This is a genomic window from Buttiauxella sp. (genome assembly GCF_049686335.1).
Lineage (GTDB): Bacteria > Pseudomonadota > Gammaproteobacteria > Enterobacterales > Enterobacteriaceae > Buttiauxella.
This window is the reverse complement of sequence record NZ_JBAVHX010000027.1, coordinates 1-51465: the sequence shown is the minus strand read 5'-3', so window position 1 is coordinate 51465 and position 51465 is coordinate 1. Positions and strand designations below refer to the sequence as shown.

Annotated in this window: 57 protein-coding genes and 2 tRNA genes; 24 read left to right on the top strand and 35 right to left on the bottom strand. The window is 49.7% G+C overall.

Annotated elements, in window-relative coordinates; all coding sequences use genetic code 11:
* A partial coding sequence (locus WBL83_RS17495) for a contractile injection system protein, VgrG/Pvc8 family (RefSeq protein ID WP_424590336.1) occupies positions 1-328 on the bottom strand: 328 nt, incomplete at its 3' end.
* Between the two features lie 526 nt (positions 329-854).
* Between WBL83_RS17495 and nrdD the strand changes: the two genes are divergently transcribed.
* A complete protein-coding gene (gene nrdD / locus WBL83_RS17490) occupies positions 855-2990 on the top strand; it encodes an anaerobic ribonucleoside-triphosphate reductase (RefSeq protein WP_424590335.1) in 2136 nt (711 codons plus the stop codon).
* Between the two features lie 107 nt (positions 2991-3097).
* Positions 3098-3562, top strand: coding sequence for an anaerobic ribonucleoside-triphosphate reductase-activating protein (nrdG, locus tag WBL83_RS17485; protein WP_424590334.1), 465 nt, complete (start codon positions 3098-3100; stop codon positions 3560-3562).
* A 106-nt stretch (positions 3563-3668) separates the two neighbouring features.
* On the opposite strand, the gene WBL83_RS17480 is transcribed toward nrdG, so the two are convergent.
* Both WBL83_RS17480 and WBL83_RS17475 read right to left on the bottom strand, forming a co-directional pair.
* Positions 3669-4310 (bottom strand): NAD(P)H-binding protein, encoded by a 642-nt coding sequence (locus tag WBL83_RS17480; RefSeq protein ID WP_424590333.1) that lies wholly within the window; start codon positions 4308-4310, stop codon positions 3669-3671.
* Between the two features lie 15 nt (positions 4311-4325).
* Positions 4326-4769, bottom strand: coding sequence for a YhbP family protein (locus WBL83_RS17475; protein WP_424590332.1), 444 nt, complete (start codon positions 4767-4769; stop codon positions 4326-4328).
* 53 nt (positions 4770-4822) lie between these two features.
* Here WBL83_RS17475 and WBL83_RS17470 point away from each other — a divergent pair, with 53 nt between their 5' ends.
* Positions 4823-5107 carry a GIY-YIG nuclease family protein gene (locus WBL83_RS17470; protein WP_424590331.1) on the top strand — a complete coding sequence of 95 codons (285 nt, stop codon included), beginning with the start codon at positions 4823-4825 and terminating at the stop codon, positions 5105-5107.
* Positions 5108-5114: 7 nt separating this feature from the next.
* Here WBL83_RS17470 and WBL83_RS17465 read toward each other — a convergent pair whose 3' ends face one another.
* Both WBL83_RS17465 and ubiT read right to left on the bottom strand, forming a co-directional pair.
* The gene (locus WBL83_RS17465) at positions 5115-5621 is read right to left on the bottom strand and encodes a GNAT family N-acetyltransferase (protein WP_424590330.1); all 507 of its coding nucleotides are present in this window, start codon (positions 5619-5621) and stop codon (positions 5115-5117) included.
* Complete coding sequence (ubiT, locus tag WBL83_RS17460; protein ID WP_424590329.1) at positions 5615-6139, bottom strand: ubiquinone anaerobic biosynthesis accessory factor UbiT; 525 nt, start codon at positions 6137-6139, stop codon at positions 5615-5617. Before ubiT ends, WBL83_RS17465 begins: the two co-directional genes overlap by 7 nt.
* Before the next feature lie 258 nt (positions 6140-6397).
* On the opposite strand from ubiT, the gene ubiU reads away from it, so the two are divergent.
* From ubiU to WBL83_RS17445, 3 genes are all read left to right on the top strand, one after another.
* Positions 6398-7393: a ubiquinone anaerobic biosynthesis protein UbiU gene (gene ubiU, locus WBL83_RS17455; RefSeq protein WP_424590328.1), complete on the top strand. Its 996-nt coding sequence runs from the start codon at positions 6398-6400 to the stop codon at positions 7391-7393.
* 8 nt (positions 7394-7401) lie between these two features.
* Positions 7402-8286 (top strand): U32 family peptidase, encoded by an 885-nt coding sequence (locus WBL83_RS17450; RefSeq protein ID WP_424590327.1) that lies wholly within the window; start codon positions 7402-7404, stop codon positions 8284-8286.
* A gap of 81 nt (positions 8287-8367) precedes the next feature.
* The gene (locus tag WBL83_RS17445; RefSeq protein WP_424590326.1) at positions 8368-9369 is read left to right on the top strand and encodes a luciferase-like monooxygenase; all 1002 of its coding nucleotides are present in this window, start codon (positions 8368-8370) and stop codon (positions 9367-9369) included.
* 32 nt (positions 9370-9401) lie between these two features.
* Here the strand turns inward: WBL83_RS17445 and mtr are convergent, their stop codons facing one another.
* The 18 genes from mtr to rlmE all read right to left on the bottom strand — a co-directional run bounded on the left by mtr (position 9402) and on the right by rlmE (position 28814).
* Positions 9402-10646: a tryptophan permease gene (gene mtr / locus WBL83_RS17440; RefSeq protein ID WP_424590325.1), complete on the bottom strand. Its 1245-nt coding sequence runs from the start codon at positions 10644-10646 to the stop codon at positions 9402-9404.
* 159 nt (positions 10647-10805) lie between these two features.
* The gene (locus WBL83_RS17435) at positions 10806-12794 is read right to left on the bottom strand and encodes a DEAD/DEAH family ATP-dependent RNA helicase (RefSeq protein WP_424590324.1); all 1989 of its coding nucleotides are present in this window, start codon (positions 12792-12794) and stop codon (positions 10806-10808) included.
* Positions 12787-12864 (bottom strand): protein YrbN, encoded by a 78-nt coding sequence (gene yrbN, locus WBL83_RS17430; RefSeq protein ID WP_110510645.1) that lies wholly within the window; start codon positions 12862-12864, stop codon positions 12787-12789. Before yrbN ends, WBL83_RS17435 begins: the two co-directional genes overlap by 8 nt.
* A gap of 110 nt (positions 12865-12974) precedes the next feature.
* Positions 12975-13859, bottom strand: coding sequence for a lipoprotein NlpI (gene nlpI / locus WBL83_RS17425; RefSeq protein ID WP_424590323.1), 885 nt, complete (start codon positions 13857-13859; stop codon positions 12975-12977).
* Between the two features lie 117 nt (positions 13860-13976).
* A complete protein-coding gene (pnp, locus tag WBL83_RS17420; protein WP_424590322.1) occupies positions 13977-16106 on the bottom strand; it encodes a polyribonucleotide nucleotidyltransferase in 2130 nt (709 codons plus the stop codon).
* Positions 16107-16351: 245 nt separating this feature from the next.
* Positions 16352-16621, bottom strand: a complete 270-nt coding sequence (rpsO, locus tag WBL83_RS17415) for a 30S ribosomal protein S15 (protein ID WP_002434239.1) — start codon at positions 16619-16621, stop codon at positions 16352-16354.
* Between the two features lie 153 nt (positions 16622-16774).
* On the bottom strand, positions 16775-17719 hold the full coding sequence (gene truB / locus WBL83_RS17410) for a tRNA pseudouridine(55) synthase TruB (protein ID WP_424590321.1): 945 nt from the start codon (positions 17717-17719) through the stop codon (positions 16775-16777).
* Entirely contained in the window at positions 17719-18123 is a 405-nt protein-coding gene (rbfA, locus tag WBL83_RS17405) for a 30S ribosome-binding factor RbfA (RefSeq protein ID WP_034459684.1), read from the bottom strand. Before rbfA ends, truB begins: the two co-directional genes overlap by 1 nt.
* A gap of 68 nt (positions 18124-18191) precedes the next feature.
* On the bottom strand, positions 18192-20876 hold the full coding sequence (infB, locus tag WBL83_RS17400; RefSeq protein WP_424590320.1) for a translation initiation factor IF-2: 2685 nt from the start codon (positions 20874-20876) through the stop codon (positions 18192-18194).
* Between the two features lie 24 nt (positions 20877-20900).
* Positions 20901-22388, bottom strand: coding sequence for a transcription termination factor NusA (gene nusA, locus WBL83_RS17395; RefSeq protein WP_183270784.1), 1488 nt, complete (start codon positions 22386-22388; stop codon positions 20901-20903).
* Positions 22389-22415: 27 nt separating this feature from the next.
* Positions 22416-22868, bottom strand: a complete 453-nt coding sequence (gene rimP, locus WBL83_RS17390; protein WP_324116792.1) for a ribosome maturation factor RimP — start codon at positions 22866-22868, stop codon at positions 22416-22418.
* Positions 22869-23077: 209 nt separating this feature from the next.
* Positions 23078-23154: transfer RNA gene (locus WBL83_RS17385), tRNA-Met, on the bottom strand.
* A 60-nt stretch (positions 23155-23214) separates the two neighbouring features.
* Positions 23215-23301 (bottom strand) — tRNA-Leu (locus WBL83_RS17380).
* Positions 23302-23347: 46 nt separating this feature from the next.
* Complete coding sequence (gene secG / locus WBL83_RS17375) at positions 23348-23677, bottom strand: preprotein translocase subunit SecG (protein ID WP_034459692.1); 330 nt, start codon at positions 23675-23677, stop codon at positions 23348-23350.
* Between the two features lie 232 nt (positions 23678-23909).
* Complete coding sequence (gene glmM, locus WBL83_RS17370; RefSeq protein WP_424590319.1) at positions 23910-25247, bottom strand: phosphoglucosamine mutase; 1338 nt, start codon at positions 25245-25247, stop codon at positions 23910-23912.
* On the bottom strand, positions 25240-26088 hold the full coding sequence (gene folP, locus WBL83_RS17365) for a dihydropteroate synthase (RefSeq protein ID WP_424590318.1): 849 nt from the start codon (positions 26086-26088) through the stop codon (positions 25240-25242). The genes glmM and folP overlap by 8 nt, the downstream gene beginning before the upstream one ends.
* Before the next feature lie 102 nt (positions 26089-26190).
* Positions 26191-28128: an ATP-dependent zinc metalloprotease FtsH gene (ftsH, locus tag WBL83_RS17360; RefSeq protein WP_183270789.1), complete on the bottom strand. Its 1938-nt coding sequence runs from the start codon at positions 28126-28128 to the stop codon at positions 26191-26193.
* Between the two features lie 56 nt (positions 28129-28184).
* The gene (gene rlmE / locus WBL83_RS17355; protein WP_034459701.1) at positions 28185-28814 is read right to left on the bottom strand and encodes a 23S rRNA (uridine(2552)-2'-O)-methyltransferase RlmE; all 630 of its coding nucleotides are present in this window, start codon (positions 28812-28814) and stop codon (positions 28185-28187) included.
* A gap of 126 nt (positions 28815-28940) precedes the next feature.
* On the opposite strand from rlmE, the gene yhbY reads away from it, so the two are divergent.
* Positions 28941-29234 carry a ribosome assembly RNA-binding protein YhbY gene (gene yhbY / locus WBL83_RS17350; RefSeq protein ID WP_008454796.1) on the top strand — a complete coding sequence of 98 codons (294 nt, stop codon included), beginning with the start codon at positions 28941-28943 and terminating at the stop codon, positions 29232-29234.
* A 106-nt stretch (positions 29235-29340) separates the two neighbouring features.
* On the opposite strand, the gene greA is transcribed toward yhbY, so the two are convergent.
* Entirely contained in the window at positions 29341-29817 is a 477-nt protein-coding gene (greA, locus tag WBL83_RS17345; protein ID WP_034498827.1) for a transcription elongation factor GreA, read from the bottom strand.
* A gap of 254 nt (positions 29818-30071) precedes the next feature.
* Here greA and dacB point away from each other — a divergent pair, with 254 nt between their 5' ends.
* The 3 genes from dacB to pmrB are packed head-to-tail and all read left to right on the top strand — an operon-like array spanning position 30072 to position 33226.
* A complete protein-coding gene (gene dacB, locus WBL83_RS17340; RefSeq protein WP_424590317.1) occupies positions 30072-31505 on the top strand; it encodes a serine-type D-Ala-D-Ala carboxypeptidase in 1434 nt (477 codons plus the stop codon).
* 3 nt (positions 31506-31508) lie between these two features.
* On the top strand, positions 31509-32171 hold the full coding sequence (pmrA, locus tag WBL83_RS17335; protein ID WP_424590316.1) for a two-component system response regulator PmrA: 663 nt from the start codon (positions 31509-31511) through the stop codon (positions 32169-32171).
* A complete protein-coding gene (pmrB, locus tag WBL83_RS17330) occupies positions 32168-33226 on the top strand; it encodes a two-component system sensor histidine kinase PmrB (protein WP_424590315.1) in 1059 nt (352 codons plus the stop codon). Before pmrA ends, pmrB begins: the two co-directional genes overlap by 4 nt.
* 51 nt (positions 33227-33277) lie before the next feature.
* Here the strand turns inward: pmrB and cgtA are convergent, their stop codons facing one another.
* The 4 genes from cgtA to rplU all read right to left on the bottom strand — a co-directional run bounded on the left by cgtA (position 33278) and on the right by rplU (position 36118).
* Positions 33278-34450, bottom strand: coding sequence for an Obg family GTPase CgtA (gene cgtA / locus WBL83_RS17325; protein ID WP_424590314.1), 1173 nt, complete (start codon positions 34448-34450; stop codon positions 33278-33280).
* A 16-nt stretch (positions 34451-34466) separates the two neighbouring features.
* Entirely contained in the window at positions 34467-35432 is a 966-nt protein-coding gene (locus tag WBL83_RS17320) for a DMT family transporter (protein ID WP_183270795.1), read from the bottom strand.
* A 98-nt stretch (positions 35433-35530) separates the two neighbouring features.
* Positions 35531-35788 carry a 50S ribosomal protein L27 gene (gene rpmA, locus WBL83_RS17315; protein WP_024549632.1) on the bottom strand — a complete coding sequence of 86 codons (258 nt, stop codon included), beginning with the start codon at positions 35786-35788 and terminating at the stop codon, positions 35531-35533.
* 18 nt (positions 35789-35806) lie between these two features.
* Positions 35807-36118: a 50S ribosomal protein L21 gene (gene rplU / locus WBL83_RS17310; RefSeq protein WP_034459723.1), complete on the bottom strand. Its 312-nt coding sequence runs from the start codon at positions 36116-36118 to the stop codon at positions 35807-35809.
* Between the two features lie 261 nt (positions 36119-36379).
* Here rplU and ispB point away from each other — a divergent pair, with 261 nt between their 5' ends.
* Together ispB and sfsB are read left to right on the top strand one after the other, a co-directional pair.
* Positions 36380-37351, top strand: coding sequence for an octaprenyl diphosphate synthase (gene ispB, locus WBL83_RS17305; RefSeq protein WP_424590313.1), 972 nt, complete (start codon positions 36380-36382; stop codon positions 37349-37351).
* Positions 37352-37573: 222 nt separating this feature from the next.
* A complete protein-coding gene (sfsB, locus tag WBL83_RS17300) occupies positions 37574-37837 on the top strand; it encodes a DNA-binding transcriptional regulator SfsB (RefSeq protein WP_424590312.1) in 264 nt (87 codons plus the stop codon).
* 42 nt (positions 37838-37879) lie between these two features.
* Here sfsB and murA read toward each other — a convergent pair whose 3' ends face one another.
* From murA to mlaF, 7 genes are all read right to left on the bottom strand, one after another.
* A complete protein-coding gene (gene murA / locus WBL83_RS17295; RefSeq protein ID WP_424590311.1) occupies positions 37880-39148 on the bottom strand; it encodes a UDP-N-acetylglucosamine 1-carboxyvinyltransferase in 1269 nt (422 codons plus the stop codon).
* 53 nt (positions 39149-39201) lie between these two features.
* Complete coding sequence (gene ibaG / locus WBL83_RS17290; RefSeq protein ID WP_034459734.1) at positions 39202-39456, bottom strand: BolA family iron metabolism protein IbaG; 255 nt, start codon at positions 39454-39456, stop codon at positions 39202-39204.
* A 125-nt stretch (positions 39457-39581) separates the two neighbouring features.
* The gene (gene mlaB / locus WBL83_RS17285) at positions 39582-39884 is read right to left on the bottom strand and encodes a lipid asymmetry maintenance protein MlaB (protein ID WP_424590310.1); all 303 of its coding nucleotides are present in this window, start codon (positions 39882-39884) and stop codon (positions 39582-39584) included.
* Positions 39884-40513, bottom strand: a complete 630-nt coding sequence (gene mlaC / locus WBL83_RS17280; protein WP_424590309.1) for a phospholipid-binding protein MlaC — start codon at positions 40511-40513, stop codon at positions 39884-39886. Before mlaC ends, mlaB begins: the two co-directional genes overlap by 1 nt.
* A gap of 18 nt (positions 40514-40531) precedes the next feature.
* Complete coding sequence (gene mlaD, locus WBL83_RS17275) at positions 40532-41083, bottom strand: outer membrane lipid asymmetry maintenance protein MlaD (protein ID WP_424590308.1); 552 nt, start codon at positions 41081-41083, stop codon at positions 40532-40534.
* Positions 41084-41087: 4 nt separating this feature from the next.
* Positions 41088-41870: a lipid asymmetry maintenance ABC transporter permease subunit MlaE gene (gene mlaE / locus WBL83_RS17270; RefSeq protein ID WP_424590337.1), complete on the bottom strand. Its 783-nt coding sequence runs from the start codon at positions 41868-41870 to the stop codon at positions 41088-41090.
* Positions 41871-41877: 7 nt separating this feature from the next.
* On the bottom strand, positions 41878-42693 hold the full coding sequence (gene mlaF / locus WBL83_RS17265; RefSeq protein ID WP_424590307.1) for a phospholipid ABC transporter ATP-binding protein MlaF: 816 nt from the start codon (positions 42691-42693) through the stop codon (positions 41878-41880).
* Between the two features lie 230 nt (positions 42694-42923).
* Between mlaF and WBL83_RS17260 the strand changes: the two genes are divergently transcribed.
* From WBL83_RS17260 to WBL83_RS17205, 12 genes are all read left to right on the top strand, one after another.
* On the top strand, positions 42924-43901 hold the full coding sequence (locus WBL83_RS17260; RefSeq protein ID WP_424590306.1) for a calcium/sodium antiporter: 978 nt from the start codon (positions 42924-42926) through the stop codon (positions 43899-43901).
* Positions 43902-43916: 15 nt separating this feature from the next.
* Entirely contained in the window at positions 43917-44903 is a 987-nt protein-coding gene (gene kdsD, locus WBL83_RS17255) for an arabinose-5-phosphate isomerase KdsD (protein WP_424590305.1), read from the top strand.
* Positions 44904-44919: 16 nt separating this feature from the next.
* A complete protein-coding gene (gene kdsC / locus WBL83_RS17250; RefSeq protein WP_424590304.1) occupies positions 44920-45486 on the top strand; it encodes a 3-deoxy-manno-octulosonate-8-phosphatase KdsC in 567 nt (188 codons plus the stop codon).
* Positions 45483-46058 (top strand): LPS export ABC transporter periplasmic protein LptC, encoded by a 576-nt coding sequence (lptC, locus tag WBL83_RS17245; protein WP_424590303.1) that lies wholly within the window; start codon positions 45483-45485, stop codon positions 46056-46058. The genes kdsC and lptC overlap by 4 nt, the downstream gene beginning before the upstream one ends.
* Positions 46027-46590 carry a lipopolysaccharide ABC transporter substrate-binding protein LptA gene (gene lptA, locus WBL83_RS17240; RefSeq protein ID WP_424590302.1) on the top strand — a complete coding sequence of 188 codons (564 nt, stop codon included), beginning with the start codon at positions 46027-46029 and terminating at the stop codon, positions 46588-46590. The genes lptC and lptA overlap by 32 nt, the downstream gene beginning before the upstream one ends.
* A 6-nt stretch (positions 46591-46596) precedes the next feature.
* Positions 46597-47322 carry an LPS export ABC transporter ATP-binding protein gene (lptB, locus tag WBL83_RS17235; RefSeq protein ID WP_424590301.1) on the top strand — a complete coding sequence of 242 codons (726 nt, stop codon included), beginning with the start codon at positions 46597-46599 and terminating at the stop codon, positions 47320-47322.
* A gap of 104 nt (positions 47323-47426) precedes the next feature.
* Positions 47427-48860, top strand: a complete 1434-nt coding sequence (rpoN, locus tag WBL83_RS17230) for an RNA polymerase factor sigma-54 (RefSeq protein ID WP_424590300.1) — start codon at positions 47427-47429, stop codon at positions 48858-48860.
* 22 nt (positions 48861-48882) lie between these two features.
* Positions 48883-49170, top strand: coding sequence for a ribosome hibernation promoting factor (hpf, locus tag WBL83_RS17225; RefSeq protein ID WP_324116742.1), 288 nt, complete (start codon positions 48883-48885; stop codon positions 49168-49170).
* A gap of 83 nt (positions 49171-49253) precedes the next feature.
* Complete coding sequence (gene ptsN / locus WBL83_RS17220; protein WP_183270814.1) at positions 49254-49745, top strand: PTS IIA-like nitrogen regulatory protein PtsN; 492 nt, start codon at positions 49254-49256, stop codon at positions 49743-49745.
* A gap of 53 nt (positions 49746-49798) precedes the next feature.
* Positions 49799-50653 carry an RNase adapter RapZ gene (rapZ, locus tag WBL83_RS17215; protein ID WP_183270815.1) on the top strand — a complete coding sequence of 285 codons (855 nt, stop codon included), beginning with the start codon at positions 49799-49801 and terminating at the stop codon, positions 50651-50653.
* Entirely contained in the window at positions 50650-50922 is a 273-nt protein-coding gene (gene npr, locus WBL83_RS17210; protein ID WP_064543100.1) for a PTS phosphocarrier protein NPr, read from the top strand. Before rapZ ends, npr begins: the two co-directional genes overlap by 4 nt.
* A gap of 314 nt (positions 50923-51236) precedes the next feature.
* Positions 51237-51465 (top strand): contractile injection system protein, VgrG/Pvc8 family (locus tag WBL83_RS17205; protein WP_424590299.1); only part of this gene is annotated, 229 nt, incomplete at its 3' end.

The following is a 51465-nucleotide window of genomic DNA, read 5'->3' as shown; positions in this document are numbered from 1 at the left end:
TGCGGCAGTTCTGCCGCTGTGAGCTGCGCCAGAACTCGGGGAGGACTGACATGGTGTACAGGGTCTGATGTTTACCGCTGTCGCCCTGCTCGCAGAAGGTGACGATACCGCGCACCCGGCGTTTAATTTCTTCGCCCTGCCAGATAACCAGCGTGGCTGTTTCATCAAGGATATTTTTGAAGCCAATTGCCGGGTCCTTGCAGGCGACGGTGATATCCAGGCTGAACAGGGAAGAGAGAGACTGTATGAGCGTAAAACCCACCACCGCAAAGGTGTCCGCCGGAGTATGCCCGGCGGTGAAGGTAAAGCGGGTGCCGTCTGAGGCCATGATGGAAGTCCTTTCCTGTCCGTGGAATTATTGACCAGAGCCTGTAACTAAAATTTAATCATTGGTCTGATAAATATAATAAAATCAATAAAATAGAGGGTTAGAACGATAAGTATGGCGCTGAAAGATGACTGTGATTTTCGTCACATAAAATGAAATTAGAAATCATACAAAGTGATGAGTGAAAAGGAATCTCCTTAGCAAAATGTACACACAACACAATTTAAAAATTTTAAGATTTCTCCTTGTTGCCCATCCTTCCTGCTACGCCCGATTTACTTTGTCCTGCATCAATAAAATCGCAAACTTGTTTGATGCAAATCACTACATATAGACCTTAAAATGCACCCCGCCCCTACATCTTGTATTAATCGACTATTATAGCAACAAGAACCACAGCCACTTCTGGGGATTATCTGTGGATAACGATAGGGGCAAAAACAGAAAGCCTATGGCAATGCGAGCAAATCCCGGCTTGCAGACAATGACATCCCTTTGTGGATAACCTTTTTTAGATGGAGAGATCATGACACCGCATGTGATGAAAAGAGACGGGTGCAAAGTGCCTTTCACTTCAGAGCGCATTAAAGAAGCTATTCTTCGTGCAGCTAAAGCAGCGGGAGTCGATGACGCAGACTATTGCGCCACCGTCGCAGATATTGTCCGTGCACAAATGGAAGGCCGTACTCAGGTTGATATCGGCGAAATCCAGACGGCGGTCGAAAACCAGCTGATGGCGGGTGACTACAAACAACTGGCGCGCGCTTACATCGAATATCGTCATGATCGTGATATTGAACGCGAAAAGCGTGGCCGCTTAAACCAGGAAATCCGGGGTCTGGTTGAACAAACTAACTCCGCCTTGCTCAACGAAAATGCGAATAAAGACAGCAAGGTTATCCCGACTCAGCGTGACCTGTTAGCCGGCATCGTCGCTAAACACTACGCCTCACAGCACTTATTACCGCGTGACGTGGTTCTGGCGCACGAGCGTGGCGATATTCACTATCACGATCTGGATTACTCTCCGTTCTTCCCGATGTTTAACTGCATGCTTATCGATCTTAAAGGCATGTTAACGCACGGCTTTAAGATGGGTAATGCTGAAATCGAGCCGCCAAAATCCATCTCTACCGCCACCGCCGTGACCGCGCAAATCATCGCTCAGGTTGCCAGCCATATTTACGGTGGCACCACCATTAACCGTATTGATGAAGTGCTGGCACCGTTTGTCACCGCAAGTTTCGAAAAACATCGTCAGACCGCTGAAGAGTGGCAGATCCCGGATGCCGAAGGTTATGCACTTTCTCGTACCGAGAAAGAGTGTTATGACGCATTCCAGTCACTGGAATATGAAGTCAACACGCTGCACACCGCTAACGGTCAGACACCGTTTGTGACCTTCGGTTTTGGTCTCGGAACCAGCTGGGAATCTCGCCTGATTCAGACGTCGATTCTGCGTAATCGTATCGCCGGTCTGGGTAAAAACCGTAAAACGGCAGTGTTCCCGAAACTGGTGTTTGCTATCAAAGATGGCCTGAACCACAAGGCTGGTGATGCGAACTACGACATCAAACAACTGGCTCTTGAGTGCGCCAGTAAGCGCATGTACCCAGACATCCTGAACTATGACCAGGTCGTGAAAGTGACCGGTTCGTTCAAAACACCGATGGGCTGCCGTAGTTTCCTCGGCGTGTATGAAGAAAACGGCGAGCAGATCCACGATGGTCGTAACAACATCGGCGTAATCAGTCTCAACCTGCCGCGTATTGCGCTGGAAGCCAAAGGCGATGAAGCCACTTTCTGGACGCTTCTCGATAGCCGTCTTGAGCTGGCTTTTAAAGCCCTGATGACGCGTATTGCGCGACTTGAAGGCGTGAAAGCTCGCGTTGCGCCAATCCTGTACATGGAAGGGGCTTGCGGTGTGCGTCTGAAAGCAGACGACGACGTCTCTGAGATTTTCAAAAATGGCCGCGCATCGATTTCCCTTGGTTACATCGGCATCCACGAAACCGTGAATGCATTGTTTGGCAATCAGCACGTCTACGACAGCGAAGAGCTGCGCGCGAAAGCCGTGGCGATTGTAGAACGTCTGCGCCAGGCAACTGACAGCTGGAAAGAAGAAACCGGTTATGGCTTTAGCCTGTACAGCACGCCAAGTGAAAACCTGTGCGATCGTTTCTGCCGTCTTGATACCGCTGAGTTTGGTGTGGTGCCAGGCGTGACCGATAAAGGTTATTACACCAACAGCTTCCACTTAGATGTTGAGAAGAAAGTTAACCCATACGACAAAATCGACTTTGAAGCAGCCTACCCGCCTGTGGCAAACGGTGGTTTCATCTGTTACGGCGAATACCCTAACATTCAGCACAACCTGAAAGCGCTGGAAGATGTCTGGGATTATAGCTACCAGCACGTTCCGTATTACGGCACCAACACGCCAATCGACGAGTGCTACGACTGTGGCTATACGGGTGAGTTTGAATGTACTAGCAAAGGCTTCACCTGCCCGAAATGTGGTAACCATGATGCCGCGCGCGTATCAGTAACTCGCCGCGTTTGCGGTTATCTCGGCAGCCCGGATGCGCGCCCGTTTAACGCGGGTAAGCAAGAAGAAGTGAAGCGCCGCGTGAAGCACCTGGGTAACGGGCAGATTGGCTAAAGTTAGCCGCATTTCACCCTCACCCCGCCCTCTCCCTCAAGGGAGAGGGAGAACTTCAAAACCCGCCTCTCACTGTTGTATGCGGTGAGGGCATCAGGTTACATGCTATGAATTATCAACAGTATTATCCGGTCGACATCGTCAACGGGCCCGGAACCCGCTGCACACTGTTTGTTTCCGGCTGTGTGCACGAATGCCCTGGCTGCTACAACAAAAGCACCTGGCGGGTAAATTCAGGTGTACCGTTCTCCGGGGAAATGGAAGATCGGATCATTGCCGATCTGAACGACACGCGTATTCGCCGCCAGGGATTGTCGCTTTCGGGCGGTGATCCACTTCATCCGCAAAATATCGCGGATGTGTTAAAACTCGTTAAGCGGATACGGGAAGAGTGCCCCGGAAAAGATATCTGGATGTGGACCGGATATAAACTCGATGAGTTAACGGCAGATCAGCGAGAAGTAGTGAATTTAATCAACGTGCTCATCGACGGTAAATTCGTCCAGGCGTTGAAAGATCCGGCGCTTGTCTGGCGCGGCAGCAGTAACCAGGTCGTCCACCATTTGCGATAAAGATTGATGACACCTCTTTTCGTAGGTCGGATAAGCGGCAGCGTCATCCGACACCATTGTTGCAAATGGTGGATGACGCTATCGCTTATCCACCCTACAAAACCTGTTAATCACCCTTTGCCAGCAATCTGAGGTCATGTGAATCCAGAATGTTCACACCTTCGCGAGAGGGTGCCAGCGCTTCTCGCAACATCGCCTTTGCAACATCCCTCGCCTCAATGGATTTCCATTTTCCCGGCATAATTTTAAATAAAGGTGCAAACAACGATTCGTTAAAGCGTTGTGATTCGCGGTGGCCAAGCAGCATGGATGGACGTGCAATGGTCAGCCGCGGCCACTGTTGTGCGATAAGCGCTTCTTCCATTTCCCCTTTTACCCGGTTGTAGAAGAATGGCGATTTGCTGTTTGCACCGATAGCACTGACCACCAGCATATGTTTTGCGCCCAGACGCAAGCCGGTTATCGCGGTATCCACCACCAGCGTGTAATCCGCTAATACGAACGCCTCTTTGCTGCCTGCTTCTTTCATGGTGGTGCCGAGGCAGCAGAAAACGGTATCAAGCGGTTCGGTTAATTGTGTGAGCACATCGCTCAACTGGGGATCGTAAAGATTGGTGACTTTGTTCATGGCAGGCAAAGGACGCCGTGTCGCCGTAACGATGTGGCTGACTCGCGGTTCCTCAATCAACATGCGTAAAAGATGCCCGCCAATGAGGCCTGTAGCCCCTGTAAGTAAAACTCGGCTCATAAGATCTCCTTTCGCTTATTCACCAAGCTTAGTGTCATCCCGCAGCCAGTGTAGTTTTTTCCCAAAACCAAGCGTGTTGTCGGTCATTTTTATCTCTTCAAGACGAATTTCCCACACCGGTGCAGACATCATTCTGGCTACCGGAAAGCGCTTATAGTAGCGGCTACGAATGCTGTCGATTTCGCTTTCTTCAACGAGTCTAATTTCGCCACGAAACTGCACACCACGAATTAATGCGACGGTTTTCGGCTGCCCGTTGACCGTTCCGGCAACGTGAGCTTGTTTGCCAATTAACTCGCCATGACGGGTATGCGTTTCGCTCAAGAGATAAAAAGCGACGCGTTGTTCATCGAAAAGATAGAACGCGTTGGCACACCATAAATCGCCGTGACTACCTGCGCAGTAAGTCAGTACATGCTGTTTGTTCAGCCAACGACTGATGGCATTGAGAGTTTCCATGTGCAACCTGAAGAGTGATATTCTGCGGAAAACGTCAATTATGCGCCTGACCTATGTCTCCCTGGTATCTCTATTTAGTCCGTACGCTCGATAACCGTTTATATACCGGTATTACCACCGATGTAGAACGCCGTTTCTCACAGCATCAAACAGGGAAAGGGGCGAAAGCCTTGCGCGGAAAAGGCGAACTCACGCTGGCATTCAGCCATCTGGTTGGCGATCGTTCTAGCGCGTTACGGCTGGAATATCGCATCAAACAGCTACCTAAAGCGCAAAAAGAGAAATTAGTACAGGGGACATTAGCGTTTGAAGACCTGCTGGCAGGCCTCCAAACGTAAAGGGAGATCAGAAGTCTCTATTGAAATGCTCGTGATACTCAACCAGGCCGGAAACGCCATTGAGCGCGTCATCAGCCAGCGGATGAATCAGGAAATAAGCTTCGGTGTCAGGCCAGGCACAGCGCAAATCGAATTGTGCCGCGGGAACAAAACCAAAACGCCCGTACAATGCCGGTTCGCCTAACGTAACAACTGCCGCGTAGCCAAACTCATTGAGTGAATCCAGCCCTTCATAGACCAGCTGTTTTGCCAGCCCCTGACCACGATAAGCCTCATCAACGGCCAGTGGCGCTAAGCCAACCCACTGAAGCTCTTCACCTTCTACCGCAACCGGGCTAAAGGCGGCATAACCCACAACCTGACCTTCGTCATCGGTGGCAACAACGCCCAGCGTTAACAGCCCGTCTTCTCGTAAATCCTTAACCAAGTCCGCTTCACCATTACCGTTAAAGGAACGGCGAAGTAAGGCATCGATGCCAGGAGCATCAATGGGTATTTCTACACGAATTAGCATGGCTCACCTACCGAGTTACTTACTGGAGCAGATTGATGTTTCATACCTGCTTCGACAAAATCAGCCAGTTGCAGCAGCAGCATGCGTAATGGTTTAGGCATCGCATCCAGCTCAATGGCATCCATTAGGTTTTTAACATACAGCCCAAGTTCTGTGTCACCTTCAATAACCAGACGACGCTGGAAAAATAAGGTATCAGGATCTTGCTTACGTGCGGCGATCATCAATAGATCATTGGCGGTTGCACTGAAGCTGACATCTGCTGGGGCATCTTCACGCACTACCAGTTTATTATCTTGTACCGAAGTAAACCATTTCAGACCGAGGTCGCGTACTTCGATACTCAACCAGCGTCCCTCAAGAAACTCGAGTTCACCCTCTTCCATCGCCTGGCGAAACTGCCAGCCAAGTACCTGTTCAAGCACCTGGCGCTTTAGAGCAAAGGGCGTCAGTTTAACCGGTGTTCTTAACAGTGACGGGCCAAGATGGACCAGGCGTGAACGCATTTTATCCAACACGAGCTTTACTCCTTGAGAAATTTAACCGCCATTTTGCCACACCAGCCATTCTCCGTAGCGGTGCAAATCAACAATTGCGCGGGTTATAGATAGCACTTATCAACCTTATCAATAAGTCATCAATACGCCATTAGCTGCCTTAAATCAAAATTTGTCGTGGTCGGGTTAACTAAAATCTCAGTTCGTTAACAATTTTGCTGTCCAGGCCTTGGGCGGCATGGGTCACCTCTAAGGTTACCCGATGATTCAGGATAAATTATGGAGTTGCTTTGCCCAGCCGGAAACTTACCGGCGTTGAAAGCGGCCATCGATAATGGTGCCGACGCGGTTTACATTGGTCTGAAAGACGATACCAACGCCCGCCATTTTGCTGGACTGAATTTCACGGAGAAGAAGCTGCAAGAAGCGGTGAGTTACGTGCATCAACATCGCCGTAAACTGCATATCGCTATCAACACGTTCGCGCACCCTGACGGCTATGTGCGCTGGCAACGAGCAGTGGATATGGCAGCGCAACTCGGAGCCGATGCCCTCATTTTGGCTGACCTCGCCATGCTTGAGTACGCAGCTGAACGTTATCCCCATATCGAGCGCCATGTCTCGGTGCAAGCTTCCGCCACCAATGAAGAAGCGATTCGCTTTTATCATCGCCATTTCGACGTAGCTCGTGTCGTTCTGCCGCGCGTGTTATCCATTCATCAGGTAAAACAGTTAGCCAGGGTAACGCCAGTGCCGCTGGAAGTTTTTGCTTTTGGCAGCCTGTGCATTATGGCGGAAGGCCGCTGTTATCTTTCATCTTATCTGACTGGAGAATCGCCAAATACTGTCGGCGCTTGCTCGCCTGCACGTTTTGTTCGCTGGCAACAAACCCCGCAAGGGCTGGAGTCACGTCTTAATGATGTGCTGATTGACCGCTATCAGGATGGCGAAAATGCCGGTTACCCGACGCTTTGCAAAGGGCGCTATCTGGTCGATGAGCAGAAATATCACGCGCTTGAAGAACCAACCAGTCTGAATACGCTTGAGCTGCTGCCTGAATTATTAGCCGCCAATATTGCTTCGGTGAAAATCGAAGGCCGTCAGCGTAGCCCGGCGTATGTCAGCCAGGTCGCCAAAGTGTGGCGTCAGGCAATCGACCAGTGCATGGCCAGTCCGGATAATTACCGGGCTCAACCGGCATGGATGGAAGCATTAGGGGCGATGGCCGAAGGCACGCAAACCACTCTCGGTGCCTATCACCGTAAATGGCAGTAGGAAAACCCATGAAATATTCATTAGGGCCGGTGCTTTACTACTGGCCAAAAGAGACGCTGGAAAAATTTTACCAGGCTGCGGCAAACAGCAGTGCTGAAACTATTTATCTTGGCGAGTCAGTGTGTAGTAAGCGTCGTGCGACCAAAACCGGCGACTGGCTGGATATGGCGAAAAACCTCGCAGGCCAGGGCAAGCAAGTAGTGCTTTCCACTTTGGCTCTGGTTCAGGCTCCGTCTGAACTGAACGAACTGAAACGCTACGTCGAAAATGGCGATTTCCTGATTGAAGCTAATGACCTCGGCGCGGTTAACATGGCAGCAGAGCGCAAGCTGCCGTTTGTCGCAGGGCATGCGCTGAACTGTTACAACGCGGTGACTCTGCGATTGCTGCTCAAGCAAGGCATGGTTCGCTGGTGTATGCCGGTTGAGCTGTCGCGCGACTGGTTGGCAAATATGCTGATTCAGTGCGATGAGTTGGGTATCCGCGATAAGTTTGAAGTGGAAGTCCTCAGCTATGGCCATTTGCCACTGGCCTATTCCGCACGCTGCTTTACCGCTCGTTCTGAAGACAAACCGAAAGATGAATGCGAAACCTGCTGCATCAAATATCCTGTCGGGCGCAACATGTTGTCGCAGGAAAATCAGCAAGTGTTCGTGCTTAACGGCATTCAGACCATGAGCGGTTATATTTACAACCTCGGTAACGAACTGGCATCGATGAAAGGTCTGGTCGATATGGTGCGTTTGTCGCCGATGGGCATGGACACATTGCGCGTTCTGGAAGCATTCCGTAAAAATGAAAATGGCAGTGCGCCATTGTCACTGGCCGCCAAGAGCGATTGTAATGGTTACTGGCGTCGCGTCGCTGGCTTAGAGTTAGTCACTCAGAGCTGAAAAAAGGCTCACTTTGTTACTTAATTGTTGATGTTTTTCAGCAATACTGAAAGGAATCATCAATGAATAGAGTGAGCCATTATGTCTCAAACGCCTTTTTCACTACTCGATTTAGCCCCGATTCCACAAGGCTCGCAGCCTCGTGATGCATTTCATCGTTCTCTGGATTTAGCTCGCCTTGCTGAAAAGCGTGGGTATCACCGCTACTGGCTGGCAGAGCACCACAACATGACTGGAATTGCCAGCGCAGCCACCTCGGTGCTGATTGGCTATCTGGCAGCAAATACCGAAACTCTACGCCTGGGTTCGGGCGGCGTGATGCTGCCGAACCACTCGCCTTTAGTCATTGCCGAACAGTTTGGTACCCTGGAAACTCTTTATCCCGGGCGTATCGACCTGGGCCTGGGCCGTGCACCGGGGAGCGATCAGCGCACCATGATGGCACTGCGTCGCCATATGAGCGGCGATATTGATAACTTACCTCGTGATGTCAGTGAGCTGGTCTCCTGGTTTGATGCAACCGATCCGAATCCCGCCGTGCGTCCGGTTCCGGGTTATAACACCAAAATCCCAGTCTGGCTGTTAGGCTCAAGCCTTTACAGCGCGCAACTGGCGGCACAACTTGGGCTGCCGTTTGCCTTTGCTTCTCACTTTGCACCCGATATGTTGTTCCAGGCACTTCAACTTTACCGTGCTCAATTCAAACCGTCTGCGCGCCTTGAAAAGCCGTATGCGATGGTCTGCATTAATATCATTGCCGCCGATAGCAACCGCGACGCCGAGTTTTTGTTTACCTCGATGCAGCAAGCCTTCACAAAATTACGTCGTGGGGAAACGGGCCAGTTGCCTCCACCGATTGAAAACATGGACAGCTTCTGGAGCGCGGGTGAGCAGTATGGAGTGCAGCAGGCATTGAGCATGTCGCTGGTTGGCGATACCGCGAAAGTACGCCACGGGTTGATCTCATTGCTGCGGGAAACACAAGCCGATGAAATTATGGTTAACGGTCAGATCTTTGATACCCAGGCTCGACTGCATTCATTTGATTTAGCGATGGATGTGTATGAGAGTTTGATGGGTTAACGTTTTCGCCCCTCGATTGAGGGGCGAAAAATTTAATGATAGACCGGCAGTAAGTCGAAGCTCGAAAGGATATGAATCGCGGCGTTCGTCACACCGAAGATAAGTATCAGGACAATCATTTTATTGCCCCCCCACACCCGATAAATCGGGCTACCAAACTTCTTACGTGAGGCTTTTGCCAGCAGCGCAGGCACGATTGCCGCCCAAATAGTGGCTGCCAGGCCCGCGAACCCTATCGCATAAATAAAACCATCAGGCCAGACAACGCCACCCAACACTGGCGGAATAAAGGTCACAAGAGCCGTTTTCAGGCGCCCAAGCGGTGAATCATCGAACTTGAATAAGTCAGCCAGATAGTCGAATAAACCCAACGTCACGCCGAGGAATGAGCTGGCAACGGCAAAGTTTGAGAAAACGATCAGCAGCAAATCCAACGTGCGACTGTTTAACACACCACTCAACGCCCCGACCAGCACATCAATATTTCCACCTTTATCCGCAATAGCAATAAAGTCGCTACGCGGGATATTCCCCATGCTACCAATCAACCAAATGACGTACAGCCCCAACGCCATTAACGTCCCCCAAAGCAGGCAGCGCTTGATGGTTTGGGGATCTTTGCCGTAATACTTCATCAGACTCGGCACGTTGCCATGGTAGCCAAACGAGGCGAGGCAAAACGGCAACGTCATAAATAAGTACGGCAGATAGCTGGGATTAATCGCGTTGCTATCCAGCAACGTTGCGGGCTCGACATGCCACATCAATCCGCCAAACGTCATAAAGAAAGTCAGGATTTTTGCACCCAGCACGATGGTGGTCATGCGACTCACTGCACGGGTGCTGAGCCATACGATGAAAGCCACGACAAGGGCAAAAATCAGACCGGCAAATCGCGCGGGAAAATCCACTGACATCTTGCCCAGCGTGTGATGAATCACTGAACCACTTGCCGAGATATAGGCGTAAGTCAGGATATAGAGCACAAATGCGATGGAAAGGCCGTTAATCAGATTCCAGCCTTTGCCCAGCAAATCTTTGGTCACGGTGTCAAAGCTTGAGCCGACGCGGTAATTGAGGTTGGCTTCCAGAATCATCAAACCCGAGTGAAGCATGCAAAACCAGGTCACCACCAGTGCCGCTAAAGACCAGAAAAACCACGCGCCAGACATCACCACTGGCAGGGAAAACATGCCTGCGCCAATAATTGTGCCGCCAATAATCATGACGCCGCCGAATATAGAAGGCGATGCGTGGGTGGTCGATAAGGTTGCCATACGAATTCCTGAAACAATGAACGGCTGTCGAAGCGACAGGTTTACTGCGCAACATTGTACCAGTACATGAGTACAATTTGGATAAAAAAAATCCCGGTTGCATTAACCAGGATTTTTATCACTGCCTGCTGAAGAACAGCAGGCATAAACTTCTGTCAATTATGCTTCAGTAGTGCGACGACGAGCCGGAGCTGAGCCATCTTCACGACGTGGGCCACGTCCGCCTTCACGACGTTCGCCGCTGAAGCTACGTGGTGCACCAGCACCTGGACCATCACGACGTGGGCCACGACCGCCTTCACGACGTTCACCGCCAGCGCCACCGAAACCACGACCAGCACCACCGCCACGACGTTCGCCGCCACGGTCAGTACGAGGTTGCGCATCACCCATCAACTGCATATTCATTGGTTTGTTCAGAATACGAGTACGGGTAAAGTGCTGCAGGATCTCACCTGGCATGCCTTTTGGCAGCTCGATGGTAGAGTGGGTACCGAACAGCTTGATGTTACCGATGTAACGGCTGCTGATGTCGCCTTCGTTAGCGATAGCGCCAACGATATGACGAACTTCAACACCATCATCACGGCCAACTTCAATGCGATACAGTTCCATATCGCCAACATCACGACGTTCACGACGTGGTGCATCGCCATCACGCTGTGGACGGTCGCCATCACGCTGCGGACGATCGCCACGCTCTGGACGATCACCGCGTGGTGCACGGTCGCCACGTGGAGCACGATCTGAACGCTCGAAACGCTCATCACGTTCACGGAATTCACGACGTGGACGCATCGGTGCATCTGGTGGCAGGATCAGAGGACGTTCGCCCTGTGCCATTTTCAGCAGTGCTGCTGCCAGTGTTTCCATATCCAGCTCTTCTTCAGCGTTAGGCTGAATTTTTGCCAGCAGGCCACGGTACAGATCCAGATCGCTGCTTTCCAGTTGCTGTTGAACTTTAGCTGCAAACTTAGCCAGACGACGCTCGCTCAGCAGTTCGCGGTTAGGCAGTTCAACTTCAGGAATAGTCAGTTTCATGGTGCGTTCGATGTTGCGCAGCAGACGACGCTCGCGGTTCTCAACGAACAGCAGTGCACGGCCAGCACGACCCGCACGACCGGTACGGCCAATACGGTGAACATAAGACTCGGAGTCCATAGGGATGTCGTAGTTCACAACCAGACTGATACGCTCAACGTCAAGGCCACGGGCCGCAACGTCAGTTGCAATCAGGATGTCCAGACGACCATCTTTCAGACGCTCCAGAGTCTGCTCACGCAGTGCCTGGTTCATGTCACCGTTCAAAGCTGCGCTGTTATAGCCGCTTTGTTCGAGTGCTTCAGCCACTTCCAGAGTTGCGTTTTTGGTACGTACGAAAATAATCGCCGCATCAAAATCTTCAGATTCCAGGAAACGAACCAGCGCTTCGTTCTTACGCATACCGTGCACAGTCCAGTAGCTCTGGCTGATGTCCGGACGAGTCGTTACGCTAGATTGAATGCGAACTTCCTGTGGATCTTTCATGAAACGACGAGTAATACGACGAATCGCTTCAGGCATAGTTGCAGAGAACAGAGCGGTCTGATGACCTTCTGGGATCTGAGCCATGATAGTTTCAACGTCTTCGATGAAGCCCATACGCAGCATTTCATCAGCTTCGTCCAGTACCAGACCTTTCAGGCTGGACAGATTCAGGGTACCGCGTTTTAAGTGGTCAAGCAGGCGGCCTGGGGTACCAACAACAATTTGTGGTCCCTGACGCAGGGCGCGCAGCTGCACGTCATAACGCTGGCCACCGTAAAGGGCAACCACGTTTACGCCGTGCATATGTTTAGAGAAATCCGTCATGGCTTCAGCAACCTGAACCGCCAGTTCGCGGGTCGGTGCCAGCACCAGAATTTGTGGTGCTTTCAGCTCTGGATCAAGGTTGTGCAGCAGTGGTAAAGAGAACGCTGCAGTTTTGCCGCTACCTGTCTGGGCCATACCCAGTACATCGCGGCCAGCCAGCAGTTGTGGAATACACTCTGCCTGGATAGGAGATGGTTTTTCGTAGCCCAGATCGTTCAGAGCTTTAAGGATGGAGCCGTTAAGGCCCAGATCGGTAAAAGTAGTTTCGATAGTAGTAGTCTCGATGATATCAGTCATGTAGTACACGTGCCTCGTAGATGGCGGCCAGTCTACATAACTCATCGTGAAATTGACCTGCAATTTTCATTGAAAAGTGTGAACCGGCTCAAATTTGGTTGATTAACGAACAAAAACGCCCTCACCCGTTAAGGTGATGACTTTAATTAAAAAGTTTATGGGCTGATCGATGTTCGTCAGCTATTGCTGGTCCGATTCTGCCAGGTCATCTTGCTCCTGGCCCAAGAGCGCTAATTCCAACAATGCATAACGATGCTCAACGTAGTTGTGTACGTTGTTAGCGACCGCTAACTTGAACAGTGCCGTGGCGCTGTCCTTTTCCCCCAGACTTAGGTAGTACTTACCTAAATAGAAGTTGGTTTCACTGAGATGCTCAGCGAGCGAGGTGTTATCCGTTGCGTCCGCCTTGAGGCGTTCCATTAACGTTGCTTCGTTAATGTTCCCCAGGTAGAACTCGACAATGTTCCATCCCCATTGCTCTTTATCCGATTTCTCGAGGCGCTGTTGTAACGCCACTTTAGCCTGCTTTGCATCTATGTTGCTTTCTGCAAGATAGAGCCACAGACTACGGAAAGGATCATTGGGATCGTCTTGATAAAACGCTAGCAGATCATCTTGCGCTAAACGATAACGACCACCGTAGTAGAGGGCGATACCGCGATTTAAATGCGCGTAGTTGTAAGTTGGATCAAGCTCAAGTACAGAATCAAACGCTTCATAGGCAGCATCAAAATTGCCTGCCTGCGTTAAATATATGCCTAAGTAATTGAATACTTCAGGCATATCGGGGCGGATCGCCAACGCTTGTGAAAAATCATTTCGCGCCAGAGCCCGCAAGCCGAGGCTATCATACAACACTCCGCGCTCATATAAAAGCTGTGCGCGTTCATCATCGGTTAAAGCCCGGCTGGCAAGTATCTGTTCCATGCGTGCAAGAATGACTTCTTGCTGCAAAGTCGGCTGCAATGGTACCGCCAGGACTTCGCTTTTACGCCAGGCAGAGTTGCTGCATCCTGCAAGCGTGAGAGCTGTCGCAACGAAACACCAGCGCAAAAAAGGCTTCATTTCCCACTCCCGAAGACAACTAATGGATGACGTCCTGTCCACCGGCTCTAAAACGAGACTCCCTGCCCCGTAATAAATAACTCTCCATGTCACCATGGAGAGTTTAATCGGTATCGCTTACTCAGCTTCTGGTGCAGCTGGTGCTGCGCTTTCTGCTGAAGATTGCTCAGTTGCTTCTTTGATGCTCAGACGTACACGGCCCTGGCGATCAACTTCCAGTACTTTAACTGGAACTTCTTGACCCATTTGCAGGTAGTCAGTCACTTTCTCTACGCGCTTATCAGCGATTTGAGAAATGTGAACCAGACCTTCTTTGCCGCCACCAATCGCAACGAATGCACCGAAATCTACGATACGAGTAACTTTACCGTTGTAGATACGGCCAACTTCGATTTCAGCAGTGATCTCTTCGATACGACGAATGGCGAATTTCGCTTTGTCGCCATCGGTCGCAGCGATTTTCACTGTACCGTCATCTTCGATTTCAATAGTCGTACCGGTTTCTTCGGTCAGCGCACGAATTACAGAACCACCCTTACCGATCACGTCTTTGATCTTGTCTGGGTTGATTTTGATAGTGTGAATACGTGGGGCGAACTCAGAGATGTCGCCACGCGGTGCATTGATAGCTTGTTCCATAACGCCAAGGATGTGCAGACGCGCACCTTTAGCCTGGTTCAGAGCCACCTGCATGATTTCGCGGGTGATACCTTCGATTTTGATATCCATCTGCAGGGCAGAGATACCTTCACGGCTACCAGCAACTTTAAAGTCCATGTCACCCAAGTGATCTTCGTCACCCAGAATGTCAGACAGAACAACAAAGTTTTCGCCTTCTTTAACCAGACCCATCGCAATACCGGCTACAGCGGCTTTGATTGGCACGCCTGCATCCATCAGTGCCAAAGAAGCACCACATACGGAAGCCATGGAAGAAGAACCGTTAGATTCAGTGATTTCAGACACTACACGCACGGTGTACGGGAAGCGGTCAGCTTCTGGCATAACAGCCAGTACGCCACGCTTAGCCAGACGACCATGACCAATCTCACGACGCTTCGGTGAACCAACCATGCCGGTTTCGCCTACTGAGTACGGAGGGAAGTTGTAGTGGAACAGGAAGTTGTCGGTACGTTCGCCCATCAACTCGTCCAGGTTCTGTGCATCACGAGCGGTACCCAGAGTTGCTGTAACCAGCGCCTGAGTTTCACCACGGGTGAACAGTGCAGAACCGTGAGTACGTGGCAGAACGCCAGTACGCACATCCAGACCACGGATCATGTCTTTTTCGCGACCATCGATACGCAGTTCACCAGCCAGAATACGGCTACGAACAACATTTTTCTCGATAGCGTGCAGAATGTCGCTAACTTCGCCAGCATCAATGGTTTCGTCTTCAGCTGACAGGGCAGCGATAACGTCAGATTTGATGATGTCGACTTGTGCATAACGTTCTTGCTTATCAGTGATACGGTAAGCGTCACTTAAGCGAGATTCAGCAAGGGCTGCAACACGCGCATTCAGCGCTTCGTTTGCAGCTTCTGGCTGCCAGTCCCAACGTGGTTTGCCAGCTTCAGCAACCAGAGAGTTGATGTTCTGGATAACAACTTGTTGTTGTTCGTGACCGAATACTACGGCACCCAGCATCTGGTCTTCGCTCAGCAGTTCAGCTTCGGATTCAACCATCAGCACAGCACCTTCGGTACCGGCAACAACGAGGTCCAGTTTACTGGTTTTCAGTTCGTCAGCAGTCGGGTTCAGGACATACTGGTCATTGATATAACCAACACGTGCAGAACCAATTGGGCCATTGAATGGAATACCAGACAGGCTCAGAGCTGCAGAAGCACCGATCATAGCAACGATGTCTGGGTGAACTTGTGGGTTCACGGAAACAACAGTTGCGATAACCTGTACTTCGTTCACGAAGCCTTCTGGGAACAGCGGACGCACTGGACGGTCAATCAGACGCGCAATCAGTGTTTCGCCTTCGCTTGGACGGCCTTCACGACGGAAGAAGCTGCCTGGGATACGACCAGCAGCGTAAGTACGCTCCTGATAGTTAACAGTCAGCGGGAAGAAGTCTTGACCTGCTTTCGCTTTTTTCTGACCAACAACGGTCACGAATACAGCAGTGTCATCCATGCTTACCATTACTGCAGCGGTAGCCTGGCGAGCCATCATACCGGTCTCAATAGTGACCGTATGTTGACCGTACTGGAATTTACGGACAATCGGATTTAGCAAAATAATATCCTTAATAATCTTTGGTAGCAGGTGATTGCACTCACTACGTTTAACCCGATCTCAATCGCATCCTCGCGACTAATGACAACCCTGACCCGCCCCTGCGGATAAAGCCTCTCATTAGCCGCGCGAACCTCTGCAATAAAGATCACACCCTGCAACAATACATTAGTTTCCATAGAATTGCTGCCATATGGTTGAAAAAAGGGGCCTTAAAAGGCCCCTTTTTCTGAAACTCGCAAGACTTAGCGACGCAGACCCAGACGCTCGATCAGGCTGGTGTAACGTGCTACATCTTTACGCTTCAGGTAGTCGAGCAGTTTACGACGCTGAGAAACCATACGCAGCAGACCACGACGGCTGTGGTGATCTTTTTTGTGCTCTGCAAAGTGACCTTGCAGGTGGTTAATCTGTGCAGTCAGCAGTGCAACCTGAACTTCGGTAGAACCGCTGTCGTTAGTACCACGACCAAACTCAGAAACGATTTTAGCTTTAGCTTCAACGCTTAGAGACATTTTCAACTCCAAAATTATAGATAAAAAGAGAGAGTGCCGATCTCTAATTCAGCAACTCCAGTGCACATTCACATCACTGTAAAACAATGCTGTGAATGTTAAGCCGCGCCATTTTACCTGTAGCAACCTGTTATCGCAAGGCAACTACAAATGTCAGACGGGATACTCTACGACCAGACGACGAGGCGCTACACGTCCTTCATCATCAATTTCAGCCATACCGATAAATTTGCCTTCATCACCTTCGGTGACTCGAACAAGCCCTTCTGCTGGACTACCAGAGACTTGCACCGGTTGCCCATTCTTGAAGTAACCCGCAACAGCAGGTAGCAAATTCACGATTGGGAAATCCGAAGCAGGGCTATCCATTGGCATCAGCAGGGGATCTAACAGTACAGAAGGCTCAATACCTTGTTCTTGTGCTTGCTCAAGCAATGCATTCAATTGCTCAAGGGTCACCATGCGTTCGACAGGATACTTGCTCACTGCCAGACGACGCAGGAAAGTCACGTGGGCGCCACATCCGAGCATCTCACCCAAATCATCGGTGATAGTTCGAATATATGTCCCTTTAGAACAGTGAATTTCCAGTTCCAGTTCATTGCCTTCATGGCGAATAAACAACAGTTCGTAGACGATGATAGATCGTGCTTCACGCGGCACTTCGATACCCTGGCGCGCATACTCATAAAGCGGCTTGCCCTGGTATTTCAGTGCGGAGTACATCGATGGGATTTGCTGAGTTTCACCACGAAAACTCTCTAGCGCAATTGCCAGTTCTTGATCGGTAAAGGTGACCGGACGTTCCTGAACCACGGTGCCATCAGCATCAGAGGTATCAGTACGTTGCCCCAGGCGGGCAATTACACGGTAACGCTTATCGGAGTCCAACAAGTAGCGCGAGAATTTCGTCGCTTCACCGAGACAAATCGGCAGCATTCCCGTTGCAAGCGGGTCAAGCGCTCCGGTATGACCGGCACGGTTAGCGTTATAAATACGCTTAACTTTCTGCAACGCATCGTTAGAAGATAAGCCTTGAGGTTTATCTAACAACAATACTCCGTGGATATCACGACCACGACGACGAGGACGACTCATTAATCCTCCTTGCTGTCATCCGTATCGTTTACACGACGCTCATCATCGTTTCTGATGACGTTGGAAACCAGATTCGACATGCGCATGCCTTCAACCAACGAGTTGTCGTAGAAGAAAGTCAGTTCAGGCACGATACGCAGGCGCATTGCTTTGCCCAGCAAAGAACGAATGTAGCCAGATGCATCTTGCAGAACTTTGATGCCTTCTTTTACGGCTTGCTCGTCTTTATCGTTCAGGAACGTTACAAACACTTTGGCATAAGCCAGATCGCGTGACACTTCGACACCGGATACGGTGGTCATCATGCCCAAACGCGGGTCTTTAATTTCGCGCTGCAGGATGATTGCGATCTCTTTCTGCAATTCCTGGGAAACACGCTGTGGGCGACCAAATTCTTTCGCCATAATAAATTCTCCATAAAATCAGGGGGCGCTCGGCCCCCTAAAGATATTAGCTATGTACTCGGCTGATATCAGGCGATAGTACGCTGGATTTCGATGATTTCGAATACTTCGATCACGTCACCAACACGTACATCGTTGTAGTTCTTCACGCCGATACCACATTCCATACCGTTACGAACTTCGTTCGCGTCATCTTTGAAGCGGCGCAGGGATTCCAGCTCGCCTTCATAGATAACCACGTTGTCGCGCAGTACACGGATTGGGTTGTGACGTTTAACCACACCTTCGGTAACCATACAACCTGCGATTGCGCCAAATTTCGGTGATTTGAACACATCGCGAACTTCGGCCAGGCCGAGGATCTGTTGTTTCAGTTCCGGAGACAGCATGCCGCTCATTGCTGCTTTCACTTCGTCGATCAGATGGTAGATGACGGAGTAGTAACGCAGATCCAGGCTTTCTGACTCAATGACGCGACGTGCAGATGCATCAGCACGGACGTTAAAGCCAACCAGGATAGCGTTAGACGCTGCAGCCAGTGTTGCGTCAGTCTCAGTGATACCGCCTACACCAGAACCGATGATTTTAACTTTCACTTCATCAGTAGACAGTTTCAGCAAGGAATCGCTGATCGCTTCAACAGAACCCTGAACGTCGGCTTTCAGCACGATGTTCACTTCGGACACTTCGCCTTCGGTCATGTTGGCGAACATGTTTTCCAGTTTAGATTTCTGCTGGCGAGCCAGTTTAACTTCACGGAATTTACCCTGACGATACAGAGCAACTTCGCGAGCTTTCTTCTCGTCACGAACCACTGTTACTTCATCACCCGCTGCCGGCACACCGGACAGGCCCAGGATTTCAACAGGGATAGACGGACCCGCTTCAGCAACTTCACGACCCATTTCGTCACGCATTGCACGAACACGGCCATATTCAAAGCCACACAGAACGATGTCGCCTTTGTTCAGAGAACCTTCACGAACCAGAACAGTTGCTACCGGACCACGACCTTTATCCAGGAAGGATTCGATAACCACACCACTTGCCATACCATCACGCATTGCTTTCAGTTCGAGAACTTCAGCTTGCAGCAGGATTGCGTCCAGCAGTTCGTCGATACCCGTGCCCGCTTTAGCAGATACGTGTACGAACTGACTTTCACCGCCCCACTCTTCTGGCATGATGCCGTACTGAGACAGCTCTTGCTTAACGCGGTCTGGATCAGCTTCTGGTTTATCGATTTTGTTCACTGCAACAACTACTGGCACCTGCGCCGCTTTCGCGTGCTGGATTGCTTCAATAGTTTGTGGCATTACGCCATCGTCAGCAGCAACAACCAGAACAACGATATCCGTTGCCTGAGCACCACGAGCACGCATAGACGTAAACGCTGCGTGGCCTGGGGTATCCAGGAAGGTGATCATGCCGTTGTCTGTTTCTACGTGGTATGCACCGATATGCTGGGTAATACCACCCGCTTCGCCGGACGCAACTTTAGTAGAACGAATGTAGTCAAGCAGAGAGGTTTTACCGTGGTCAACGTGACCCATGATGGTAACAACCGGCGCACGTGATTCTGCAACTGCATCAGTATCACGATCGCTCATCAGCGCTTCTTCCAGCTCGTTTTCACGACGCAGGATAACTTTGTGGCCCATCTCTTCGGCAACCAGCTGTGCGGTTTCCTGGTCGATGACCTGGTTTATGGTTGCCATTGCACCCAGTTTCATCATCGCTTTAATGACCTGAGAGCCTTTAACAGCCATTTTATTTGCCAGTTCTGCAACAGTTACGGTTTCGCCGATGACGACGTCACGGTTAACTGCCTGAGCAGGCTTGTTGAAGCCTTGCTGCAATGAACTTGGTTTACGCTTGCCTTTACCACCACGAACCGCAGCACGAGCTTCTTCACGGTCAGCTTTTGACTCGCCGTGTTTTCCGCCTTTCTTCTGGCGCGGTGCTTTAGTTGTCGCAGTGCGAGCACGAGTACGGCCTGCTTCAACTTCGCGGTCGTTTTCGTCTTCAGCCTGGCGCGCATGCTGAGAGGTGGTGACATGGTAATCTGATTTATCGTCTTCCACTTTCTCTTCTTCCGTCCACACACCTGCGTTAGCTTCAGCCATTTTACGGGCTTCTTCCGCTACACGACGGGCGTCTTCTTCTAATTTGCGACGGGCTTCTTCTTCCGCTTTACGCTTAAGCTCTGCAGCTTCTGCTTCGCGGCGGGCTTTGTCGGCCTGTGCGCTTTTCGTCATATCGTCTTGTTGATTGCTCACTTTGTCTTTTTCCGCAGCTTCACGTTTCGCTTTATCAGCGGCTTCACGCTTAGCTTTCTCTTCAGCTTCACGTTTAGCTTTTTCTTGCGCCTGACGATTGGCAGCTTCCTGCGCCTCACGTTGGGCTTGCTCTTCCGCTTCACGCTGCGCCTGTTCTTCCGCGGCAAGACGTTCGGTCTCTTGCGGATCACGTTTCACAAAGGTGCGCTTCTTGCGGACTTCGATTTGTACCGATTTACTTTTCCCACCGGTACCTGGAATGTTTAAAGTACTGCGCGTTTTGCGCTGTAATGTCAACTTATCTGGCGCAGAACCATGTTCACGGTTCAGGTGCGCCAGCAATGTTTGTTTTTCCTGGGCCGAGACAGAATCATCAGCAGCCTTAGGGATCCCTGCATCAGCAAATTGCTGTACCAGGCGGTCCACGGAGGTCTGAATCTCTGCGGCCAGCGCTTTTACGGTTACATCTGTCATGCTGTTCCTTCCTGCTACAGTTTATTACGCTTCGCCACCAAACCAGCAGATATTGCGAGCAGCCATGATCAATTCACCGGCCTTCTCGTTGGTTAAACCTTCAATATCTGACAGATCGTCAACACCTTGCTCAGCCAGGTCTTCAAGCGAGCTTACACCGCGCGAAGCGAGTTTAAAGGCCAGATTGCGATCCATACCTTCGAGGTTCAGCAGATCCTCTTGAGGTTTGTTATCGCCCAGGCTTTCTTCCTGCGCCAATGCCAGTGTGGTGAGGGCGTTTTTGGCGCGATCACGTAATGCTTCCACTGTATCTTCATCAAGGCCATCAATTTCCAGCAGCTCTTTCATCGGCACGTATGCCAGTTCTTCGAGAGTGGAGAAACCTTCTTCTACCAATACAGTGGCGAAATCCTCGTCGATCTCGAGGTATTTGGTAAAGGTATCAATGGCCGCATGTGCTTCAGCCTGATGCTTGGCTTGCAGGTCATCAACAGTCATTACGTTGAGTTCCCAGCCGCTCAGTTGTGCTGCCAGACGTACGTTCTGACCGTTACGACCGATAGCTTGTGCCAGATTGCCTGCCTCTACCGCGATATCCATTGTATGTTTGTCTTCATCGACAACAATGGAAGCCACGTCAGCCGGTGCCATAGCGTTGATAACGAATTGTGCCGGGTTATCGTCCCACAGCACGATATCAATACGCTCACCACCCAATTCTGTAGAAACTGCCTGAACACGCGCACCGCGCATGCCAACACAAGCACCTACTGGGTCGATACGCTTATCGTTGGTTTTCACGGCGATTTTCGCGCGAGAACCAGGATCACGAGCAGCGGCTTTGATTTCAATAACTTCTTCGCCAATTTCCGGCACTTCAATGCGGAACAGTTCGATCAGCATTTCAGGCTTGGAACGGCTAACAAACAGTTGAGCTCCACGAGCTTCCGGACGCACAGCATAAAGCACACCGCGGATACGGTCACCTGGGCGGAAGTTTTCACGTGGAAGCATGTCTTCACGCAAAATAACCGCTTCAGCGTTGCTACCGAGATCCAAAGAAATATTTTCGCGGTTAACTTTCTTAACAACACCGGTGATGATCTCACCTTCGTGTTCACGGAACTGATCAACAACCATCGCACGTTCAGCTTCACGTACTTTTTGTACGATAACCTGTTTTGCAGTCTGGGTGGTGATTCGGTCGAAAGTCACAGATTCGATTTGATCTTCAACGTATTCGCCAACATTCAGCGCTGGGTCTTCGAATTGTGCAGCATCAAGGGTGATTTCACGCGTTGGTTGGGTCACTTCTTCTACGATAACCCAGCGGCGGAAAGTATCAAAGTCACCACTTTTACGATCGATGCTGACGCGAACATCAATCTCTTGTTCGTATTTTTTCTTGGTCGCTGTTGCAAGTGCACTTTCCAGCGCTTCAAAAATCTTCTCACGCGGCAATGATTTTTCGTTGGAAACTGCTTCTACAACAGCCAAAATTTCTTTGTTCATCCTGGGTTTTCACCTCAATCCAAACTATTAAAAGTGGGGTACCAGGTTCGCTTTCTGGATGTTGCTCAGCGCGAACACTTCATCTTTGCCTTCCACCGTGACCGTGATCATCTCACCTTCTACGGCTTTAATAATACCCTGCCATTTACGACGGTTTTGCACGGCCATGCGCAACACAATGCTCACTTCTTCGCCAGTAAAGCGAACGTAGTGCTCTGCTGAGAACATTGGGCGATCAAGGCCTGGTGAGGAAACTTCCAGGTTGTAAGCCACAGTGATAGGGTCTTCGACATCCAGTACTGCACTTACCTGGTGACTGACATCAGCACAATCATCAACATTGATGCCATCTTCACTATCAATATAGATGCGCAGCGTAGATTGGCGACCTCGAACAAATTCGATTCCTACCAATTCATAGCCCAGCGCCTCGACCGGTGCTGAAATCATCTCTGTTAATTTTTGCTCTAATGTGGACAAGCCCACCCCCAAGAAATAAAAAAAGGGCATATAGCCCAGTTATTCTAAAGTCAGATAACAAAAAACCCCGATAAATCGAGGCTTTATATAACTGAACCTGTACACCGCGATTGCGGCCCGGACACCAACCAGGAGAATTTTTTTCTAAATTCTTCGCGAGGCACCAACTGGTGTTCACAGTATATTTGAAAAAGAACTCTCAGGGAAAGTGGTTGCGGGGGCCAGATTTGAACTGACGACCTTCGGGTTATGAGCCCGACGAGCTACCAGGCTGCTCCACCCCGCGTCCGAAAACGTGGCAAATATTACGCCGATATTGCATATAATGCAAGAAATGCAGATATTTTGGTACCGAGGACGGGACTTGAACCCGTAAGCCCAATCGGGCACTACCACCTCAAGGTAGCGTGTCTACCAATTCCACCACCTCGGCACTCTGTGTACGGTAATCACTTCTCACCGTACTGAAGCTTACTACTTTACTGCGGGATATCGCTGCTCGGCTTGGTAGGTGCCGCTGGCTGTGACTCAGTTTTTGTAGGCTGAGTTAAATTATCCCACACACTTCCTTTATCGGTTTTGTTGGTATTGAGGTTACCCAGTACCAGGCTGATGATAAAGAACAGCGTTGCTAACACAGCAGTCATGCGGGTCATGAAATTACCTGAACCACTTGAACCAAACAGTGTAGCGGAAGCGCCTGCTCCGAAGGAGGCTCCCATATCAGCGCCTTTACCTTGCTGCAGCATGATAAGACCTACAAGGCCTAACGCTACAATAAGGAAAACAACTAAAAGAGCTTCGTACATAATCAACCTGTTCCTTGCGGTATTACCGCATACCAAAGCTTCAAACCAGTCAAGCGGATACGTTTAAGTTTACCCACTGAAGCGGGTGAGAATACTAACCAAAGCCAGAGTGTGGCGCAAGGGCAATTTATTCACATTTCGCTGACTGCGGAAAAAAACAGCAACACACGAGCTTTTGTTTAGAAATAAGGCGACAAACGCCGCCTTTTCACTCAACTTATACGCAAATGCTTTAAACCGCTTTTACTGCATCAGCAATGCGATTTGCATATTCAATAACCAGTGCTTCGTCTTCGCCTTCAACCATTACGCGAATTAATGGCTCGGTACCTGATTTACGCAGTAACACGCGACCACGGTTACCCAGCGCTTCTTCCACTTCTGCAGTAACTTTCTTCACTGTGTCATGTTCAAGCGGATCACCGCTGCCCGCAGTAAAGCGCACGTTAACCAGAATCTGAGGGAATAATTTCATTCCACTACACAAATCGTGCAGGCTCATGTGGTTACGCACCATCGCGGTAAGTACTTGCAAACCTGCAACGATGCCGTCACCGGTAGTTGTTTTGTCCAGCAGGATCACGTGGCCTGAGTTTTCAGCACCAATTCTCCAGCCTTTCTCCTGCAGTTTTTCCAGCACATATCGGTCGCCCACTTTTGCTCGCGCAAACGGGATACCTAACTGCTTCAATGCCAGCTCCAGACCCATATTGCTCATCAGCGTGCCTACCGCACCACCGCGCAATTGCCCCTGACGTAAACCTTCCCGCGCGATGATGTAGAGGATTTGGTCGCCATCAACTTTATGGCCCAGATTATCCACCATGATGACACGGTCACCATCACCGTCCAGTGCGATACCAATATCTGCTTTTTCAGCCAGCACGCGTTCCTGAAGCATGCGCACGTCAGTTGCACCGCATTTTTCGTTGATGTTAACGCCATTTGGTTCGCAACCAACCGGAATAACAGTGGCCCCTAATTCGCGCAGTACATTTGGCGCAATGTGGTAGGTTGCACCGTTAGCACAATCGACGACAATTTTTAGGCCATTAAGGCTGAGCTCGTTCGGGAAAGTGCCTTTACAAAATTCGATATAACGACCCGCAGCATCAACGATACGGCTGGCCTTACCCAACTCGGCAGAATCCACACACGTGATTTCTTTTTCCATTTCCGCTTCAATGGCTTCTTCAACATCATCTGGCAATTTTGTACCGTCGATGGAGAAGAATTTAATCCCGTTGTCATAGAAAGGGTTATGAGATGCCGAGATAACAATCCCTGCTTCTGCACGGAATGCACGAGTCAGATAAGCAACCGCAGGTGTTGGCATAGGGCCTGTGAATGAAGCAGACAAACCAGCAGCTGCCAGGCCTGCTTCTAACGCAGACTCCAGCATATAGCCTGAAATACGGGTGTCTTTGCCGATAATAATTTTACGTGAGCCATGGCGCGCTAACACTTTACCCGCAGCCCAGCCTAATTTAAGCACGAAGTCAGGAGTAATTGGGGAATCGCCTACACGACCGCGAATGCCATCGGTGCCAAAATATTTACGGTTACTCATAGCGTTTTTTTTCCTTCGCTGAAAGTGTGGCTTCCACCACGCGCATCGCTTCGACTGACTCTTTCACATCGTGAACTCGAATGATATTAGCCCCCTGCATTGCCGCGATGACCGCACATGCAAGACTGCCACTCAGACGTTGGTCAGGCCCGACGTTTAGCAGTTGGCCAACCATTGATTTACGCGACATCCCCACCAACAACGGTAAACCAAAGTGGTGAAGTTCGGATAGTCGGGCTAATAGTTGGTAATTATGTGTCAGATTTTTACCGAAACCGAAGCCTGGGTCGAGCAACAATTTTTCTTTTGAGATTCCGGCCGCATCACAGCGGGCAATTTGGTCGATAAAGAAGCGATTAACATCGGCAAAGACATCGTCATAGTGCGGTGCCTGCTGCATATTCTTTGGTTCACCCTGCATATGCATCAGGCAAACCGGCAAACCGGTCTCTGCTGCAGCTTCAAGAGCACCAGGCTCCTGCAGTGAACGAATATCATTGATAATATGTGCGCCAACACGTGCCGACTCACGAATCACTTCTGGCTTTGAAGTATCCACCGAGATCCAGACTTCAAAACGTTGTGCTATGGCCTCTACTGCAGGAATAACCCGTGATAACTCCTCGTCGACGCTCACTTCAGCTGCACCAGGGCGCGTCGACTCACCACCAATATCAATAATCGTCGCGCCTGCGTTGATCATTAAATTAGCGTGTTTAACGGCTTCCACTAATGAATTGTGCTGTCCACCGTCGGAAAATGAGTCTGGCGTGACATTCAAAATCCCCATGATATGCGGATGTGAAAGATCAAGCGTGGTGCCCTGGGCTGTGAGTTTCATCGAGATTCCCTTGTATTAACTAGGCTATACCCAAAATAAAAAAAACCCCGGGACAAGCCCAGGGTTTAATACATTACTGCATTAACATCCGGCAGCTACGACTTATTTGTCGCCCAACTGCTCTGACATTGTATTACCAGGATTCGGCGTACGCGGTTCATCGACCGGACGCGGTGCACGTGGTGTACCATTGTTGTCAGAATTGTTGTTGCCGTTGTTTGAATCTTCCCAACCTGCTGGCGGACGCACATCGCGGCGATTCATCAGGTCATCAATCTGAGGCGCATCGATAGTTTCATACTTCATCAGTGCGTCTTTCATGGTGTGGAGAATATCCATATTTTCATTCAGCAACTGGCGAGCACGAGCGTAGTTACGCTCAATCAACAGCTTAACTTCCTGATCGATGATACGTGCAGTTTCATCGGACATATGTTTTGCTTTCGCCACGGAACGACCCAGGAACACTTCGCCTTCTTCTTCCGCATACAGCAACGGACCGAGTTTCTCAGAGAAGCCCCATTGGGTAACCATGTTACGAGCGATAGATGTCGCTACTTTGATGTCGTTAGACGCACCAGTAGAAACATGTTCCGCGCCGTAAATAATCTCTTCAGCAAGACGACCACCGTACAGCGTAGAAATCTGGCTTTCCAGTTTCTGACGGCTTGCACTGATCGCATCACCTTCCGGCAGGAAGAACGTCACACCCAGCGCACGACCACGCGGAATGATTGTCACTTTATGTACCGGATCATGCTCAGGAACCAGGCGACCGATAATCGCGTGACCTGCTTCATGGTATGCGGTGGATTCTTTTTGCGCTTCCGTCATCACCATAGAGCGACGTTCCGCACCCATCATGATTTTGTCTTTCGCTTTTTCGAATTCAACCATCGAAACGACACGTTTATTTCCACGGGCAGCAAACAGAGCCGCTTCGTTGACCAGGTTTGCGAGGTCAGCACCTGAGAAGCCTGGCGTACCACGTGCAATGATTGCTGCATCGATGTCTGGAGACAACGGTACACGGCGCATGTGGACTTTCAAAATTTGTTCGCGGCCACGCACATCTGGCAGGCCAACAACAACTTGACGGTCAAAACGACCTGGACGCAGCAATGCTGGGTCAAGTACGTCTGGACGGTTTGTAGCGGCGATAACGATAATACCTTCGTTACCTTCGAAACCATCCATTTCAACCAGCATCTGGTTCAGTGTCTGTTCACGTTCATCGTGACCACCGCCCAGACCTGCACCACGCTGACGGCCAACGGCATCGATTTCATCGATGAAGATGATGCAAGGTGCTGCTTTCTTGGCTTGCTCGAACATGTCACGAACACGGGATGCACCCACGCCCACGAACATTTCAACGAAGTCAGAACCGGAAATAGTAAAGAACGGTACTTTCGCTTCGCCCGCGATGGCTTTAGCCAGCAGGGTTTTACCCGTCCCTGGAGGGCCTACCATCAGTACGCCTTTCGGGATTTTACCGCCCAGTTTCTGGAAGCGGCTTGGCTCACGGAGGTACTCAACCAGTTCAGCAACCTCTTCTTTTGCTTCATCACAACCTGCGACGTCAGCAAAAGTGGTCTTAATTTGGTCTTCGGTGAGCATACGCGCCTTGCTCTTACCAAACGACATGGCACCTTTGCCACCGCCGCCCTGCATTTGACGCATAAAGAAGATCCAGACCCCAATTAGCAATAGCATTGGGAACCAGGATATGAAAATAGAAGCCAGCAAGCTTGGCTCTTCAGGCGGTTCGCCTACTACTTTCACATTTTTGGTCAGCAGGTTATCGAGCAGTTTAGGATCGTTAACGGGGATGTAAGTCGTGTATCGGTTACTATCTTTCTTGGTAACGTTGATTTCACGTCCGTTAATACGCGCTTCGCGTACCTGGTCCTGATTTACTTCAGACAGGAAAGTGGAGTAATCCACCCTACGGCCATTTGACTCGCTGGGCCCAAAGCTCTGGAACACAGACATCAGCACAACCGCGATGACCAGCCAGAGTATTAGGTTTTTCGCCATGTCACTCAAGGGATTAACCTCATATTACAACTGTGTTAACAAACAGCGTCAGGGTACTATAGTTTTCGCCCTGTCGCTACAATGTACACTTCACGTGAGCGGGCACGAGAAGAGTCCGGTTTACGAACTTTAACTGTCGTAAACAGGGAGCGAATTTCTCGCAGGTATTCATCGAAACCTTCGCCCTGAAACACTTTCACTAAAAAACTACCGCCTGGGGCCAGAACGTCACGACACATTTCCAGTGCCAGTTCTACTAAATACATAGCCCGAGGAATATCTACTGCCGGTGTCCCGCTCATATTTGGAGCCATATCTGACATGACAACCTGAACTTTACTGTCACCAACACGATCCAACAGAGCTTTCACGACTAGTTCATCACGAAAATCACCCTGAAGGAAATCAACACCAACGATAGGATCCATTGGTAAAAGATCGCAAGCAATGATTCGCCCCTGATTCCCGATCTGAGTCACGACATATTGTGACCAACCTCCGGGAGCAGCACCAAGATCAACAATCGTCATTCCTGGCTTAAAAAGTTTGTCACTTTGCTGTATTTCATCAAGTTTAAACCAGGCACGGGAACGTAACCCCTTTTTCTGTGCCTGAATAACATATTTATCGCTAAAGTGTTCCTGCAGCCAGCGACTGGAGCTGGCAGAACGCTTTTTACCTGTCATCTCAAATTCCAACTTTGTTCATCGTGAATAGCAGGCTGTAGAGTTCTCAGCACAACCGATTTGGCGATACAGTAGAGATGGCGGTAGAATGAACCGTTTTCAATCCCAAAGTAAGCAAAAAATACGATGAATCTGAGTACTAAACAAAAACAGCACCTGAAAGGTCTTGCTCATCCGCTCAAGCCTGTAGTCATGCTTGGCAACAACGGTTTGACCGAAGGGGTACTGGCCGAGATTGAACAAGCGCTTGAACATCATGAGTTAATCAAGGTGAAAATCGCAACGGAAGATCGCGAAACTAAAACCTTGATTGTAGATGCCATCGTGCGTGAAACCGGCGCCTGTAATGTACAGGTTATCGGTAAAACGCTGGTGCTCTATCGCCCGTCTAAAGAGCGCAAGATTTCTCTGCCAAAATAAGCAGAGAGTGTGCAAAATGCCACGCTCTGTTAGTTGATAAAAGGCCGCGATGCGGCCTTTTTCCTTTCTTTACAATACGCCACGCTATAAAAAAGCGTAGCAGAAATTATAAATATTCCACTTTTACAATTTCGAACTCAACATCGCCACCCGGCGTGCGGATAACCACAACATCATCTTGCTCTTTACCCACAAGACCACGAGCGATAGGTGAATTCACAGAAATTAGATTCTGTTTAAAATCAGCTTCATCATCGCCAACAATGCGATAAGTCTGCTCTTCGTCGTTATCCAGATTCAAAACCGTCACGCTCGCCCCAAAAATCACACGGCCGTTATTTGGCATTTTTGAGATATCGATAACTTGAGCGTTTGACAGCTTAGCTTCGATATCCTGGATACGACCTTCACAAAAACCCTGTTGCTCACGCGCAGCATGATATTCAGCATTTTCTTTTAAGTCGCCGTGTTCGCGGGCATCCGCAATCGCGGCAATAATCTGTGGGCGGCGCACGGACTTCAGGAAATCCAGCTCTTCACGTAATCTTTCTGCGCCACGTAGGGTCATCGGAATAGGTTGCATTGTTATACCTCTTCAAAACTTTCCTGTTCAGAACTGCCCTGCAGCACTTCTGAATCCGGAGCCTGGTTTGCATAAATAAGGCAAACCCCTGGCACTAAGCAAAATAAAAACTGACCCGGCGCAAAGCACCAGGCCAGGAACGGTTTCCAAATTGACCTGCATTTTACCCTGGAGTTCACTGAGGGTCATCGTTTACTTTGCACCGCGATGCACCGTAGTATGACGGCACGTTTCCAGGTTGTTACCGCGAGATTATGCGATTTTTTAGATTTGTCATTGGATTGACCAGTGCTGTGGTGTTAAGCGTCCAGGCTGCCAACGTAGAAGACTATACCTCCCAATTGCCCGCTGGTGCGAATCTGGCTTTGATGGTGCAAAAAGTGGGTGCGCCCGCTCCTTCTATTGACTATCACAGTCAACAGATGGCGCTGCCTGCGAGTACCCAAAAGGTCATCACGGCTCTGGCAGCACTCCTGCAGCTAGGACCCGATTTCAGGTTTACGACCACCCTCGAAAGCCATGCTCAAGTCAGTAATGGCGTCTTGCAAGGGGACCTTATTGCGCGATTTGGCGGTGATCCCACGCTAAAACGTCAGGATATTCGCAATATGGTGGCTGTTCTGAAAAAATCAGGCGTGCAACAAATTCAGGGCAATGTGCTGATCGATACGTCAGTTTTCGCCAGCCATGACAAAGCACCGGGATGGCCATGGAATGATATGACGCAGTGTTTTAGCGCTCCGCCAGCTGCCGCCATCGTCGACCGAAACTGTTTCTCGATTTCACTCTACAGCGCGCCAAAAGCTGATGATTTAGCGTTTATTCGCATCGCCTCTTACTACCCGGTAGTGATGTTCAGCCAGGTACGTACGCTCGCAAAAGGTTCTCCAGATGCACAATATTGCGAGCTGGATGTCGTCCCGGGTGATTTAAATCGCTTTACGCTAACCGGTTGTATGACTCAACGAGCGGACCCTCTCCCCCTGGCATTTGCGATACAAGATGGCGCAAGTTATGCCGGTGCGATTGTGAAAGCTGAGCTTAAAGAAGCGGGCATCAGTTATAGCGGCACCCTGTTACGCCAAACGCTAACCAATACCCCAGGCACGGTGATTGCCAGTAAGCAATCCGCTCCGCTGCACGATTTGTTGAAGATTATGCTCAAGAAATCGGACAACATGATAGCCGATACTGTTTTTCGTACTATCGGCCATAACCGCTTTGGTGTGCCAGGAACCTGGCGTTCCGGAGCAGATGCGGTTCGACAAATTCTTCGGCAGAAAGCGAATGTTGATTTAGGTAACAGCATCGTGGTCGATGGTTCCGGGTTGTCGCGTCACAATCTCATCTCCCCCGCGACCATGATGCAAGTGCTGCAATACATCGCCCAGAATGACAGCGAGCTTAACTTCATCTCGATGCTACCGTTAGCGGGTTATGACGGCTCGTTACAGTATCGTGCTGGTCTGCATCAGGCCGGTGTTGATGGCAAAGTTTCTGCGAAGACCGGTTCACTGCAAGGTGTTTATAACCTTGCTGGATTTATTACCACCGCCAGCGGTCAAAGAATGGCCTTTGTGCAATATTTGTCAGGCTATGCTGTGGAGCCTGCCGACCAACGTAACCGTCGTATCCCATTAGTGCGCTTCGAAAGCCGTCTCTATAAGGATATCTACCAGAATAATTGAGTTATGAAACTACTGATTGTTGAAGACGATTTATTGTTACGTGAAGGCCTGGTTCTGGCTATGAACGGCGAAGGTTATGCGCTTGATTGTGCAACGACTGCCGCCGAAGCTGATGCGCTGATTGAAAGTGGCGAATACGGCATGATCATTCTCGATCTTGGCCTGCCAGATAAAGATGGCTCCACGCTATTAAGGCAATGGCGACGTCGCAGTATCAGCACCCCGGTGCTGATACTGACGGCTCGTGATGCGCTCGAAGATCGCGTCAATGTCCTGGACTCAGGCGCAGATGACTATCTGGTCAAACCGTTTGCGCTTGCGGAACTGCAAGCTCGTACCCGGGCTCTGATTCGTCGTTATCAGGGGCAAAGCGATAATCTTCTTCAGCATGATGACCTGACGCTCAACCTGCAAACTCAGCAGGTTCTCTTGCAAGATCAGCCGGTTGAAATCACGCCAAAAGAGTTCGCATTACTTACACGTTTGATGATGCGTATCGGACAGACGGTGCATCGTGAAACGTTGCAACAGGATATCTATAGCTGGCAGGACGATCCGGGTTCAAATACGCTTGAGGTTCATATCCATAATCTGAGACGCAAATTAGGTAAAGACAGGATCAAAACTGTTCGGGGCGTGGGGTATCGACTGGATAGCCGCGTATGAACAGCATGCGTCAGCGTTTGATGGTACTCCTCGCGCTTATTCTTTTGTTTTTCCAGCTCATTAGCGTTATCTGGTTATGGCATGAAAGCCGCGAGCAAATCAGTTTTCTGGTAAGTGAAACGCTATCAGCAAAAGCGCGAAATCAACATGTTGAGAAGGAGATCCGCGAAGCGATTGCCTCGCTGCTGGTTCCTTCTCTGGTGATGATTGGCTTCACCCTGTTCTTCTCGTTCTGGGCGATTACCTGGATAACTCGCCCATTAAACCAACTGCGCACAAGCCTTGCCAATCGGTCTGCCGATAACCTGTCGCCGCTTTCCATGTATTCAGATATGGACGAAATGGTGGCCGTGACCAACTCACTGAACCAGCTTCTGTCGCGACTCAACAATACCATTCAGCAAGAACGCTTATTTACCGCAGACGCCGCTCATGAATTACGTACGCCGCTTGCGGGCATTCGGCTCCATCTCGAGTTGATGGCAAACTCCGGCGTTCAGCAGGCTCCTATGCTGTTGGAGCGCATAGACCAGCTGATGCATACCATTGAGCAATTACTGATGCTCGCGCGCGCTGGGCAAGCGCTGGCAAGTGGTCATTACGATACGCTTAACTGGCATCGCGACATTATTTCACCATTAAAGATGGAAATGGAAGAGATGGTGACCGTGCGTGAGCAAACCATTGTCTGGCCGCAAGAGAGCCAAAATATCGTTCAGGGGGATGCCGTGCTGCTGCGCCTGATGTTGCGTAACCTGATGGAAAACGCTTCTCGTTATAGCCCGCATAAAAGCACTATTTCGATATCACTAACCGCTCAGGATAACGGAGCGAAGCTAACGGTTTCAGACCAGGGTCCGGGTATCGATGAAAAACATCGCCAGACCATTACCGACCCCTTCCGTCGAATGGACGAACGTTACGGTGGGAGCGGGCTCGGACTCAACATTGTCCAACGAATCGTCCAGCTCCATCATGGAGAACTGGTGTTAGATAACGGGACCGATGGTATTGGTCTGCAAGCAAGCTGCTGGATCCCCTCACAGGGCCAGTAAAACAAGCAATAAAAAAGGCCGGAAATCTCCGGCCTTTCATATGATAACGTTTTATTTCTGATAGATGATTTCGACACCTTCGTCGTCATCTTCATCCCAGTCGTCATCCCAGTCTTCGTCTTCTTCGGCTTCCACGGCGTCGAGTTGCTGTTGATGATAGTCATCCCACATAAACTCAACTTTCTCAGGTGCCACAGGTTCAAGCTCGGCAACTTTCGGGTTAGCAATGATGAAGTCCATTACATCCCAGCACAGTGCGTTGACGCCTTCGCGATTTACCGCAGAGATCAGATAGTATTTGTCTTCCCAGCCCATCGCGGTCGCAATTTCTTTAGCGCGCGCTTCGGCATCTTCTTTGCTCATCAGATCGGCTTTGTTGAAGACTAACCAACGTGGCTTATCAGCAAGTTTCTCGCTGTATTTTTCCAGCTCACCAATGATGATACGGGCGTTCTCAACCGGATCTGATTCATCAATTGGTGCGATATCGATGAGGTGCAACAGCACGCGACAACGCTCAAGGTGCTTCAGGAAGCGGATACCAAGGCCAGCGCCTTCAGCGGCACCTTCAATCAATCCTGGAATATCGGCAACCACAAAGCTCTTCTCGTTATCCATACGGACAACGCCAAGGCTTGGAATCAAAGTGGTAAACGGATAGTCCGCTACTTTTGGTTTCGCTGCTGACACAGAGCGAATGAAGGTAGATTTACCGGCATTCGGTAAACCCAGCATGCCAACGTCAGCCAACAGCAACAGCTCAAGCTGGATATCACGCTTCTCACCTGGCGTACCCATGGTCTTTTGACGTGGAGTACGGTTTACAGATGATTTGAAACGGGTGTTACCCAGACCGTGCCAACCGCCTTTAGCGACCATCAGCCTTTGACCATGCTGAGTCATGTCACCCATGGTTTCGCCGGTACCCTGATCGATAACACGCGTCCCGACAGGGACTTTAACCGTGATGTCTTTACCACGCTTGCCGGTACAGTCACGGCTCTGACCATTTTGACCACGTTCAGCGCGGAAAGATTTCTCGAAGCGATAATCGATCAATGTATTGAGGTTTTCATCCGCCTCAAGCCAAACATCACCGCCATCACCGCCATCACCACCGTCCGGGCCACCTCTGGGAATATATTTTTCACGACGGAAGCTAACGCAGCCGTTACCGCCATCACCTGCTACGACCAGGATCGTTGCTTCATCAACAAACTTCATTTCACTTCTCCGTAAATCATTCGCCCGAACGTTGTACTGGAAGAACAGCTTCGGTTTTGCGCCAACGTCCCCAAAGACGGTGACCAATGGCTGAATACATTGCACCTGCAACCACGACGAACGCGCCGGTATAACCTACGAGGTTAAGTAACGGCATGGCGAAGAAATCGGGCCAGGCTAACGCTAATAAATCTGAAAATAACAAAGTAAACAGCGGGGTCAGCGTGATAATGGCGCTAACCTGTGCCGCCTGCCACCGTGCCATTGCTTCTGCCAGTGCCCCATACCCAACCAGTGTATTCAGGCCGCAGAAAACTAAACATGCCAGTTGCCAGTGACTGAGTTGGAAAACCTTATCCAGCTGAGCCAGTGGCAAAAGCGCAAGAGTACATAAAGTGTACAGCAAAAAGAGGATCTGTTGCGAGGCCAGGCGGCGTAATAATACCTTCTGCGCCACGCCATAGGTGACCCACACTGTCGCCGCCAGAACACCAAATATCACCCCAAGGGTGTAATCAGTCAGGCGGGTAAAAATTTCTATCAGGCTGGTGTTAAAGAACATCACCAACCCGCAAAGTAACATTATGGCTCCGATGACTTGCGTGCCGCGCATCTTCTCTTTGAGCACAACCACACTTGCCACCATCATTCCCACCGGGGAAAGCTGGCCAATGACCTGAGACGCCGTTGGACTCAGGTACTGCAACGAAGAACTAAACAGCAAAAAGTTACCGAACAATCCACCGGTCGCAATGGCGAGCAAAGCTAACCAACGTGGTTTTCGGAACAGGCGTAAAGGTGGCAATTTTCCGCGAATCGCGAGAATGCTACCGAGCCCCAGGCTTGCCATCAGAAAGCGATAAAACACCACGGTAGGTGGTTCCATTACCGTCAGCACTTGTTTCATTGCTATTGGTAGTGCTCCCCAGCAAATTGCTGTAGTCAGCGCCAACAGAATGCCAATGCCTGCCTGCTGTTTCATTGCGTGATCCCTGCGACTGCCTGATTTACCGGTCGCAGAATGTAAAAAGCCCCGCAACGTGTTGCGGGGCTTCTATCCGTTACCGGGACGCGAAAAACTTATTCAGCAACGATGCTGATGAACTTACGGTTTTTCGGACCTTTAACTTCGAACTTAACTTTACCGTCAGTCAAAGCGAACAGAGTATGATCTTTGCCGCAACCTACGTTAGTACCAGCGTGGAATTTAGTACCACGTTGACGAACGATAATGCTGCCTGCCAGAACTGCTTCACCGCCGAAACGTTTTACGCCCAGACGTTTAGCTTCGGAATCGCGACCGTTACGAGTAGAGCCGCCAGCCTTTTTATGTGCCATTTAATATGCTCCCCTGTATTAAGCGCTGATGCCGGTGATTTTCACATCAGTGAACCACTGACGATGACCCTGCTGCTTACGGTAGTGTTTACGACGACGAAACTTAACAATCTTAATTTTCTCGCCACGACCATGAGCAACAACTTCAGCTTTGATTACGCCGCCATCGACGAAAGGAACGCCGATTTTGATTTCTTCACCATTAGCGATCATCAGAACTTCTGCGAACTCAACTGCTTCGCCAGTTGCGATGTCCAGCTTTTCCAGGCGAATGGTTTGACCTTCGCTTACTCGGTGTTGTTTACCACCACTTTGGAAAACCGCGTACATATAAAACTCCGCTTTCCGCACGCACCTTACGTATGTTTCAGGTGGCGCTATAAATATTCACAATAGGGCGCGAATATTACGCAAAACGAGAGCCTTTGACAAGCCCTGTCATGAAACAGAGTAGAAAAAAAACGCAACATCACACCAGCCGTTTATCTGCCTCGTTTTTTCAGTACAATCTGTACTACATTATTACTCCTCTACCCTCACGTGATTTCGTATAGACATGTGGTAAACAGGACTTTATGCCAGAATTTTGCGATGAATTTAGAAAAAATTAATGAGTTAACCGCGCAAGATATGGCGGGCGTCAATGCGGTCATCCTTGAACAGTTGAATTCAGATGTCCAATTGATCAATCAGTTAGGGTATTACATCGTCAGTGGCGGTGGTAAGCGTATCCGCCCGATGATTGCTGTTCTGGCTGCTCGTGCGCTCGGTTATCAGGGCAATGCGCATGTCAATATTGCAGCACTCATCGAATTTATTCACACGGCGACGTTATTACATGATGACGTAGTAGATGAGTCGGATATGCGTCGTGGCAAGGCCACAGCCAACGCGGCTTTCGGCAATGCGGCCAGTGTTCTGGTCGGCGATTTTATTTACACCCGCGCTTTCCAGATGATGACTCAACTCGGTTCACTCAAAGTGCTGGAAGTCATGTCCGAAGCGGTAAATGTGATTGCTGAAGGTGAAGTTCTGCAATTGATGAACTGCAATGACCCGGATATCACCGAAGAAAGCTACATGCGGGTTATCTACAGCAAAACAGCCCGGTTATTTGAAGCTGCCGCCCAATGCTCCGGTATTTTAGCTGATGCCACTTTAGAGCAAGAAAAAGCGCTTCAGGATTATGGCCGCTATTTGGGTACCGCTTTCCAGCTCATTGATGACCTGCTGGATTACAGTGCTGACGGGCAAACGCTGGGCAAGAACGTCGGTGATGACCTAAACGAAGGCAAGCCTACTCTCCCGCTCCTGCACGCAATGCGTAACGGCACGCCAGAGCAAGAAAAAATGATTCGTGAAGCCATTGAACAAGGTAACGGGCGTCATTTGCTGCAACCTGTTCTGGATGCGATGGCGGCTTGTGGCTCTCTGGAATGGACTCAATTACGCGCAGAACAGGAAGCGGATAAAGCAGTAACTGCCCTCGAAATCCTGCCAGAAAGCGAACACAAACAGGCGTTGATTGCTCTTGCTCATATGGCGGTTCAGCGCGATCGCTAAACTATTTAGCGCGCCGCAAAAGGCGCGCTAAGTTTCCAATAAATTCATTTCACCTCTCCTCTATATCTCTTCACTCCACGATTTTTTCATTGGTTTTCATTCACTTTGTGTAGAAAAACACAGATTTGATTTTTCACGAAATTATTGGAATCTTTTGAATTGTCACTATGCTATAAATTCCCTTGATTAAACCGGTAAAATTAAGCGGTTACAGGGAGAAACATGGAAAGTAAAAATTCTGACTGGCACCCAGCAGATATCATCGCAGGGTTACGTAAACGGGGAACATCACTGGCGGCAGAATCACGAAAAGCGGGGTTGAGTTCATCGACTCTGGCTAACGCATTAACGCGTCCATGGCCAAAGGGTGAATTGATTATCGCGCAGGCACTGGATATTTCGCCGTGGATGATTTGGCCTTCGCGCTACTATGATCCGCACACTAATCAGTTTATTAATCGTGAGAAATTGATGCGTAGGCGATAAAAAAAACCGGGCATGCCCGGTTTTCTCTTTTAACAGCGAAAATTATTCGCCGCCGCTACCTTTCACACGCTCAATCTTCGCACCCAGCGCCTGAAGTTTATCTTCAATGCGCTCGTAGCCGCGATCAATGTGATAAATACGGTCAACGACTGTCGTCCCTTCAGCAATACAACCCGCCAGCACCAGGCTCGCAGATGCACGCAGATCGGTTGCCATCACTTGCGCACCAGACAGTTTTTCAACGCCGTGGCAAATCACCGTATTACTTTCAATCTCAGCATGTGCGCCCATACGAATCAGTTCTGGGACGTGCATGAAGCGATTTTCAAAAATGGTTTCAGTGATAACACCCGTACCTTCAGCAACCAGGTTCAACAGCGTGAACTGTGCTTGCATATCAGTCGGGAAACCTGGGTGCGGAGCAGTACGCACGGTGACACCTTTAGGGCGCTTACCATGCATATCCAGGCTAACCCAGTCAGCACCAACTTCGATATCTGCACCCGCTTCGCGCAGCTTCGCCAGCACAGCATCCAGTGTGTCTGGTTGAGCGTTGCGGCAAACAATTTTGCCACCTGAAATCGCCGCAGCAACCAGGAAAGTCCCGGTTTCGATACGGTCAGGCACAACGCGGTAAACTCCGCCACCGAGGCGTTCAACACCCTGGATGGTAATACGATCGGTACCAGCACCGGTGATTTTCGCACCTAATGTGTTCAGGAAGTTCGCTGTATCAACGATTTCCGGCTCACGGGCTGCGTTTTCAATGATAGTGGTGCCTGTAGCAAGCGTTGCAGCACTCATGATGGTGACAGTGGCGCCTACGCTCACTTTGTCCATCACGATGTGTGCACCTTTCAGACGCCCCTGAACAGAAGCTTTAACGTAGCCTTCTTCCAGTTTAATTTCAGCACCCAGTTGCTCAAGGCCAGAAATATGCAGGTCGACAGGACGTGCACCGATTGCACAGCCGCCAGGCAAAGAAACCTGACCCTGGCCAAAACGTGCAACCAACGGTCCCAGTGCCCAGATAGAAGCACGCATGGTTTTCACCAGGTCATACGGCGCACAGAAGATGTTAACGTCGCTGGCATCGATCCACACAGAACCATTACGCTCGACTTTGGTACCCAGTTGGCTTAACAGCTTCATGGTGGTATCAATGTCTTTCAGTTTTGGAACGTTCTGAATCTCAACTGGCTCTTCGGCCAACAGGGCAGCAAAAAGGATCGGCAGGGCAGCATTCTTGGCCCCGGAGATCGTCACTTCACCACTCAGTCGGGTTGGCCCCTGAACACGAAATTTATCCATTACAGCTGCTCTCTATTAAATTCAAGTCGTTACAACCCGCCGTGGCGAATTGCTCAAAAACCATTAAGTTTACGATCGCGATCCCACTCTTGCGGAGTGTAGGTCTTGATGGAAACCGCATGAATGCGGTTATCAGCAATCAGCTCCATCAATGGCGCATAAACTGTCTGTTGCTTCTTCACGCGACTTAACTCGGCGAATAACTCACCCACCGCAATCACCTGAAAATGGCTGCCATCGCCTGAGACGTGGACTTCCTGGAGGGGCAGTGCGTTCATCAGCACTGTCTGAATTTCATGATTTTCCATGGGATATAATTCGTCGGTTAATGAAACAAGCCACACATCTTAGAGGAAAGTGGCGCGAGCTTAAATAAGCAAAAAGCCCCTGATCTCATTAGATCAGGGGCAATGATAGTAACGCTATGAAAACACTAGCCTGCAAATGCAGGAAGGATGTCTTCTGGAAGGTTATAAAGTTTAGTCAGTGTCTGTAAGTTATCACTGGCTCCCTGAAGCTCCACTTCAACGTTTTGACGTCTGGCGAAAGCAACAAGATGAATCAACAGCGCTAATCCTGAGGTATCGACACGCGATAAACCAGCAAGGTCGAGTGCCTTGATACCTGCCATGATTTGCTCACGCTGGCGCCATAACGGCCCCACGGTGTCGCTGTCCAGCTCCCCCGTCAGGTGTAAGGTCGCTTCTTCACGCTGCCAGTTAAGCTCACCCGCCATTACTTTTTCGCTTCCAGGGTAATTGGCATGCGAGAGATGGTTTGCAGTTGCGCTGTCAAACCGTCGATACCTTTGGTACGCAGAATATCGCTCCACTCATTTTGCTTGGTGGTGATCATGCTGACACCTTCAGCAATCATGTCGTAAGCCTGCCAGTTACCGGTCTGGCTGTTTTTACGCCACTGGAAATCAAGGCGTACCGGCGGACGACCGTTTGGATCGTTGATGGTGACGCGAATCGCGATGATAGTCGCATTACCCAGCGGCTGCTCTGGGGCGATTTGGTAGGACTGTCCGTTATACATGGCAAGAGCCTGGCCGTAAGCTTGCTTCAGATACTCTTCGAAGGCTTTGAAATAGGCATCACGCTGCGCAGGTGTCGCATCTTTGTAGTAACGACCCAGAACCAGCGCCCCGGCGTATTTAATCTGCACATACGGTAACAGTTCCTGACCTACGACTTCGCGCAGGTAGTCAGGATTCTGACGAATTTTAGGTTGCTCGTTTTTAAGACGATCAAAAGTTTTTTGCGCCGCTTCGCCCATCAATTTGTAGGGATTCGTTTGATCCGCAGCATTCGCCAGTGGTGCGATGACCAGCATAGCAATCATAATCAGTCGTTTGAACATTACACTTTTCCTCTTAGATTAGTGCGTGGTGCCAGGCTGTGGCGCTGCACTATTATTCTCTGAATCCTGCGATGGGGCATCCCCTGAATTCTGATTGTCACCGTTTCCGCTCTTATAGAGGAATTGGCCAATCAGGTCCTCCAGCACCAGAGCTGATTTGGTATCCTGAATCGTTCCGCCTTCTTTAAGGATAGATGAACCGAGCTCCGGGTCATCAAAACCGAGATTTAACGCCAGATATTGCTCACCCAACAAACCCGAAGTACGGATAGCCAGTGAACTGGTATCAGGGATACGGTCATAGCGTTTTTCTACATCCAGGGTAACACGCGGTAAGTACGTTTTCGGATCCAGAGTTATATCGTCGACACGCCCGATAACCACCCCGCCGAGGCGCAGTGGGGAACCTGTTTTCAGGCTGCCGATGTTATCAAACGTCGCATAAATCCGGTAAGTTGGCTCACTGCGCAGCGAAGTGACGTTTGCCACTTTCAGACACAAGAAGACGATGGCTGCCAGCGCGATAATCAAAAATGCCCCAACCCCAGTTTCAAATTTCTTAGTTTGCATGAACTTAATTCCCAAACATCAGTGCTGTAAGCACAAAATCCAGGCCTAAAACGGCCAGTGAAGCGTGCACAACGGTTCGTGTTGTTGCCCGGCTAATCCCTGCGGACGTAGGAATAGCATCGTAGCCATTGAATAATGCAATCCAGGTTACTGTTATCGCAAACACCACGCTTTTGATGACACAGTTAACCAAATCAGTACGCCAGTTGACGGCGTTTTGCATTGCAGACCAGAAGAAGCCGGCATCGATTCCCTTCCAGTTAACACCCACCAGTGCACCACCCCAAATACCGACCGCGACAAAGATAAGTGTCAGCAAGGGTAATGAAATCACACCAGCCCAAAAACGAGGTGAAACGACTCGGCGCAGAGGGTCAACAGCCATCATTTCCATACTGGAGAGTTGTTCTGTTGCTTTCATTAAGCCGATTTCTGCCGTCAACGCTGAACCAGCACGTCCGGCAAACAGGAGTGCTGCGACGACTGGACCCAGCTCGCGCAGTAATGACAAGGCGACTAACATACCGAGGCTTGATTCCGCACTGTAAGTCGTCAGCACTAAGTAGCCTTGCAGGCCTAACACCATGCCGATAAATAAGCCGGAAACGATGATAATAATCAGCGACAACACGCCGACGTTATACAGTTGGCGAACCAGTAACGGCGCGTGTTTGCGGAATTCTGGCTTCCCCACCACCGCATTGAAAAGCATTATTCCAGCCCGGCCAAATGACGCGCAGGTTTTCAATCCCCGCCGCCCGAATGATGCCAGTGCATTAAAGAACATGAGCAACTTAACTCCCTGTTTCTGATAATAAGTCATTCCGATAATCCATGGCCGGATAGCGGAACGGTACTGGCCCATCGGCAATACCATCGAGGAACTGGCGTACCCGCGGGTCGCAATTTTCACGCAGAGCCGCAGGGGTCCCTTCAGCTACAATGTGCTGATCCGCTGCAATATAGGCGTAATCGGCAATACTCAGCACTTCAGGAACGTCGTGAGAAACCACAATACACGTCACACCCAGCGCGCTGTTCAGTTCCGAAATCAGTTTGACCAAAACCCCCATAGTAATAGGATCCTGGCCAACAAATGGCTCATCAAACATGATCAAATCGGGTTCGAGAGCGATGGCACGAGCAAGGGCTGCACGTCGGGCCATGCCGCCTGAGAGTTCGTTAGGCATCAGTTTAGCGGCACCGCGTAATCCCACCGCTTCAAGCTTCATCATTACGGTGCTGTGCAGCAATTCTTCTGGCAAGCGGCGATGTTCACGCAGCGGATATGCCACATTTTCAAAGACATTCAGGTCGGTAAACAACGCGCCAGACTGGAACAGCATACTCATACGTTTACGTACATTGTATAAACGCGTGCGCGACATGGCCGGCACGTTTTCACCGTCAAACAGGATTTCACCGCTGTCAGGCTGAATTTGACCACCTATCAACCGCAATAATGTTGTCTTGCCAATACCTGAAGGCCCCATTATGGCGGTAATTTTACCCCGTGGCACGTTCAGAGAAATATTGTCAAAGATGCGCCGACTACCGCGAGTAAAACTCACACCGCGAATTTCGACCAGATTCGCCTGCGTCTGGCTCATCGTCTTTCCTTTTATCAATTTCATGGACGAAGCATTAATTGGAAACTCGGTTCCAACCCAATATCCTTACAGAATAATACCCGTCCAGATTAGCGAAAACTGGCATTTGTTTTACTTTTCTGCCACATAAAGTCAGAATTAAGAATCTTGCCTGGCCCTACAGATCTGTATGCTCTGCCGGAACTTTCACAGCACAAGACCGGCGATTATACCTGAATAAAGGATTTTGCATGCTGTTAGCTACAGCTCTGTTAATTATTGGTTTGCTTTTGGTCGTGTATGGCGCCGACCGACTGGTGTTTGCCGCATCCATACTTTGCCGCAGCTTTGGGGTTCCTCCCCTACTGATCGGTTTGACTGTCGTCAGTATTGGCACTTCACTTCCTGAGCTCATCGTCGCCAGCTCTGCGGCCCTACATGGTCAACTGGACTTAGCCGTCGGAACGGCTTTAGGTTCAAATATCACCAATATTTTGCTGATTCTCGGCTTAGCGGCTCTTTTGCATCCATTTACCGTGAATTCCGATATTCTTCGTCGCGAATTGCCCCTAATGTTAGTCGTCAGCGCCATTATCGGCTGGCTGCTTTTCGATAACCAGTTAAGCGTTATTGATGGTGTTATTTTGATTGCTGTTGCAGTGGCGTATCTGCTGTTTACGATTAAAATAGCGCGCCTTGCCGGGAATGAAGGTGCCGACAAACTGACGCGTGAGCAGTTGGCTGAACTTCCTCGTGAAGGCAATCGCCCCGTCGCATTTTTGTGGCTCGCCGTTGCTTTAATTATTATGCCGATGGCGACGCGCATGGTTATCGATAATGCCAGTGTGCTGGCGAACTACTTTGGCGTAAGCGAGTTAGTGATTGGCCTGACCATCATTTCGGTTGGCACAAGTCTACCTGAGCTTGCAACAACCATAGCAGGTGCACGGAAAGGTGAAGATGATATTGCGATTGGTAATATCATTGGCTCGAATATTTTCAACATTGTTCTGGTGCTGGGAATCCCGGCGATAATCGCACCAGGCGAAATCGACCCTCTTGCTTTTGCACGAGACTATTGGGTGATGTTGGTCGTCAGTGCCATTTTCGCGGTACTTTGCTGGCGTAAGCCTCGCTCTATCGGCAAGACGGCAGGCGCTCTGTTAACATGTAGTTTCTTCGTATGGATTGTGATGCTGTGGTTTGTTGCATCACCGGTCGTTGGGTAAAACGGAACGGAAATTATGTCACAGATAGATTTACAACCGGGTTTTGACTTTCAACAAGCAGGCAAAGAAGTCCTGAAGATCGAACGTGAAGGCCTGGATCAACTTGAGCAATACATCAATACAGACTTCTCTGCAGCCTGTGAAAAAATGTTTTATTGCAAAGGTAAAGTTGTCGTTATGGGCATGGGTAAGTCTGGCCACATCGGTAAAAAGATGGCGGCAACGTTTGCCAGTACCGGTACCCCCTCGTTTTTCGTCCATCCTGGTGAAGCAAGCCACGGCGATCTTGGGATGGTTAGCCCACAAGATATTGTCATCGCGATTTCCAACTCCGGTGAGTCAAACGAAATTCTGGCACTGATTCCCGTTCTTAAGCGCTTACAGGTTCCGCTCATTTGCATCACCAGTCGCCCGGAAAGCTCCATGGGTAAAGCGGCGGAAGTCCATTTGTGTGTCAAAGTACCGCAAGAGGCCTGCCCGCTTGGCCTGGCCCCAACTTCCAGCACTACAGCAACCCTGGTAATGGGCGATGCACTTGCCGTTGCGTTGCTTAAAGCGCGTGGCTTTACCGCAGAAGATTTTGCACTTTCTCACCCTGGCGGCGCATTGGGTCGTAAACTGTTACTACGCGTCAGCGATATCATGCACAGCGGTGATGAGATCCCTCATGTCAGTAAAGATGCGACCTTGCGCGATGCATTATTGGAAATTACACGTAAAAACATGGGGATGACCGTTATCTGTGACTCGTTGATGAAAATCGAAGGGATCTTCACGGATGGTGATTTACGTCGCGTGTTTGATATGGGCGTTGACCTCCACTCCCTGAATATCGCAGATGTCATGACGCCAGGTGGTATTCGCGTTCGTCCGACACTGCTGGCGGTAGATGCGCTCAATCTGATGCAGTCTCGCCACATCACCTCGGTACTGGTTGCAGATGGCGACCAACTACTCGGTGTGGTACATATGCATGACATGCTACGCGCTGGCGTGGTTTAACAAAGGATTAGCCTTAATGAGTAACCATGAAGCGTCACTTGCCACCTGTTATGGCCCGGTAAGCACGCGCGTGATGGAGCGGGCAGCAAACGTGCGCCTGCTCATTTTAGATGTTGATGGCGTGATGTCTGATGGCCTGATTTACATGGGTAATAGCGGCGAAGAGCTGAAAGCATTCAACGTGCGTGATGGCTATGGGATCCGTTGTGCGCTAACTTCAGATATTGAAGTTGCGATTATCACTGGCCGTAAAGCAAAGCTTCTCGAAGACCGATGCGAAACGTTGGGGATTACCCATCTCTACCAAGGGCAATCGGACAAGCTTGTGGCTTTTCAGGATCTCTTAGATAAGCTTGCTATCTCTGCAGAGCACGTTGCTTATGTTGGTGATGACTTAATCGACTGGCCGGTAATGGCCAAAGTGGGTTTGAGCGTTGCCGTTGCTGATGCTCATCCTCTGCTGACTCCTCGTGCCGACTACGTGACTCGCATTGCTGGCGGGCGTGGAGCGGTCCGTGAAGTGTGTGATCTCCTGTTACTGGCACAAGGAAAGCTTGATGAGGCCAAAGGGCTATCTATATGAGTAATACCAGACGTTGGGTTATCATCCTGCTTTCATTGCTGGTATTGATATTGATTGGCGTAAATCTGGTCGATAAGGATACCGTGGTTCAACCGACGGTCACCAGCAACGAAGCAACCTATCAAAGTGAACATTCCACGACCCTGGCCTACAGTCCTGAAGGGGCTTTGAATTATCGACTGGTCGCGGAACATGTTGAATATTTTTCCGATACCGCCATCTCATGGTTCACCAAGCCGGTGATGACGCAGTACGACGAAAATAAAGTTGCAACCTGGTCATTACGAGCAGATCGCGCCAAACTTACTAACGATCGGATGCTGTATTTGTATGGGAATGTGGAGCTGACTGCTCTGACGCCAGATTCTCAGCTACGTAAAATTACCACGGACAATGCGCAGGTTAATTTAGTCACTCAGGATGTTGCCTCTGATGACCAGGTAACCTTGTACGGAACCAGCTTTAACTCCACCGGCCTCAAAATGCGTGGAAACTTACGCAGCAAAAATGCCGAGCTGATTGAAAAGGTTAGAACATCCTATGAAATCCAAAATAAACAAACTCAGCCGTAATTTAGTACTAACCAGTACGCTTTTAGCCGCCAGTTTTTCGGCATTTGCGCTGACCGGTGATACCGACCAGCCGATTCATATTGAATCTGACCAACAGTCGCTGGATATGCAAGGCAACGTCGTCACCTTCACTGGCAATGTGATCGTGACGCAAGGCAGTATCAAAATTAATGCCGATAAAGTGGTTGTGACCCGTCCTGGCGGTGAAGAAGGCAAGGAAGTCATTGATGGATACGGTAATCCAGCCACTTTCTATCAAATGCAGGATAGCGGTAAGCCGGTAAAAGGCAACGCGTCTACCATGCATTATGAGCTGCAAAATGATTTCGTCGTGCTGACCGGTAATGCCTATCTGGAACAGTTAGATAGCAATATCAAAGGCGACAAAATTACTTACCTGGTTAAAGAACAAAAGATGCAGGCGTTTAGCGAAAAAGGTAAACGTGTCACCACCGTTCTGGTCCCTTCTCAGTTGCAGAAAAAAGACGGCCAGGCTCCGGCACCCGCCCCTGCGCAGAAAAAGAGTAACTAATTCGTTATGGCGACTTTAATTGCAAAAAATCTCGCTAAAGCCTACAAAGGCCGCCGCGTTGTTGAAGATGTCAGCCTGGCGGTGAAGTCAGGTGAAATTGTCGGATTACTTGGCCCGAACGGTGCCGGGAAAACCACGACCTTTTACATGGTGGTCGGCATTGTGCCGCGCGATGCAGGCAACATTATTATTGATGATGAAGACATCAGCCTTCTGCCCCTGCATGCACGTGCTCGTCGAGGGATCGGCTACTTACCGCAAGAAGCCTCAATTTTCCGCCGTTTAAGCGTGTTTGATAACTTGATGGCGGTGCTGCAAATTCGTGACGACCTCTCCGTTGAGCAGCGTGAAGATCGCGCTAATGAGCTGATGGAAGAGTTCCACATCGAACATTTGCGTAATAACCTCGGGCAGTCATTGTCTGGTGGTGAACGTCGTCGTGTCGAAATTGCCCGCGCATTGGCGGCAAATCCAAAATTTATTCTTTTGGATGAACCTTTTGCCGGTGTTGATCCAATCTCCGTCATCGACATTAAGCGAATCATTGAGCACCTGCGCGACAGCGGGCTCGGGGTGTTGATTACTGACCATAACGTACGCGAAACGTTGGCTGTTTGTGAACGTGCCTACATCGTTAGCCAGGGCCATTTAATCGCCCATGGCACGCCAGCTGAAATCCTGGAAGACGAGCATGTTAAGCGCGTGTATCTGGGCGAAGAGTTCAGACTCTGATAGGGTAGGAAATATATTTATCAATACTCGTCATCATTCGAGTGGCCAACGCCCTTGCCATTCGAATGATGACGAGTATTTACCTGAGGAAGTTCGCTCTGAATATGAAGCAAGGTTTGCAATTACGGCTTAGCCAACAACTTGCTATGACTCCCCAGTTACAGCAGGCTATTCGTCTGTTGCAACTGTCGACGTTAGAGCTACAGCAAGAACTTCAGCAAGCACTGGAAAGTAACCCACTGCTTGAGCAAACCGATCTGCATGAAGAAATTGAAACTCAGGAAGTGCGTGAGAATGAAGCGTTAGATACGCGTGAAGCACTTGAACAAAAAGAGATGCCCGACGAGTTGCCGCTGGATACCAGCTGGGATGAAATCTACACCGCAGGCACGCCATCAGGAACCGGTACAGATTACATCGATGATGAATTGCCGGTTTATCAGGGTGAAACGACACAAACGCTGCAAGATTACTTAATGTGGCAAGTCGATCTCACGCCGTTTTCAGATACCGATACCGCGATAGCGACCTCAATTGTCGATGCCGTCGACGAAATGGGTTACCTCACCGTCTCTTTGGAAGAAATTCTGGAAAGCATGGGCGATGACGAAATCACGATTGACGAAGTGGAAGCCGTCCTCAAGCGCGTTCAACGTTTCGATCCCGTCGGTGTCGCCGCACGCGATCTGCGTGACTGCCTGCTTATCCAGCTTTCACAATTCAGCCGCGACACACCCTGGCTTACCGAAGCGCGCTTAATTGTCAGCGAGCATCTGGATCTGCTCGCCAACCATGACTTCCGCAGCCTGATGCGCGTCACTCGTCTGAAAGAAGAAGTGTTGAAAGAGGCAATGTGCCTGATTCAATCCCTTGACCCTCGTCCAGGGCAGTCCATTCAGACCAGTGAGCCGGAATATGTCATCCCGGATGTGCTGGTGAAAAAGGTACAGGGTCGCTGGACGGTAGAACTGAATGCTGACAGCATTCCACGTTTGAAAATAAACCAGCAGTACGCTGCGATGGGCACCAATGCCCGCAATGACAGCGACTCGCAATTTATTCGTAGTAACTTGCAAGAAGCAAAGTGGCTGATTAAGAGTCTGGAAAGCCGGAACGACACGCTGCTGCGCGTAAGCCGCTGTATCGTCGAACAACAGCAGGGCTTTTTTGAACTTGGCGAAGAGCACATGAAACCGATGGTGCTTGCTGATATCGCCCAGGTGGTCGAAATGCATGAGTCGACCATTTCCCGTGTGACCACGCAGAAATATCTGCACAGCCCACGCGGTATTTTTGAATTAAAGTATTTCTTCTCAAGCCATGTCAACACCGAAGGTGGAGGTGAAGCCTCCTCGACGGCAATTCGTGCATTGGTGAAGAAATTAATTGCTGCGGAAAACCCAGCGAAACCACTGAGCGATAGCAAGTTAACGACTATGCTATCCGATCAAGGGATCATGGTGGCACGCCGCACCGTTGCGAAGTACCGAGAGTCTTTATCCATACCACCGTCAAATCAGCGTAAGCAATTGGTTTGACTTAACCGATAAGGAAGACACTATGCAGCTCAACATTACAGGACATAACGTCGAAATCACTGACGCGCTACGCGATTTTGTGAGTACGAAGTTTGCCAAACTGGAGCAGTACTTCGACAGAATTAACCAAGTCTATATTGTGTTAAAAGTTGAAAAAGTCACGCATATTGCTGATGCCACGCTACATATCAATGGTGGTGAAATTCATGCCAGCGCGGAAGGCCAGGACATGTATGCGGCGATTGATGGCTTGATTGATAAACTGGCACGCCAGTTAACCAAACATAAAGATAAACTAAAACAACACTGATAATCCGGGCAACTGTTTCAGCGTTTACGGCTCGTTGCGTGGAGTAGCGGGCCGTTAGCATAACAGGGTGCTTAGGTGAACTTATGATGAACAACGATTCAGCTCTACAACTTAGTAATGTCCTGAACAAGGAATGTACCCGTACCAATGTACATTGCCAGAGTAAAAAACGTGCACTGGAAATCATCAGTGAACTGGCGGCAAAACAGCTCGGCCTGCCACCACAAGTGGTGTTTGAAGCCGTGTTGACGCGCGAGCGCATGGGCAGTACCGGTATCGGTAATGGTATCGCCATTCCCCATGGGAAACTGGAAGAAGATACCACCCGTGCTGTTGGGGTGTTTATCAAACTGGAAACCCCTATCGCCTTTGACGCCATTGATAATCAGCCGGTTGACCTGATGTTTGCGCTGCTTGTTCCTGCGGATCAAACAAAAACGCACTTACATACTTTGTCTCTGGTAGCAAAACGTCTGGCGGACAAAACGATTTGCCGACGCCTGCGTTCCGCACAGAGCGATGAAGAGCTTTATCAGATCATTACCGAAACCGAACAAGGTAGTGAAAGTGAATAATCTGGCTGCGGTAACAGGTGTGCCACAGCAAGAGAAGTTGGGGGAGTGAAAACATGGTGCTGATGATTGTCAGCGGCCGCTCTGGTTCAGGGAAGTCTGTAGCCTTGCGTGCACTAGAAGATATGGGATTCTACTGCGTAGATAACCTGCCAGTAGTGCTGTTGCCTGATCTTGCCAAAACTCTCGCAGAACGCCAAATTTCTGCGGCAGTCAGCATCGATGTGCGTAACATGCCGGAAAACCCGGAAATTTTTGAACAGGCAATGACCAATCTGCCTGACACATTTTCGCCACAATTGCTGTTCCTTGATGCCGATCGCAACACGCTGATCCGTCGTTATAGTGACACGCGTCGCTTGCATCCACTTTCAAGTAAGAACCTGTCGCTGGAAAGCGCGATAGATGAAGAAAGCGATTTGCTGGAGCCGCTGAAATCCAGAGCGGATCTGATCATCGATACTTCTGAGATGTCGGTGCATGAACTCGCGGAAATGCTGCGTACCCGTTTGCTCGGCAAACGCGAGCGCGAGTTGACCATGGTGTTTGAGTCCTTTGGCTTTAAACATGGTATCCCGATTGATGCAGACTACGTATTCGATGTGCGCTTCCTGCCAAACCCGCACTGGGATCCGAAGCTGCGCCCGATGACGGGTCTGGACAGACCTGTTGCTGCGTTCCTCGATCGTCATACCGAAGTTCACAACTTTATCTACCAAACGCGCAGCTATCTTGAGTTATGGTTACCGATGCTGGAAACCAACAACCGCAGCTATCTGACTGTGGCCATTGGTTGTACCGGTGGTAAACACCGTTCGGTTTATATTGCTGAGCAGTTGGCAGATTATTTCCGCTCACGCGGCAAGAATGTGCAATCCCGTCACCGTACGCTGGAAAAACGCAAAACATGACCGTAAAACAAACCGTTGAAATCACCAATAAACTGGGCATGCACGCACGCCCAGCAATGAAACTGTTCGAATTGGTACAAAGCTTTGACGCTGAGGTGATGTTGCGTAACGAGGCGGGTACTGAGGCTGAAGCCAATAGCGTCATTGCACTGCTGATGCTGGATTCTGCCAAAGGCGGCCATATTGAAATTGAAGTCACTGGCCCGGAAGAAGAACAGGCACTGAACGCGGTTATCGCGCTGTTCAATGCCGGTTTTGATGAAGACTAATATCATTATGTATTTTGATATTTATCGTTAGAATTACTTAACTATTTATACAGCGATATTAATTAAGACAATCAACTTATTATATTTAATAGGTTGATTGCCAGTCGCACATTTTAATATTACATATATAAGCTATTAATCCCATAGTTATATTCACCTCATAAATATTCCGCAAACCGATCTTATTACAAACAACATTTATCGTTGATTTAATTTAAAAGCCTATCAATACTCAACACACCAATATATTTGCATCTATTTTTATTCAGATAAAAATGATGTGTGAGTGGTGTGATGATAAAAGGATTTATATTATGGCCTCAGACGGCACCCGCTTTACCTTCACCGCCGGGCATACTCCGGCGGACACCTTTGCGGTGGTGAGCTTTAAACTCAAGCAGTCCCTCTCTTCCCTGTTCAGCCTGGATATCACCGTCGCCTGCAAGGACCCGGCAATTGACTTCAAAAACATCCTTGATGAAACAGCCACTCTGGTTATCTGGCAGGGCGAAGAAATTAAACGCCGGGTGCGCGGTATCGTCA

What these genes read in the sequence shown, in the direction of transcription:
- nrdD (WP_424590335.1), top strand. Translation starts at nt 855, where the DNA reads ATGACACCGCATGTGATGAAAAGAGACGGGTGCAAAGTGCCTTTCACT.
- nrdG (WP_424590334.1), top strand. Translation starts at nt 3,098, where the DNA reads ATGAATTATCAACAGTATTATCCGGTCGACATCGTCAACGGGCCCGGA.
- WBL83_RS17480 (WP_424590333.1), bottom strand. Translation starts at nt 4,310, where the DNA reads ATGAGCCGAGTTTTACTTACAGGGGCTACAGGCCTCATTGGCGGGCAT.
- WBL83_RS17475 (WP_424590332.1), bottom strand. Translation starts at nt 4,769, where the DNA reads ATGGAAACTCTCAATGCCATCAGTCGTTGGCTGAACAAACAGCATGTA.
- WBL83_RS17470 (WP_424590331.1), top strand. Translation starts at nt 4,823, where the DNA reads ATGTCTCCCTGGTATCTCTATTTAGTCCGTACGCTCGATAACCGTTTA.
- WBL83_RS17465 (WP_424590330.1), bottom strand. Translation starts at nt 5,621, where the DNA reads ATGCTAATTCGTGTAGAAATACCCATTGATGCTCCTGGCATCGATGCC.
- ubiU (WP_424590328.1), top strand. Translation starts at nt 6,398, where the DNA reads ATGGAGTTGCTTTGCCCAGCCGGAAACTTACCGGCGTTGAAAGCGGCC.
- WBL83_RS17450 (WP_424590327.1), top strand. Translation starts at nt 7,402, where the DNA reads ATGAAATATTCATTAGGGCCGGTGCTTTACTACTGGCCAAAAGAGACG.
- WBL83_RS17445 (WP_424590326.1), top strand. Translation starts at nt 8,368, where the DNA reads ATGTCTCAAACGCCTTTTTCACTACTCGATTTAGCCCCGATTCCACAA.
- mtr (WP_424590325.1), bottom strand. Translation starts at nt 10,646, where the DNA reads ATGGCAACCTTATCGACCACCCACGCATCGCCTTCTATATTCGGCGGC.
- WBL83_RS17435 (WP_424590324.1), bottom strand. Translation starts at nt 12,794, where the DNA reads ATGACTGATATCATCGAGACTACTACTATCGAAACTACTTTTACCGAT.
- yrbN (WP_110510645.1), bottom strand. Translation starts at nt 12,864, where the DNA reads ATGAAAATTGCAGGTCAATTTCACGATGAGTTATGTAGACTGGCCGCC.
- nlpI (WP_424590323.1), bottom strand. Translation starts at nt 13,859, where the DNA reads ATGAAGCCTTTTTTGCGCTGGTGTTTCGTTGCGACAGCTCTCACGCTT.
- rpsO (WP_002434239.1), bottom strand. Translation starts at nt 16,621, where the DNA reads ATGTCTCTAAGCGTTGAAGCTAAAGCTAAAATCGTTTCTGAGTTTGGT.
- truB (WP_424590321.1), bottom strand. Translation starts at nt 17,719, where the DNA reads ATGAGTCGTCCTCGTCGTCGTGGTCGTGATATCCACGGAGTATTGTTG.
- rbfA (WP_034459684.1), bottom strand. Translation starts at nt 18,123, where the DNA reads ATGGCGAAAGAATTTGGTCGCCCACAGCGTGTTTCCCAGGAATTGCAG.
- infB (WP_424590320.1), bottom strand. Translation starts at nt 20,876, where the DNA reads ATGACAGATGTAACCGTAAAAGCGCTGGCCGCAGAGATTCAGACCTCC.
- nusA (WP_183270784.1), bottom strand. Translation starts at nt 22,388, where the DNA reads ATGAACAAAGAAATTTTGGCTGTTGTAGAAGCAGTTTCCAACGAAAAA.
- secG (WP_034459692.1), bottom strand. Translation starts at nt 23,677, where the DNA reads ATGTACGAAGCTCTTTTAGTTGTTTTCCTTATTGTAGCGTTAGGCCTT.
- glmM (WP_424590319.1), bottom strand. Translation starts at nt 25,247, where the DNA reads ATGAGTAACCGTAAATATTTTGGCACCGATGGCATTCGCGGTCGTGTA.
- folP (WP_424590318.1), bottom strand. Translation starts at nt 26,088, where the DNA reads ATGAAACTCACAGCCCAGGGCACCACGCTTGATCTTTCACATCCGCAT.
- ftsH (WP_183270789.1), bottom strand. Translation starts at nt 28,128, where the DNA reads ATGGCGAAAAACCTAATACTCTGGCTGGTCATCGCGGTTGTGCTGATG.
- rlmE (WP_034459701.1), bottom strand. Translation starts at nt 28,814, where the DNA reads ATGACAGGTAAAAAGCGTTCTGCCAGCTCCAGTCGCTGGCTGCAGGAA.
- yhbY (WP_008454796.1), top strand. Translation starts at nt 28,941, where the DNA reads ATGAATCTGAGTACTAAACAAAAACAGCACCTGAAAGGTCTTGCTCAT.
- greA (WP_034498827.1), bottom strand. Translation starts at nt 29,817, where the DNA reads ATGCAACCTATTCCGATGACCCTACGTGGCGCAGAAAGATTACGTGAA.
- dacB (WP_424590317.1), top strand. Translation starts at nt 30,072, where the DNA reads ATGCGATTTTTTAGATTTGTCATTGGATTGACCAGTGCTGTGGTGTTA.
- pmrA (WP_424590316.1), top strand. Translation starts at nt 31,509, where the DNA reads ATGAAACTACTGATTGTTGAAGACGATTTATTGTTACGTGAAGGCCTG.
- pmrB (WP_424590315.1), top strand. Translation starts at nt 32,168, where the DNA reads ATGAACAGCATGCGTCAGCGTTTGATGGTACTCCTCGCGCTTATTCTT.
- cgtA (WP_424590314.1), bottom strand. Translation starts at nt 34,450, where the DNA reads ATGAAGTTTGTTGATGAAGCAACGATCCTGGTCGTAGCAGGTGATGGC.
- WBL83_RS17320 (WP_183270795.1), bottom strand. Translation starts at nt 35,432, where the DNA reads ATGAAACAGCAGGCAGGCATTGGCATTCTGTTGGCGCTGACTACAGCA.
- rpmA (WP_024549632.1), bottom strand. Translation starts at nt 35,788, where the DNA reads ATGGCACATAAAAAGGCTGGCGGCTCTACTCGTAACGGTCGCGATTCC.
- rplU (WP_034459723.1), bottom strand. Translation starts at nt 36,118, where the DNA reads ATGTACGCGGTTTTCCAAAGTGGTGGTAAACAACACCGAGTAAGCGAA.
- ispB (WP_424590313.1), top strand. Translation starts at nt 36,380, where the DNA reads ATGAATTTAGAAAAAATTAATGAGTTAACCGCGCAAGATATGGCGGGC.
- sfsB (WP_424590312.1), top strand. Translation starts at nt 37,574, where the DNA reads ATGGAAAGTAAAAATTCTGACTGGCACCCAGCAGATATCATCGCAGGG.
- murA (WP_424590311.1), bottom strand. Translation starts at nt 39,148, where the DNA reads ATGGATAAATTTCGTGTTCAGGGGCCAACCCGACTGAGTGGTGAAGTG.
- ibaG (WP_034459734.1), bottom strand. Translation starts at nt 39,456, where the DNA reads ATGGAAAATCATGAAATTCAGACAGTGCTGATGAACGCACTGCCCCTC.
- mlaB (WP_424590310.1), bottom strand. Translation starts at nt 39,884, where the DNA reads ATGGCGGGTGAGCTTAACTGGCAGCGTGAAGAAGCGACCTTACACCTG.
- mlaC (WP_424590309.1), bottom strand. Translation starts at nt 40,513, where the DNA reads ATGTTCAAACGACTGATTATGATTGCTATGCTGGTCATCGCACCACTG.
- mlaD (WP_424590308.1), bottom strand. Translation starts at nt 41,083, where the DNA reads ATGCAAACTAAGAAATTTGAAACTGGGGTTGGGGCATTTTTGATTATC.
- mlaE (WP_424590337.1), bottom strand. Translation starts at nt 41,870, where the DNA reads ATGTTCTTTAATGCACTGGCATCATTCGGGCGGCGGGGATTGAAAACC.
- mlaF (WP_424590307.1), bottom strand. Translation starts at nt 42,693, where the DNA reads ATGAGCCAGACGCAGGCGAATCTGGTCGAAATTCGCGGTGTGAGTTTT.
- WBL83_RS17260 (WP_424590306.1), top strand. Translation starts at nt 42,924, where the DNA reads ATGCTGTTAGCTACAGCTCTGTTAATTATTGGTTTGCTTTTGGTCGTG.
- kdsD (WP_424590305.1), top strand. Translation starts at nt 43,917, where the DNA reads ATGTCACAGATAGATTTACAACCGGGTTTTGACTTTCAACAAGCAGGC.
- kdsC (WP_424590304.1), top strand. Translation starts at nt 44,920, where the DNA reads ATGAGTAACCATGAAGCGTCACTTGCCACCTGTTATGGCCCGGTAAGC.
- lptC (WP_424590303.1), top strand. Translation starts at nt 45,483, where the DNA reads ATGAGTAATACCAGACGTTGGGTTATCATCCTGCTTTCATTGCTGGTA.
- lptA (WP_424590302.1), top strand. Translation starts at nt 46,027, where the DNA reads ATGAAATCCAAAATAAACAAACTCAGCCGTAATTTAGTACTAACCAGT.
- lptB (WP_424590301.1), top strand. Translation starts at nt 46,597, where the DNA reads ATGGCGACTTTAATTGCAAAAAATCTCGCTAAAGCCTACAAAGGCCGC.
- rpoN (WP_424590300.1), top strand. Translation starts at nt 47,427, where the DNA reads ATGAAGCAAGGTTTGCAATTACGGCTTAGCCAACAACTTGCTATGACT.
- hpf (WP_324116742.1), top strand. Translation starts at nt 48,883, where the DNA reads ATGCAGCTCAACATTACAGGACATAACGTCGAAATCACTGACGCGCTA.
- ptsN (WP_183270814.1), top strand. Translation starts at nt 49,254, where the DNA reads ATGATGAACAACGATTCAGCTCTACAACTTAGTAATGTCCTGAACAAG.
- rapZ (WP_183270815.1), top strand. Translation starts at nt 49,799, where the DNA reads ATGGTGCTGATGATTGTCAGCGGCCGCTCTGGTTCAGGGAAGTCTGTA.
- npr (WP_064543100.1), top strand. Translation starts at nt 50,650, where the DNA reads ATGACCGTAAAACAAACCGTTGAAATCACCAATAAACTGGGCATGCAC.